This is a genomic window from Burkholderia latens, assembly GCF_001718795.1.
GTDB lineage: Bacteria > Pseudomonadota > Gammaproteobacteria > Burkholderiales > Burkholderiaceae > Burkholderia > Burkholderia latens_A.
Genome location: NZ_CP013436.1, coordinates 1 through 45,481, shown reverse-complemented (window position 1 = coordinate 45,481; position 45,481 = coordinate 1). Strand labels below are relative to the sequence as shown.

The window sequence follows — 45,481 nt, the reverse complement described above, 5'->3', positions numbered from 1 at the left end:
CGCGCTATCCGTGCACCAACGCCCATATTTCTGGCGTTGGTGCATGGAGGCGACGCCGGGCGCAATGCGCCCCTTACCCCGTGGGCTATGCGGCGTGCACCTTACAGCGGACGGAGTTCGGGCGTGCAGCGGCCAGCATGCGGTTGAGAACCGCCACGCCGATCGCCACTTCGCTCTGTTGAGCCTCGGGGTCGCGTGCCCGCAGACGCGCGCCGATCAGCGCCTTGTAGCGGCCCATCGTGGTTTCGACCCGGGCCCGCCGACCATAACCAGTGGCCTTCTGCCAGGCGAGTCGTCCCTGTGTCGCGATCGCTTCGAGATGATGATCGCGCTGCGTGGGCGGGCCCGTCTCGCAACTGCGCACGGCCGTTGCGCGCGGCGTAATCACGATCCGCGCGCTCGCGCTGTGGCGCGTGACCGTCTGGTACGTCGGCGCGCCGTCATACGCGCCGTCGGCGATGAACCGCCCGAGCTCGCCCGGGATCTGCTCCAGCAGCGGCGCGACCTGGGACGGATCGTCGCCGTGCTGATCGGTGAGAGTGTGCGCCACGATCTGCCCGGTGTCGGCATCGACGGCCAGATGCAGCTTGCGCCAGCGACGGCGCGACTTCACGCCGTGTTTCTCCTGCAACCACTGCCCCGCGCCGTAGGCCTGCAACCCGGTACTGTCGATCAGCACATCCAGTGGCCCGTTGGGCAACGGCGCAACGCTGAGCGCGGGGCGCCGCTTGGCGCGCCGGCTCAGCGTGGTGTGATCGGGGACCGGCAGCGTCAGGCTCATCAGCCGCAGCACCGAACCGAGCAGGCCTTCGGCTTGCCGCAGCCGCATGCGCAACGCACTGCCCAACATCAGCGCCGTCTCGATCGCCCGGTCCGAATAACGCGGCTGGCCGCCCGGCGTGGTGCGCCGCGGCGCCTGCCACTGCGCGAGCGCCTCGGGCGTGATCCACAACGTCAGGCTGCCGCGACTGCGCAGACCCGCTTCGTACTCCGGCCAGTTCGTTACACGGTGCGTTATCTTCGGGATGTGATGCCGGCGAGCGGCGTTATGCTTGTGCGGCATGCGGCAGGTTCTCAAGGGGCGGGGCGTCACTCTATTACCCCAACCTTTCATCAGGCTATCCATCAACTGATTGCGGGTTTTCCGAAGTGGCCGAATTTGTCTGCGAGCCGCATCGGGACTGGCTTGCGGGGTTGGCGAGGGCGGACCGGTTAAAGTCAAGGGTTTGCGGATGCGAAAATGGCTGGAAACCATGGACGGCAGGCGATTCCGACGAAATTGAGTGAAGCGCAGTTCGAGCAATTTGTCTTGCCGCATCTGAGCCGGGGCCGGCGCGGGCCGCCGCCGACATTGCCGTTGCAGAAGATCTTCAACTACATCCTGCAGGCGCTCTATATGGGGTGCCAGTGGAAGATGCTGCCGATCGAAACGAATGCAAACGGGCTGCCTGAAATCCACCCCACACGCATCTACCGAATGATGCGACGCTGGCAGGCCGACGGCAGCATCGACCGGGTCTTTGCGGGCTCAGTTGATCAACTCCACCATGACCAGCTCCTCGACCTCTCGACCATCCACGGCGACGGCACGACGACGGCGGCAAAGAAAGGCGGCGACAACCTCGGTTACAGCGGGCACAAGCACCTCAAGGGCGACAAGGTGGTGGCCTTCTGCGATCGCAACTGCAACATCATCGCGCCGTTCGTGACGGCGCCAGGCAACCGCAACGAATCGCCCCTGTTGCGCGACGCGCTGCCCAGACTCACCGCCATGGCCCGTGCCATCGGCGCAGACCTGCAAGGCTCAACCGTCAGTCTGGATGGCGTCTACGACTGCCGCGAAAACCGCAAGGCGATCTTCAACCGCGGCATGACTCCGAACATCCCGGAGAATGCGCGCGGGCGCAAAACACCGAAGCGGGGTCGCAGGCGGCATTTCGATGCAGCCGTCTTCGCGGAGCGCTTTAGAACCATCGAACGCGTGTTTGCCTGGGAAGACACGTTCCGCCGTCTGCTGCTGCGCTTCGAACGCATCAGTGACGTGCACTATGCGCTCAAGACGCTGGCCTACACGATGATCAACCTGCGGCACTACTGCCGCCGCTGATCCGGGTTCGCGCGCCGCGGGCAGCCGTCTGGCCGGCGCAACGCGCCGTGACCTCGCTCGACCACACCAGCCCGATCACTTCGCCTGCCGCGCCATCCCTTCGCAGCACGAATCTTGCCATGTCCGGTACTTCATGAATCATCCGCTCCTTCAGCGGACAACCACTGAAATCCCCTCGAAACTAGCAACCAGTTGTGGGATAAAAACGGCTTCTGGCTCCTGCTGAAGCGGCTCGAGGCGGACCGGTTTATCTGGCCCCGCCGCGAGCAGCCGGTGATCGAGCTGAGTGTCGAGCAGCTGGAATGGCTGCTTGATGGGATCAATCTCGATGCGATGAAACGTCACCCGAAGCGAAGTTACCGCACGGCGGGATAGAACGCTGAACATGATGGCGGTCTAATGCCGCAATGTCCAACGTCACGCTCACCGCCGAACAGTATGACGCGCTCCTTGCCGGGCGCGATGCTGCCGTTCTCGAACGGGACGAAGTCGTCAGTCAGCGCAACACGCTGCTCGAGGAACGCGCGAACCTGCGCGCCGAACTGCGCGTGGTGACCACCGAGCGCGACCTCTATCACGAGCGTCTGAAGCTGTTCCAGCGGCGGCTGTTCGCCGCGAAGAGCGAGGCGCGTGATCCGCGCCAGCGCGACCTGTTCTTCGACGAGGCCGAGGCGCTTGCGGACGGCGCGGAACCCGAGCGGGAGAGCGATGGCAAGGTCGCGGTCGGTGCGCACCAGCGCACGCGGCGCGGCCGCCGTCCGCTCGATCCGGCGCTGCCGCGCGTGACGGTGCGCCATGACCTGAGCGAAGCTGAACGTACCTGCGAACACGACGGCTCGACGCTCGTGCAGATCGATGTGCGGGTGCGCGAGCAACTCGACATCGTGCCCGAGCAGATCCGCGTGATCCGCCACGAGTATCCGGTCTATGCGTGCCCCACCTGCGATCAGGGCATGCGCACCGCACCGGCATCGGCGCGCATCATCCCGCGCAGCCTCTTTACCGAAGCAGCGCTCGCGTGGTTCGTGGTGGCGAAGTTCGTCGACGGGCTGCCGCTGTATCGCGTGGCGGCGATTCTGCGGCGCATTGGTGGCGACATCTCGCGCGGCACGCTGGCGGCCACCGTGATCCGGCTAGGCGTCGCGGTGCAGCCGCTGATCAACCTGATGCGCGACATCCTGCTCGACAGTGAAATCCAGTACGGTGATGAAACCACCGTGCAGGTGCTCAAGGAACCCGGCCGGGCCGCGCAGGCGAAGAGCTTCGTGTGGGTGCAGATGAACGGCACCGGGCCGCCGGTTCGCCTGTTCGGCTATAGTCCGACGCGCAGCACCGCACAGGCGGCGGATCTGTATGCGGGCGTGCGCCCGGGCGCGGTGCTGATGACCGACGGCTACGCACCATACGACGAGGTCGCACGCGTGAACGGACTCGTGCATCTGGGCTGCTGGGCGCACGCACGGCGCTACTTTGTCGAGGCCGAGGCGGTGCTGCCCAAAGAGAAGCGCGCCGGTTCACTGCCTGGCCAGTTCGTCGCGCTGATCGGCGAGCTGTTCGCGATCGAGGCACGAGCGAAGGACGCAACCGATGCCGCGCGGTACGACCTGCGGCAGCGTGAGAGCCGCCCCGTGCTCGCACGCCTCGAAGCACTGCTGCTCGCGAACGTGCACGCAGTGCTGCCGCAGGGCAAACTCGGCCAGGCGCTGCATTACCTGCAAGGGCAATGTCCGAAACTGATCCGCTACGTGGAAAACGGCGCGTGGCCGATCTCGAACAACGCCTGCGAGAACGCGATAAGGCCGTTTGTCGTCGGCCGCAAGGCATGGCTGTTCGCCGACACCGTGCGCGGCGCGAAGGCCTCGATGAACCTGTATTCGCTCATCGAGACGTGCAGGGCCAGTGGCATCGAGCCGTATGCGTACCTGAAGGATCTGTTCATCAGGCTACCTCATGCGCAAACGGCCGATGACTACGAGGCGCTACTGCCGTGGAATTTTCCAGTGACACAGCCCAGTGAATCCTCGCAGAAAAACCTTCCATTAATGCGCAATCCCCAGTGACCTCCAATTAGGCTTACCTCGTTTAAATGGACATCAATCGCACGTCATCAACATCCGGCAGTTCGTATGCACCTGTTGCCGACCCAAATGCACTCTCCGGAAATACCTCTTCATCCCGTGCCCAGCCCACACGTCAGGCGCCAAAAGATACTGTATTGGCGCATCTGCAGCCCAGGCCGCCATCATCATCTGCTGCTGCTAGATCTCACAGATTGGGCAATCGCAGATCAGAGGGGGTTTCCAGTGCTCGAAGTCATGCCGATCCATTGTTGATGGAAATGTCTTCGGTATGGCATGGCATGCTGCCGAACGAGGCCGTGCAGGATATTAGTCACGACCTCATGCATAATGGCCTCGGTCACTTGGTCTGGGGATCCAAACCAGCATTCTATCTAGAGGAGAAAGCAGAAGAAGGTATCTGGAAAGATATGACAACCTGCGCGCGTCTTGGAGGAGTAAAGCCGGGATTTACTCTTGTTCCATCATCGAAGAATGTAGAATTGCCAGAGGATGAACAATATGGATACCTCGTCAACCTGAGAAATACCGCCAGCGTTATTACCGCCAACAAATCCTTCTTTGTTTCTCGCTTCAATCTGACTGGAGGAGAGAGTAGCGAGCAGATTCTGCACCAGCATGTCTTACCTCGCCTCAAAACAAAGAACTATTCCGAGGACGGTGAACTCACAGCGATCTTGCTCGGCTACGGACGGGAAAATGCCGTCGCGCATACGCTCTCCATCAACGGGGATCCCGTGCAGAAATCAGCCATCGCAGAGCAGAATAATCGACTAGATGGGTGGGTCAAGGCACGCATGCGGCAATTAGGCCACGCTAAGGATTTTGGATATTCGATGCCAGCCGTTCCAACGTTCATGAAATTTGACACGCCGGAAACGCGGATGCTACTGGAAAATTATATCCAGCAAAGTAACCGTATCCAAGATGGCCACGCGGCTCTCTTGCATCGCCACGAGGATGTGACCGACGGTAGCGGGCTTCAGGATTCACGGTTATTTGTCTCGGCCTTCCTTCAGGAGCTTTTTTACGATCCCGGGCAAAATCCGCGCGCATGAACTACTACCGCTGTCCCGAACTCACATGTCGCATAGCCGGCTTGATTGTTCGCGAGTAAAGGACGCCTTTGGGTTCGCGCTTACGCCTCAACCTGCGAGATCAATCTCGCTCCCTCGATTGCATCACTATCAACTGGTTGCTAGTTTCGAGGGGATTTCAGTGGTTGTCCGCTGAAGGAGCGGATGATTCATGAAGTACCGGACATGGGCGTTGGTGCACGGATAGCGCGATGAAAGGTTGGGGTAATAGAGTGACGCCCCGCCCCTTGAGAACCTGCCGCATGCCGCACAAGCATAACGCCGCTCGCCGGCATCACATCCCGAAGATGGCGCACCGCGTGACGAACTGGCCTGAGTACGAAGCGGGCCTGCGCAGCCGGGGCAGCCTGACGGTGTGGATCACGCCCGAGGCGCTCGCGCAGTGGCGGGCGCCGCGGCGCACCACGCCGGGCGGCCAGCCGCGTTATTCGGACCGGGCGATCGAGACCGCGCTGATGTTGGGCAGTGCGCTGCGCATGCGGCTGCGGCAAGCCGAAGGCCTGCTCGGTTCGGTGCTGCGGCTGATGAGCCTGACGCTGCCGGTGCCCGATCACACCACGCTGAGCCGGCGCGCGAAGCGGCGCCCCGCGCTCAGCGTTGCACCATTGCCCGACGGTCCACTGGACCTGCTGGTCGACAGCACCGGGCTGCAGGTCTACGGTGCGGGGCAGTGGCTGCAGGAGAAACACGGTGTGAAGTCGCGCCGCAGCTGGCGCAAGCTGCATCTGGCCGTCGATGCCGACACCGGGCAGATCGTGGCGCACACGCTCACCGATCAGGACGGCGACGATCCGTCCCAGGTCGCGCCGCTGCTGGATCAGATCCCGGGCGAGCTCGGGCGGTTCATCGCCGACGGCGCGCATGACGGTGCCCCGACGTACCAGACGGTCACGCGCCACAGCGCGAGCGCGCAGATCGTGATTCCACCGCGCTCGAGCGCCGTGCGCAGCTGCGAGACCGGGCCGCCCACGCAGCGTGACCGCCATCTCGAATCGATCGCGGCACAGGGGCGGCTGGCCTGGCAGAAGGCGAGCGGTTATGGCCGGCGGGCCCTGGTCGAAACCACGATGGGCCGCTACAAGGCGCTGATCGGCGCGCGTCTGCGGGCACGCGATCCCGAGGCTCAGCAGACCGAAGTGGCGATCGGCGTGGCGGTGCTCAACCGCATGCTGGCCGCGGCACGCCCGAAGTCCGTTCGCTGTAAGGTGCACGCCGCATAGCCCACGGGGTAAGGGGCGCATTGCGCCCGGCGGCGCCTCCATGCACCAACGCCGTTATTGACACCAATCGGAACCCGGTCCCGACAATACCGTCACGCATCGCGATCAACAAAGCCACGAATGAATTTTTTAAATTCTGCATTTGGCATATGATCAACACTTCCAAGTGCGAATTCGGCAAATTTTACGTGATGGGTAGTTTCCGGATTTTTCTTGAAGTCTTCAATGAGAGATAGCATAACTTGTCTATGCGTTTCCCCCTTCTCGAGTAAAGATATGGCTTTATGTTCTGCAGATTTTTTGGGATCGTCAATATCAACGTGCGCCAGTGCGGAATATATAATTCCCTCATATCTACTCTCCTCTATACCGACGCTGTTCATTGCTGAGGCAGCGATCAAGATCGCTGGATCCTCATCCATCGACAAAAGCGATAGCGATCGCCCTCTGGGAGTTTGCCTAATCCAAAACAATGTTGCGGGAGAACGACATATGAAATCTTCGTCATTCAATTTACTCGCTGACATCATATATTCGTGATTGCTCAATATTTCAAAACTCCCATCAGCGTCGATGTTCCGATCTCCGCTTATATGTCCGAGCAAAGCCATGGCGCGACTTTTATCGTACTGGCTAAATTCTTGCGTATAGCAACCGAAGCACTGGTTGAGCCCATATTCTCGTGCAAGACTGTTTGCAGCGCGCCAAGAGATTTCGAAATCTTTATTGGTTAAAGAAAAAAATCTATCGCGTAGAACCTCCCAGTTATCCGCCAGATAATCTTTGCCGCGGATCTGAACCGATGAAGGAACGGAGCCGAGTAAGTTATCTAGCATTTTTGTTATCTCGACTCCTTCCGGACTGGTCTCCAGATCGTACGTGCGGTTTATTTCCGACGCATCCCGTAAGACTCGTGGCAGAGCGAGCGCGGCAACGTTTGCCGAAATTGCCGCAAATTTCATTGGGTATGCAATCCGCTCAGGATTAAGCATAACCACGCCGGCAGTCACCGGAATAGCCAGCTTTCCGATCCGAGTTATGTCTGCATTTGTCTTCAAATTCGGAATTAGTGCACGGGGAACAATGCTTGGACGCCTGGCTGGGAGGCCAAGAAGCTCAGATGGCTGTCTTGCTGGCTTGGCGACTTCGGATACGGATTCTTCTCTCGAAGAAGACGAGTCACTGTCACTCGACGGCGTACTATATATATTGTTGATTAATTTCACTCGAATACTTAGTTGGGGAATGAATTCACCACGGGTTTGTGGGTTCGAATGGATATCAGTGGCTTAATTGGTTGCTAGTTTCGATGCTGACCATGCAAAGGGAAGTCGATCAAACGGGAATCGTGAATCTATATCAGGCGGGGCGCACTGACGAGCCCGAAAATATGTTTCGTCATGGCGTTGGTGCACGAAGACTACGCTGTGCGCAATGCGCCCCTTGCCCCGGACTATGTCGCGCCCAGAATCGGGGCCTGCTTTAGTCGCGACATTCACCACGTTCGTTGAGAAAGTAGTTTCCGTTGAGGAGATCGTATAGGCCGACGAACGCGGAACAAGCGGATCAATCATGCGCGGCGAGTAACGATATAGATACGGTATAATCTATCTCCCATTGATGCTGCGGAATTTGCAATGAGCGAAAAGGCGTAACAGTATACGAAATGCAGATATCGCCTTCTTATCCCCACCCGAACCAGCGTGGGCGATGGGAATACGTCTGACTCATAGAATTGCAATGCAACTGGTTCCCAGTTCCGGTTGATGAATATATTGGCAGTGTGCACAATCAACGGATGCGAAATATGTCAGACATGCCAAATTGCGTAATGCGAAGTGGTGAGCTGACGGGCGAAGTAATCGAGTTGGTGCGGTCGAGCGAGCTCACGACCCATTGCGCCGACCCGACTGCTCATTCCATTACACACAAGTCTGCAGCTCAAGCTCGCGCGCGTATCTGATGCCGGCAGCAAAATCCACCACTCGCTGCATGCCTAGCCAGATGGTTTTGACGCCAGGCTCGCCGTCGCCTTTGCGGGCGAGGAAGCCGCCGAGCCTGGCGACGAGCCGTACCACTTCGTTTAGCCGCGGCGGTTTGTCGGGTGGGGGGCGTTGGTGCATGGATAGCCTGATGAAAGGTTGGGGTAATAGAGTGACGCCCCGCCCCTTCAAAACCTGCCGCATGCCGCACAAGCATAACGCCGCTCGCCGGCATCACATCCCGAAGATGGCGCACCGTGTAACGAACTGGCCGGAGTACGAAGCGGGTCTGCGCAGTCGCGGCAGCCTGACGTTGTGGATCACGCCCGAGGCGCTCGCGCAGTGGCAGGCGCCGCGGCGCACCACGCCGGGCGGCCAGCCGCGTTATTCGGACCGGGCGATCGAGACGGCGCTGATGTTGGGCAGTGCGCTGCGCATGCGGCTGCGGCAAGCCGAAGGCCTGCTCGGTTCGGTGCTGCGGTTGATGAGCCTGACGCTGCCGGTGCCCGATCACACCACGCTGAGCCGGCGCGCCAAGCGGCGCCCCGCGCTCAGCGTTGCGCCGTTGCCCAACGGGCCACTGGATGTGCTGATCGACAGTACCGGGTTGCAGGCCTACGGCGCGGGGCAGTGGTTGCAGGAGAAACACGGCGTGAAGTCGCGCCGTCGCTGGCGCAAGCTGCATCTGGCCGTCGATGCCGACACCGGGCAGATCGTGGCGCACACTCTCACCGATCAGCACGGCGACGATCCGTCCCAGGTCGCGCCGCTGCTGGAGCAGATCCCGGGCGAGCTCGGGCGGTTCATCGCCGACGGCGCGTATGACGGCGCGCCGACGTACCAGACGGTCACGCGCCACAGCGCGAGCGCGCGGATCGTGATTACGCCGCGCGCAACGGCCGTGCGCAGTTGCGAGACGGGCCCGCCCACGCAGCGCGATCATCATCTCGAAGCGATCGCGACACAGGGACGACTCGCCTGGCAGAAGGCCACTGGTTATGGTCGGCGGGCCCGGGTCGAAACCACGATGGGCCGCTACAAGGCGCTGATCGGCGCGCGTCTGCGGGCACGCGACCCCGAGGCTCAACAGACCGAAGTGGCGATCGGCGTGGCGGTTCTCAACCGCATGCTGGCCGCTGCACGCCCGAACTCCGTCCGCTGTAAGGTGCACGCCGCATAGCCCACGGGGTAAGGGGCGCATTGCGCCCGGCGTCGCCTCCATGCACCAACGCCTCGGACAGCTGGATTAAACTCAAATGCAGCAAACGCCAGGAGTTCGTCATTGGCGGATTTTCGCGCCGTAAGGGCGCCACCGTGGGCGTGCGAGCGGTTCTGCTCGGCGTGTACGAGGAGGGCGGACAGCTGCGTTACGTCGGGCACGTCGCGCCGCGCTTCGCGCCTCGCCAGGCACGGGAATTCGAAGACCGCCTTGCAGCCTTGGGCCGCAAGCGCTCGCCGTTCGTCCGCGCGCCGGAACCCGAAGCCGATCGCGAGTTCCACTGGCTGAAGCCGGTGCTTGTTGCCGAAGTAGCGTTTCTCGAGTGGACGCCGACCGGACAGTTGTGTCACCCGTCGTTTCGCGGGCTGCGCGCCGACAAGCCTGCACGGAGCGTAAGCCGCGAAGACCCACTTGAACCGAAACGGGCCCGCAACAGCAAGTGATTTACTCCGAGCAGAAAGACCGATCGATCGATGCGCCGACATGGACATGAGTGCATTGCGAATTCGCGTCGGCTTGTATATGCTGTGGCATATGCCATCCCGATTGAATTGGAGGTACCCCATGCCAACCCATGACACCCGCCACGCGCGCCTGTTTCGCAACGGGCGAAGCCAAGCCGTGCGGATTCCGCGCGAATTCGAATTGCCGGTCTCGGAGGTCACCATCCACCGGGAAGGCCGGCGCCTGATCATCGAGCCCGTAGAGGCCGCGCCCTTGCGCGAGCTGTTCGCCCAATGGACCCCGCTGGACGAGACCTTTCCGGACATCGAGGACCTTCCGCCTGAACCGGTCGACATCGAATGACGCTGTACCTCCTCGATACCAACATTTTGTCGAACGTGATCCGCGACCCGCGCGGCGCATGCGCCACCCGGATCGGAGAAACCCCGCCGGAGCAAGTGTGCACCTCGATCGTCGTCGCGGCGGAACTGCGGTTCGGCGTCTGGAAGCGCGGCTCGTCAACGCTCGCACAGCGCGTCGAGCAGCTGCTCGCGAGCCTGACCGTGTTGCCGCTGCAGCCCGACGCGGACCGGTGCTACGGGCGGTTGCGGGCCGAGCTCGAGAAGCAAGGGCAGCTGATCGGCGCCAACGACATGCTGATCGCCGCGCATGCGCTGGCCGTCGACGCGGTCCTGGTCACAGACAACACGGCTGAGTTCACCCGCGTTGCCGGGCTGCCGGTCGAAAACTGGCTGCGATCGGCGACGTAACGCGGCGTGGCGGCCGCCGGCGGCACGATGGCAGCACCGACGCACGACAGTGCGCCTGAGAACAGAATAGGAGCGGGGATGAACGGATTCGCCGGTGCTGCGATTTTTGCCTTCGCGTTGACTGTTGGGTGCCTCGCACTCGGCTGGAGCCAACCTGCGGTGGCCACGTTCGCCGCGTGCATCGTGTGCACGGTCAACGCGTCCCGGGGCGAGTAATAAGCGCCGGCCGACCGCCCGGCACATCAGGTATGCCGATGGCCGTCCTGCGAGACGTGTGCGTGGCGAAGGAGATGGCGAAGTGACAACTCCGATGACGGCTGTCCAGCAGATGTTCCTCGAGTGGTGCATCGGCTACATGAAATTCCGGATCGCCGACGCGATGTCGGTCGGTCTGATGTCCCTCGAGGCCGAGCGCTACGATGCGCTGTGGACCATGCTGCAAAAGGGACGGTACGGCTTCCTCGATGACGACATGATCGAGATTGGCCGGCGCCTGTTTCCAGACGCCCCCAATGCACCGGAGGGTTCCGGGCTCGACGCCGCGTACGAGCATGTGTGTACGGCGCTCGACGACTGGTTGCCGAGCTTCGTCATCCCGCCCGGACAGGTGTCGTTCCTGCCGGACCCCGAACTGCCGGACGATGAGCCCGGTGCGTGAGCGGCCGCCACGATAGCATCCACCGCGTGAACCGAGAGGATCTCGACAATGAATCTGACAGCAGGGCAGTTCAAGGAAAGCGGGTGGGGCAGGGGCGTCGCGGCCGGCGTGGCGCTGATCGCGCTGGCGTGCGTTGACCGCGGGCTCTCCGCCGCGTGGCCGGCGAGTTACGGGCTGGTTCACCCGCTGGCGGCGATCGCCGCGGCGAACCTGCCGTTCGTGGCCGCGTACCTGATCATGCGGTCTTGAGCGACGGGCGAACCCGGCTGCGGCCGGGTTTTTGTGGCGCGCCGTCAATGCCGATAACTCTGCTTGGCAGACGGCACGTTGTCCGCGACGAAGGGCGCGGGACTGCCTTGTGGCGCCGGCGAACCCGCGCGGTCGACGAGATCGACCATCGTCGCACGCCGACCGGGAGCGGGTGACCGTGCTGCGCCGTCAAGTCCGCTAATTTGTATTAGCAGACTTGCAGTTAATGGATCAAAACCCGTACCCTACGGTTTATGGCTCAGCTTTTTAGGGGCAAACCCTTAGTCTGGACGCCGGGCACCGCCCGCACCGGCGCAGCCGCGGCCGACCCGGCGTGGCTCGCGGTAAACACCGAGCACGTCACGCTTGTCGCGCCGGTGCGCCGTGCTACAGTAGAAAAAACCCAACAAGATAGGTTTACCATGCTGCTGTGGACCACCGGCAACATCGAAATGCGCATCTGGCCACACGATCATTGTCCGCCGCACGTGACGGCGGTTTGCCGCCCGGAGGGCTGGACGGCGCGCTTCGTGTTTTCGATGCTCACGGATGACGTCTCGTTATGGGACATCAAGCCCAAACGGAACGCACCGGCCTTTGGCGTCGTCCAGCAGCTGGCCCAGGAGGTGCTCACGCAGCGCGTCCAGTGCCGGCTAGGATGGTGGAAATACCAGCAGCATCAGTACGGCGTGTGCCTGGACAACGCGCCGGTGTGCGGCGCGCCAGGCGGGACCATCGTGCTGTGGGAGCCGCACGCGGGCCAGGCGACGCCCGACGGCGTCATCGTCGCCGGCACCGGCGTGTATGTAGCGGGAATGGGCGTATCGGCTCAGATCGATTGGGGCCATCGCGTGACCGCTGAGCTGCTTAAGGAGGTGTGATCATGCCAGTGAAGATTAGCCTACACGACTACGACCGCGCGCTCGAGCGCGGGCGGCAGGCACTCGCGCGTCCTCATGTCATCGGCGCCCGGTATCTCCCCTCGGATCGGGTGATGGAGCTGCAATACAGCAGCGGGTGGGTGCTGCGCTTCAATCCCCGCGAGACCGAGTGGCTGCGTGACGTGCCGGAGAAGGCGTTGGCGTTTCCGTATGTCACGCCCGGTGGGGACGGCCTGATTTTTGATGATGCCGAGGTGTCGGTCAGCATTCCGGGACTGGTTGCCCAACTGGTGCCGCTCGACATCGCGCGTTCGGTAGTCGCGTCGGCGCGCGGCCGCGTCACGTCGGCCGCGAAAGCCGAGGCGGCCCGACTCAACGGGCTGAAGGGCGGCAGGCCGCCCAAAGCCACGCTCTAAGTCCCGCTACCGATGGTTCGATCGATTGCCCGCGGCCGCCGGCCGCTGTCCAAGGCACAGCTTCTGCCGCTGCCGACCGCCGACGTGCAGCGTCTGTCGATGAAGCACCATCTGGCGCTCGCCGCGCTGCGCACCGGCCATGCCGACGTCGAACCGATCGCGACGCTGATGAACGTCGTGTACCTGGCGTTTTTCCTGCGGGATCGCGGCGATCGGGACCTCGCGAGGTACCGGGACGCCGAGACGGTGCTCGCCAACCTGATCGCGCGCGTCGATGCGGGTGACGGGGCGCCTGGCGCCGGCGCGCTGACCGACGCCGAGCGCGCCGCGCTCGCGCGCCTCGTCGTGCAGCTCGACGCGCAACTGGCGGCGGCCTCGATGCAGCGATTGGCCAACGCATGGACGCGGGTCGAGCGGGTCGCGTGCAGCGGCGGCCGCTCGCCGATTCCGGCCGCCGAGTAGCCGATGGCGAACCGCCCTCAGCAGCTCGAACTGCCGCCGCCGCGCACGTACTCGCGCACCGAATTCACCGCGCTGCGCGCGCGCGTGAAAGGCCTGCCGATCGCGACGATCGCGCGGCTCTACTTCGATATGGACGAGCGCGAGCCGCTCGAGGTCGAGCGCCTGCTGCGCACCATGCGCGACGACCTGGTGTCGATCGCGCTGCGCGAGGGTTCGACCGTGCTCGTGGAGCACTTGCAGGCGTCAATCCGCAAATACGGTGAGCCGCGGCGTTGGTGCATGGAGGCGACGCCGGGCGCAATGCGCCCCTTACCCCGTGGGCTATGCGACGTACACCTTACAGCGGACGGAGTTCGGGCGTGCAGCGGCCAGCATGCGGTTGAGGACCGCCACGCCGATCGCCACTTCGCTCTGTTGAGCCTCGGGGTCGCGTGCCCGCAGACGCGCGCCGATCAGCGCCTTGTAGCGGCCCATCGTGGTTTCGACCAGGGCCCGCCGACCATAACCAGTGGCCTTCTGCCAGGCGAGCCGTCCCTGTGTCGCGATCGCTTCGAGATGATGATCGCGCTGCGTGGGCGGGCCCGTCTCGCAACTGCGCACGGCCGTGGCGCGCGGCGGAATCACGATCCGCGCGCTCGCGCTGTGGCGCGTGACCGTCTGGTACGTCGGCGCGCCGTCATACGCGCCGTCGGCGATGAACCGCCCGAGCTCGCCCGGGATCTGCTCCAGCAGCGGCGCGACCTGGGACGGATCGTCGCCGTGCTGATCGGTGAGAGTGTGCGCCACGATCTGCCCGGTGTCGGCATCGACGGCCAGATGCAGCTCGCGCCAGCGACGGCGCGACTTCACGCCGTGTTTCTCCTGCAACCACTGCCCCGCGCCGTAGACCTGCAACCCGGTGCTGTCGACCAGCACGTCCAGTGGCCCGTCGGGCAACGGCGCAACGCTGAGCGCGGGGCGCCGCTTGGCGCGCCGGCTCAGCGTGGTGTGATCGGGCACCGGCAGCGTCAGCTTCATCAACCGCAGCACCGAACCGAGCAGGCCTTCGGCTTGCCGCAGCCGCATGAGCAGCGCACTGCCCAACATCAGGGCCGTCTCGATCGCCCGGTCCGAATAACGCGGCTGGCCGCCCGGCGTGGTGCGCCGCGGCGCCCGCCACTGCGCGAGCGCCTCGGGCGTGATCCACAACGTCAGGCTCCCGCGGCTGCGCAGGCCCGCTTCGTCCTCCGGCCAGTTCGTTACACGGTGCGCCATCTTCGGGATGTGATGCCGGCGAGCGGCGTTATGCTTGTGCGGCATGCGGCAGGTTTTGAAGGGGCGGGACGTCACTCTATTACCCCAACCTTTCATCAGGCTATCCATGCACCAACGCCCGACTTCTTCATACAACCTGACAGTACCGAACCGCGGCCTTACCTGTACAACCTAGTCCGGCGTAACGAGGGGAAGCGAAGAAACCTCGCTCTAAACGCTCGAGATTTGACAATTACCGTACAGAAGTCCGTGAATAAGGCCTGGGTCGGCGGGATTTACGTAACCACACACGGTTGTTTCCGGTTTGCCATTTTCACCATCAGCTCTATAAAAGGCGACTACACGCTCCCTGTTTTGATCCGGGGGTGTCACGAGGTATTTTTCTTGCGACGACCATTTCAACAGTTTTCCCCTTAGGAGAGCAGGGTACTCTCGGACGTGACAACAAATCCCGGCCCAGACATCAACAATACGTCCATTGAAAGACTCGTCAATTTGTTCCCATTGTGAGGCGTTAGTGGTCCTCGGGAGGTCGCCGACGATAACTAAGCCATGGTTGAAATCCTCGTCCCCTAGCACAGCAAGCCCAAGCTTTACCGCGGGAAATCGCGACCTTATTATTTTGGCGGCCACCGCCGCCATCTCTCCACAATTTCCGGATCGAATATCATTAGTTAAAAGATGGTTGCCATAGTTGATGGTGCCGTATATGCTATAGTTTTTTCTAGCCTCTTCTTTTAGATAATATGCCGCGCCATTCCCCAGCAAGGCGGAGCCATCTCTGGAGTATTCAGGAGGCACCCCAACTACCTTTTGCGCCGAGTTAATATAAATCTTATTCGACGCTTTCAGTTGCCCTTTGTAGTATTTGCGCGCCTCAACAAAACATGCAAAGACATCATCGCTGGACGGCTGCGAGGCTTCGATCCCTTGCGATGCCTTAATGGTGGAAGCTGCCGAAGTGTCGCTTCGGGTCCCGCGAGACGCTCGCGTCGGCATATTGTCGAATAACGCATTTCGCCCCGCAGGTTGTGAACGACAGGGAGTTGGTGCCTGCGGTGCAGTGCCGGACGCTGCGTGCTCGGAATAGATGGTGGCCTGATTTCCGCAAACGGGAGAGATGCCGACTCGCATAAAGTGCCCGATTCTAAAGAGAGATTTTGATTTATACCCCGATTGACGGTTGCCGCCCCACTGAAAAGCGAACCTGGCGTAAGGCAAACGAAGGGCGTTGGTGCATGGATAGCCTGATGAAAGGTTGGGGTAATAGAGTGACGTCCCGCCCCTTCAAAACCTGCCGCATGCCGCACAAGCATAACGCCGCTCGCCGGCATCACATCCCGAAGATGGCGCACCGTGTAACGAACTGGCCGGAGTACGAAGCGGGCCTGCGCAGCCGCGGGAGCCTGACGTTGTGGATCACGCCCGAGGCGCTCGCGCAGTGGCGGGCGCCGCGGCGCACCACGCCGGGCGGCCAGCCGCGTTATTCGGACCGGGCGATCGAGACGGCCCTGATGTTGGGCAGTGCGCTGCGCATGCGGCTGCGGCAAGCCGAAGGCCTGCTCGGTTCGGTGCTGCGGTTGATGAAGCTGACGCTGCCGGTGCCCGATCACACCACGCTGAGCCGGCGCGCCAAGCGGCGCCCCGCGCTCAGCGTTGCGCCGTTGCCCAACGGGCCACTGGATGTGCTGGTCGACAGTACCGGGTTGCAGGTCTACGGCGCGGGGCAGTGGTTGCAGGAGAAACACGGCGTGAAGTCGCGCCGTCGCTGGCGCAAGCTGCACCTGGCCGTCGATGCCGACACCGGGCAGATCGTGGCGCACACGCTCACCGATCAGCACGGCGACGATCCGTCCCAGGTCGCGCCGCTGCTGGAGCAGATCCCGGGCGAGCTCGGGCGGTTCATCGCCTGTTGATTTCCACCGAATCTTGACCCACCGTTTTCATCTAAATCTGACCCACCCCGAGACAGCGTAGTACATCTATTCCGGTGTGGATAACTCCTCACTGCCTGCTGCTTTTGCTGCTCTCTTTCTGGTTGTCTTCGCCTTGGCAGAACTGGACTTGAAGCGCCAGGATTCATTGCCCGTTTCGACGATGTGGCAGTGATGGGTGACGCGGTCCAGCAGCGCCGTCGTCATCTTTGCGTCCCCGAACACGGTCGCCCACTCGCCGAAGCTGAGGTTGGTGGTGATCACGACACTCGTGTGTTCATACAGCTTCGAGAGCAAGTGGAACAGCAATGCGCCACCGGTCTGGCTGAACGGCAGGTAGCCCAGTTCGTCGAGGATCACCAGGTCGACGTACATCAGCTTATGGGCGATCTGGCCTTGTTTTCCGATGGACTTCTCCTGCTCCAGTGCGTTGGTCAGCTCGACGGTCGAGAAGTAACGCACGCGCTTGCCGTGGCGCTGCACGGCCTCAATTCCGATCGCTGAGGCGAGGTGCGTTTTGCCGGTGCCGGGGCCACCGATGAACACGACGTTGTGTGCGCCTGCGAGGAACGACAGGTCACTGAGTTCTCGAACCAGCGCTTCGTCGACGTGTGCCTGCGCGAAGTCGAAGCCCTTCAGGTCGCGGTGAGCCGGGAAGCGAGCGGCGGTCATCTGGTAGGCGATCGAGCGCACCTGTCGCTCCGCCGTCTCAGCCATCAGCAGTTGCTTCATGAAGCGCTCCGGGGCGAACTCCGTGTGACGCGACTGCGCCAGCAGCTCTGGCCAGGTGCTCGCCATACCATGCAGTTTGAGCCCCTTGAGTTGGGCGGCGATGTCGTTAGACATGACGGTCCTCCGGTGGGTTGGCGCGCAGGGTTTCGTAGCGGCTCACGTCGGCGGCCGGCTCTTCGGTAAGCTGGAGTTTCGTCGTCGCGAGGTTGGTGCTCGTGGTGGGTGCCTTCAACCGGCTCAGCACGTTCAGAACGTGCTCCCCACTGGGGCGTCCCGAGTCCAGCGCTGCCTGCACGGCAAGCAGCACGGCATCGAGTCCGTGTTCGCGCACCGCGGCGAGCACCTGCGTCATGATGCGATCGCCTCCCGGGTGCTTCAGTAGGTGCCGCTGCAACTGCTGCAGCGGCTGTGGCATCGTGACGAACGGAGCGCCGTTGCGCAACGCGCCGGGTTTGCGCTCAACCAGCGTGATGTAATGGCGCCAGTCGTAGAAGGTCATGTGCCGCTCGAAGCTGCGTTCGTGGCGTGCGATCTCCTGGGCGTCGGCGACGACGCTGAGATATGCCGGATAGCAGCGCACGCTCACCAGCTGGTTCGTGTACTCGGTGGGCACGCTGTAGCGGTTGCGCTGGAAGTGGATGAGGCTGGTCGACGACACCCGCAGCGTCTGCTCGACATAGCCGTCGAACGGGCGTGGATTGGGCATCAGCCTGGTGCGCTCGTCCTGCAGCACGTCCTCGACCGTCAGCTCGGGCCACTGCGGGTGCCGCATCTGCCAGGCCTGACGACACTGGCCCGCGACCCATTCGTTCAGAAGCTCCAGCGTTTCCCAGCGTCGTAGCGCAGCCTCGTGCCAGATCTGGCGGCGCCGGTCCTGCACGTTCTTCTCAACGATGCCCTTCTCCCAGCCGGCGGCACGGTTGCAGAATTCCGGCTCGAACAGGTAATGGCCGCACATTGCCTCGAAGCGGGCGTTGACCGCGCGCTCCTTGCCGCGGCCGACCTTGTCCACGGCGGTCTTCATGTTGTCGTAGATGCCGCGGCGCGGCACGCCGCCGAACGCGGCGAATGCGCGGGCGTGCGCATCGAACAGCATCTCGTGACTCTGGGTCGGATAGGCGACCAGCCAGAACGCCCGGCTGGCATTGAGCTTGACGTGGGCGACCTCCAGGCGTCGCCGCAACCCGCCGATGAAGGCGTATTCGCAGCTCCAGTCAAACTGGAAGGCTTCGCCGGGTTCGAAGGCCAGCGGTACATAGGCCTTCCTGCGCGGTGCTGCAGCCTGCTCCTCGTGCCAGCGTCTCACGAAGGCGCTGACGCGGCCGTAGCTGCCGGCATAGCCCTCGCCGCGGATGGCCTCGAACATGAACCGGGCCGTGCGCCGGTCACGCTTCGGGCGATGACTGTCTGCCCGCAGCCAGCCCGTCAGTTGCGCGGCCCACTCGTCGACGACGCTCGGGCTGACGCGCTTCGGGTACTTCGGCTCAACGGCATCCGTCTGCCGAAGCCAGCTGCGCACCGTGTTCCGGGACAGGCCCGTGCGCCTCGCAATCTCGCGCAGCGGGACCTTCTCGCGGAAATACATCCGCCTGATCTTGGCCAATATGCCCACCGTGATCACCTCTGTATCCCCTGCTCAAAGATTGAGCAGGGCATTCAATCACGTGGGTCAAAATTCGATGAAAACTACAGCCTCAGGTGGGTCAGTTCTGCGTGGACATCAACACCGCAAGGCAAGCATAGTGGCGGGGCCGGCACGGACGATCGAAGCCGAACCTTCGACGTTTGTTCCGGTGGTGGCGATCGCGAGCGCGTCGCCACCGGCGGCATCACCTACGGAGTCGTTGCCGGTGCGTCGGGAGTCACCCTCAATGTCGGCGCCGCCGCAAGCGCGCCTGTCGGTACGCTTGCCCAATGGCGTCGCGATTGATCTGGAATGCTCGGTGCAGGACGCGCCCCTGGTCAAGGCGATGATCGTCGCGTTGGGAGCGGGTTGATGTTCCGCTTCGACCACGACCTGCGGATCTACCTGCATCGTGAGCCGATCGACTTCCGGGCCGGACTGAATACGCTGGTGACGATGGTTGAACAGTCGATGCAGCTCGATCCGCTCGCACGAGCCGTCTTCGGATTCCACAACAGGAAACGGGATCGTGTAAAGCTGCTGCTCTACGATCGGGCCGGCTTCTGGCTGATGTTGAAACGGCTCGAGGTGGATCGTTTCGCCTGGCCCCGTCGTCAACAGGCCGTGATCGAACTCACGGTCGACCAGCTCCATCTGCTGCTCGATGGCATCGATCTCGACGCGCTGCGTCCGCATCCCGCCCGACAGTACTGCTTCGCGAGTTGAGGCGCGGTATCGCGAACGTTGTTGATCAACAACGGCCGCCCCGACTGTTACACATCTGCGTAAACCTGTGCGGCGCCGCGCTTCGCTATCGTGAAGCGCATGAAAGCCAATCTCTCCCGATTGCCGCGGGCCGCCAAGGCCTACATCCACGAACTCGAAACCGGTCTCGCCGAACGCGACGCCAGGATCGACGAACTGACCAGGCGCCTGGATGCGCTGGAAGAGCAATATCGTCTCGCGCTGGCCCGGCAGTACGCGCCGAAGAGCGAGAAGCGCAAGAATCGCGTGTTCAACGAGGCCGAGCAGGCGGCCGATACCGAGCCGGTCGACGGGGACGACAGTGACGTGCCTTCGCTGCCGGACACCGGGTTGCCGGAACTCGACAAGCCCGCACCCGGCAAGCGAGGCCGCAAGCCGCTGCCTGCGGATCTGCCGCGCGAGCGCATCGAGTACGATCTGCCCGAAGACCGGAAGAGCTGCCCGTGCTGCGGCAAGGCCCTGCATCGCATGGGCGAGGACGTCAGCGAGCAACTGCACATGGAGGTCAAGGTGTCGGTGCTGCAGCACGCGCGTGCCAAATATGCGTGCAGGCACTGCGAACGTCACGGTGTGCGTACGCCAATCGTGGTCGCGCCGATGCCGGCGCAACCCCTGCCGGGCAGTCATGCCAGTGCGTCGATGGTCGCAGCCGTCACGGCAGGCAAGTACGTCGACGGCACGCCCCTGTACCGGATGGAGGATGTGCTCGCGCGCTCGAACATTGCGGTCAGCCGCGGCACGCTGGCGAACTGGATCATCCGCCCCGCCGAACTGCATTACAAGCGGATCTATGATGCCCTCAAGCAGATTCTGCGCAGCCAGTGGTTGATCCACGGCGACGAGACCACGGTCCAGGTGCTCAAGGAAAAGGATCGAAAGGCGCAGGACACGTCGTACATGTGGGTCTACAGGAGCGCCGCAGATAGCGAACAACCGGTCGTGCTGTTCGAGTGTATGCGGTCCACGAACGACGCCCTTCCAATGAAGGGCAGAAGGTCAGAAGCTAAGTGTCCGCGTGGACACATGCACTCAGACCGTGATGACCGAGAAACAAGACCTTCGAAGCAGACTGGTAATTGGCCGCAGACGGGATGGCCGACGTGAATTTGATGAGGCGGCCGTACAAGAGCTGGTCGAGCTTTGCCTGAAGCCTGGCGTATCGATTGCCCGAGCGGCCATGGATCACGACGTCAATCCGAACCAGTTGCGTCGCTGGATCTCGCGCTATCAGCAGCAGATGCTGCAGGCGTCAAGAGATCCGGACCTGATGGTAATCGATGGCGTCTCGATCGACGCCCCCGGGCCGAGAGTCAGAAGTCCAGTGGATATGAGTCCCCCACCGGCGTTCTTGCCGGTCGTTTCCTCTGCCGCACCCGTGCCCCTGTCACCGCCGGCATCGACTTCGCCACGGTTGTCGATGACGCTCGCGCTCCAGGTGCGTTTGTCGAACGGTGTCGAACTCGAGCTGGGCAAGGCCATCGCGACCATCGACGAACTGACGACCCTGGTTCAGATCCTGGGGAGGATGCCGTGTTCCGGTTCGACGACAAACTGAAGGTGTATCTGCATCGCGATCCTGTCGACTTCCGCTACGGCATGAACAGCCTGTCGATTCTCGTCGAACAGTCGATGCGCCTGAATCCGATGGACTCGTCGCTTTACATCTTCGGAAACCGGCGTCGTGACCGGATCAAGATCCTTGGCTGGGATGGTAGTGGTTTCTGGCTTCTGATGAAACGATTGGAGACGAGCCGCTTCATCTGGCCCGACAACAAGGCCGAGGTCGTGACGATGACGACCGACGTATTACACGCGTTGCTCGACGGCGATGACATCACTGCGATTCGACGGCATCCGAAGCAGGAATATCTGCGCGTGAGCTGAACACGCCATCGGCATGCTAGTCTAACCGGCATGCCGATCCAGGTCACCCTCTCCGCCGACGAACTGAAGGAACTGCTCGCAATACGCGAGCAGCACGCAGCACTTCGGCAAGAGCGAGATGAACTACGCGGCGTGCTGCGTCTCGTGACGGCGGAACGCGATCTCGCCGAGGAACGACTCCGAGCCTACCGTCGCGAGCTGTTCGGCGCAAAGAGCGAAGCGCGAGACTCGGAACAGTTCGGCCTGTTCAACGAAGCCGAGGCGCTCGGTACGAACGCGACGCCCGCGCAGGAAGAGACTCCGGAAACGACGGTTGCCGCTCACGCGCGCAAGAAGCGCGGCCATCGCAAGCCGCTCGATCCGAATCTGCCGCGCGACGTTGTGCGACACGAACTGCCCGAAGCCGAACGCTTCTGCGCGCACGACGGGCACGCACTCGTCGAGTTTGGCGTGGAGATCAGCGAGCAGCTCGACGTGATTCCGGAACAGCTTCGTGTGATCCAGCACCAGCGCGTCAAATATGCGTGTCCGTGCTGCGATCTCGGCATCAAGGTCACGCCAGCGCCGCCGCGCATCATCCCGCGCGGACTGTTGAGCGAATCGGCGCTCGCGTGGATTGCCACCGGCAAGTATCAGTTCGGTATGCCGCTGTATCGCCAGGCAGGTCTGCTGCGGCGCTTCGGCGGCGACATCTCCTCGAACACGATCGCCGCCAGCATGGTGCGCGTCGGCCTCGCAACGCAGCCCGTGATCAACCTGATGCGCGATGCGTTGCTCGATGCCGCGCTGATCTACTGCGACGAGACGACGCTCCAGGTGCTGAAGGAGGAAGGCCGACGACCTCAAACGAAGAGTTACCTCTGGGCGCAAATGACCGGTTCGGGCGTCCCCATCCGCTGCTTCACCTATACGCCGGGGCGCGGTACCAAGCTGGCCGACAAGCTGTTCACCGGGATCCGCGAAGGCGCGGTCATGATGACCGACGGCTACGAGCCCTACAACGACATCGCACAACGTCACCAACTCGTGCACCTTGGATGCTGGGTTCACGTGAGACGGTACTTCGTCAAGGCGGAAGAGAACGTGCCGAAGGCTGCACGCTCGCCCGAGCTGCTCGCGACGCGCTTCATCAAATTGATCGGCAAGCTGTTCGCGGCGGAATCCCGGAGTGAGGCGTGGACGGCGGAACGACGGCAGCGGTTGCGACGACGATACAGCGCACGCGTACTCGACATCATCCACGCGCTGATGCTCGAACAGTCTCCCGGCGTCGTACCGAAAAGCTTGCTTGGCAAGGGGTTGACCTATCTGCGCGAGCAGTGGCCGAAGCTGATCCGCTACGTCGAGAACGGCAGCCTGCCGATCAGCAACAATCCCTGCGAAAACGCGATTCGCCCGTTCTGCGTCGGGCGCCGCGGCTGGTTGTTCTCCGACACCGTCGACGGTGCGAACGCGAGCGCCAATCTCTATACGCTCGTCGAGACCTGCAAGGCCAATGGCATCGATCCGTACCGATACCTCACCTGGCTGTTCCAGCGTCTGCCCCTGGCGAAGACCGCCGATGATTACGACGCGCTGCTTCCCTGGAAGATGCCCACCCACCTCCGCTGATCGGCAGCGCTACCACACATCACGCGCTTCGCCACCTCACTCTGTGGGGCGTCGTTCGTGGACCGCATACGTTCGAGTATCAACCTGGACGCGGTGGGGAACATCCGCGTGCGTTCCTCGGAGACTACGCCGGCACGCTGATGACGGACGGCTGGCCTGCCTGGCGCACGATCAAGACGGCGACGCACCTCGGATGCCTCGCGCACGCGAGGAGGCTGTTTACGGACGCGCTCAAGGGCCAGAAGAACAAGCCGAGTCCCCGCATCACGAAGGCGCTCGAGTTCTTCCAGGCGCTGTATCAGGTCGAGGCGCTCGCGAAGCAAACGCTGCCTGAAGGCGAAACGCTGACCGATTACCGGTATCGCCTGCGGCAGCAGCACAGCATGCCGCTGTTGAGCGCCTTCAAGACCTGGCTTGACGAGCTGGCACCGAAAGTTCTGCCGCAGAGCTTGCTCGGCGAAGCGATCGGTTACTGCCGTCGGCAATGGCAGTATCTGATCCGCTACGTTGATGACGGCCGTCTGCCGCTTGATAACAACGTCATCGAGCGCGACATCAGGCCGTTTGCAACTGCGAGAAAATCGTGGCTGTTCAGCGACACGGAGGCTGGCGCGAAGGCGAGCGCGATGGTCTACAGCATGATGCTCACGTGCCGCGCCTGCGGCGTCGAACCGCACGCTTGGCTGCTGCATGTGCTGACCGAATTGCCGCAACGTGCCCCTGACGCGGACATCAGCGATCTGCTGCCGTTTAACTACGCGAAGCGGCAAACCGATACCGAGGCGAGCGTGAGCTGACACAGCGAGCGCGGCCCGGCCATCGCGCCGGCGTACTCTACCGAACCTCAGTTGCGGACATCGCCGGTCAACCTCGGCCGTCGCGATGCGGCTATGCTCGCCCATCAGTTGAAAATGATTCTCCATTCGGTGTGCTGAATTTAGCGCTTACGACTCGGCAGCGAGTTGGTTTCATCAATGTAGGACGTATGGCACGCCTCCATGCGCTCCTTTAGGTCCTTGGCCATGCCTGGCGTGCCCCGGCCCGCATCGAACTTGACCGCGGGCTCGGGCTTATCGGCGTATCGCGCTCGCCCTTCCCATAGCGCGTAGAACCGCGTGATGAGCCGATGATTCAAGCTCAGCCACCGCGTGTCGCCCGCTATCAGCCGCTCTGCGAGGGATTGAAAATCGCGCTCAATGTTTGCGCCGAATCCCCCTTCGGCCCGCTGATCCCAAACATGGTTGGCGCAAAAGAGCTTGTCGCTTGCGTCGACGTTGGCGATGCGACGATTCAAAGCGACATGGATCGCGGTGATCCCTGCGTTCCGGTTGCGGAACCGCTCAATGCTCGCCCGCGGGAAAATGTGCTGCTTTCGCGTCAGCTGGTGCGGGTTTCCTTGTTGAACGGGCTCGGGCTTGTGCTTGGTGTGTTCCATGACTCAACGACGAGGTGGTTCGCGGTCAGGTCTGACGCGTCAGTCGGGCATGATACTTGGCTGCACCCGGGACAGTCGGCGTCATCTCAATCATCACGCCTCGATTGGGTTTCCGATGACTCAGCTTCCCACCATCCCGAGTCGGTGGCGCAGTTTTTGATTCGACGTGACCAGCGCGGCGATTTGTGCATCCGTGACACCGACCATCGACAGCAGCTGCAGTTGAAACAGTGCCTCGAGCTTCGTCGTCAGATAATAGATCTCCACGCCCTGCGCCGCGCGCTCGGCCAGCCGGGGATCGTAATGGGTGAGGTAGTTTCGCGTATCGACCGCCCTGTCGATGAACTTCTTTCGGGCCTCCGCGTTGCCGAAATGTCCCGCGAAAGGTTTCAGCATGGCTTTCAACCGGTTGCGCAGCGTCGGTTTGTTGGCGTAGGCGAGTTCCTCGGCGAGCCATTCCTGATACTCTTGCGGGCAACCGGCCATGATCCGCTCGACCCGCTTCGCAAATTCCTCCGGCGACTCGAGCGTCGCGTCGGTTGTTCGATCGTGCAGCGTCTCCAGCGCCTGCGCGATCGACAGGAATGCGCTCTCCAGATACGAATGCCGCCCTGAGCGAACCCCGAAATACAGATTGAACGCCGGCGCCAGCACCTCATGACGTTCGAGCCAGACCGCCATCATCTGCGCCAACTGGCCGGCCACGTCCGGATAAGCAAACAGCATGGTGTGGCGATGGAGATCGACTGTCGTCGTCTCTGTACTGGTCTCGAAAAACACCTTGAGCGGGAGAGGCTTGGTCCCCGAGTCCAAATCGATGGTGGCGTTCGGCGAAAGGGCCTCGATTGCCTCGATCGACAGCACTTCGTCTGCCGCGAATGACAGAAAGTTGACAAGGCGCCCGGCTTGCTCGAGCAGCGCCTCAAACGGCAACGGTACGTCGGGCGCGATCGTCATGCGCGCTTGTTGCGTGATGGCCGCGCCACTCGACTGACCGCCAAAGGGCGCGGTGCATCGGAATTCGAATCCGATGCGCAGGCCAGGCACGACCACGTGAATCACCGGTGGTGGAATATAGCTGACGCTCACCGACTTCAACGTATTGCTGGCAGCGTCGAATTCGAGCCGCGATGTGATCCCGCGAATTTGAAGCCAGTCGCCCAAACCCGAAATCGCCAGATCGAGTTCACTGAAACGGACGTCGGCTTTCGCCGGGAGGTGTGCCCCACGAAATACCGGGCCCACCCGTAACTTCGAACGCGATACCGTGCCAATACCCAAGCTTCGCTTGATATAGAAGCAATCGTAAAGCGTCACCTCCCCGCCTTCGATCAACCCATGAATCATGGCGACGTTGGCGGACTCCGGGGTGAACGCGCCCAACGACCCGTCAAAAGCGCCCAGCAATTCCAGCTCCCCCTTCCCCACCTCGGAAATACGCAGGCGGCCGCTCAGCGTTTCGGTATCACCCGGCCGCCAGAAATACCCTTCCAGCACCTCCAGAGCATCCAGTTTCATTGGTTTCTCCTCGTTATTTTGAATTCACGCGGCGCGAACCCACTGCGGTCGCGTACTGGCTCAGCAGCCTGCGCCAAGAGCATACGGGAACGGGCAGACGTTACCCTGAGTTACCCCGCTCGCTTGGCCGCGCCAGCCGCCAGCCGCGCGTGATACTTCGCCGCCTCCCGGCGCATCCGCGCCTCTTCCGGCGACACGTAGATCGACGTCGTGCCGAGCGACGCGTGACCGAGCGTGCGCTGTACGACCTCGAGCGCGACGCCCGCAGCCAACATCTGGGTGCCGACCGTGTGGCGAAATGCGTGAGGCGATGTGCTGGCCAGCTTACGGCGCTCCGGTTCGGAAAGATCCTCCATCACCTCGAGCAGTTGCGCGATCGCCCATTGCGTGAGTCCGCGCGCGCCGCGTACAGAGTAGCCCGCTCCGGTTGCGGTGCCAGCCCCCTCTTCGGTTGTGTCGACGGGCTCACCGAATTTCTCAAGGGCCCGCGGCGTCGGCGGGATCACCAGCGGCGCCACCAGCGGCAAGCCGGGCGGCTTGGTCGCGGTGGCCTCGTCGAGATCCTGGCCGCGATCGCGCCAGTGCGCGCGCAGCGCGTCGACACACTCGTCGCTGATCGGCACGTAACGCTGCTTGTTGCCCTTGCCGATCACCTCGAGCAACCAACTGGCCGGCGTGTCGTCCTCCGCCGGCATCCAGACCAGCGCCGCACGCGTCACCGCGGCCGCCTCGGCGATCCGCAGGCCGCCGTCTCCCATCAGCAGCAACAGCGCACGCGCGGCGCGCCAGCGCGGTCCGCTCGGGCCCTGCAGCTCGCCGCGTTCGGCCAGCGTCGCGCGGACGCGCGTCCAAAGGCTGAGCGGGAGCGCCCGCTCGACCTGCAGCTTACGCACGCGCTTGACGACGCTAGGATCGGAGACGGCCGCCCACGGGTTGCCGGCCAGATACCGCACGGCGACCAGCCACGTGAACGCCGCACGAATCGCACGCACCGCGTAGCGCTGGCTTTCCGGTGCGAGGCCGCCCGGCGCGAATGGCCGCCACTGGCGACTCGTGCGCGCGACTGGCGGCCCCGTAAAGCGCTCGCCCGGCGCCGCGAGAAACGCCTTGTACGCCTCGCAATCCTCGACGCGCATTGACGACAACGCGACGCTGCGCTCCGCCACGCACCACAACACGAGCCGCTCGAGCTCCTTCTTGTAGACTCGCTGCGTCGCGGGTCGGTCGTCGTATCGATGCAAGTACGCGCGCACCGCATCCAGATCGTGCGCGGCACCCAGATACGCGAATACGGGCGCCCGGTTCGCACCGTGCGCCCCGGACAGCGCGTCGGGCAGCGCGAGGCGCTCGAGCGGCGCCAGCTGTCCAGCGCCGGCGGTGACGCCTGCGGACGTCGGCGCAAGCGCGTCGCCGGCGTCGACGTCGACCTCGACAGCGGCGCCGATCGGCGCCGCGTGACGCCGCAGCCAGGCAACCAGCACACGCGCCCGGCCGACACCGATGCGTGGTACCGATCGCCACCACTGCCCGCCGCGGCGGTTCACGAACGCGACGAGCTCGCCGAGCGTGTGGATGCCCTCGCCCTCCAGGCGCGCGGCGACGATCGAGCGGAACCAACGGCCGACGGGATGCTCGGCCTGCGGCAGCGCGATCGCCCACTGCGCGGCGACCTGCTCGATCAGCTGCAGCGACACGGGCGTCAGGCGCGGCTCGCCGTATTTCTCGATCGCCGCCTGCAGGTGAGATTTCAATACCGGCGAACCGTCGCGCAGCGCAGCCGCCACCAGGTCATCGCGCATGGTGCGCAGCAACTGCGCGACGTCAACCGGTTCGGCAGCATCGCGATCGAAGTACAGCCGCTCGATCGTCTCGATCGGCAAGCCTTTCACGCGCGCTCGCAGCGCCGTGAATTCGGTTCGGCTGTAGCTGCGCAACGGCACCTGGGCCAGCTGCTGGGGACGATTGGCCATGGTTCAGCCTGCAGGGATGGGTGACGCGATCGCCTCGGCCGTGGTCGCGCGCTGCAGCTGCTCGAATGCCGCGACGTAGCGGTGCATCGGCACCGCGGCCAGTTGCGCGTCCAGGCGCGCAAGCGCGTGCTCGACCGCAGCGCGCTCGAGGTCGCTCAGCACACTCGGACCGCCGCGCTCGGCGCGGTCGATGCAGTCGTGGATCGCCGCCTCGGCGCGCCGGAATGGTTCCGGATCCACCGGATCGAGGAAGTACGCGAGGTAGATCGCATTCAGCAGCGTCGCCAGCTGGGCGACGTCGGCGTGCGCATCGCGCAGCGCGGCGAGCGCCAGGTGATGTTTCAGCTGGATCCGGCGCAGTTCCGCAGCCGGGATCGGCAGCAGCTTTGCCTTGGTCAACGGCCGGCGGTTTCGGAAGGTCGCTTTTCTCATCGGCTCGGAAAATTCGACGAGCGCACCTTGTCACACCGTTCGCACTGGTACGCGTGTAGCCCGCTGTCATTCAGAATATAGTGGTAATGGGTATGCTGGACCCAGCGATGCACTCCCATCAGGCACGATAACCTCGCCATCCAATTGCGAAACATCATGTCCTCCAGATCGGTTGCATATTCCTCGATCGGCGCTGCGGCGCAGTTCGGGTAGCGCATCATCGGACTCGCTGGCCTTCCTGCAGGATCGCGACGATTGCGGGGGTGCGCAGCGCGGCGCCGAGCGCGACATAGTCCGGATGGTCGCCCCGAGTCTCCGAAAACACGCACTCACTGCCGAACCCCATCGCGAACGCCATCGCCTGTGCCGGCGTGCTCTGGTCGAGCACCGTGCTGGCCACAACGTCAGCGATCACCGCCTGCTCGTGCGGCGCCGGCGCACGGCCGAGCATCGGCTTGACGGCGTCGCCTACACCGACTGCGACCAGGCTGATCAGATCGATGCGCGGCAAATAGGCCGCCAGCTGCTCGGCCATGCCGTCCTCGAGCGCCAGCGTGAAGCCCTCGCGGAACCCCGGTGCACGCTCGTACGCGATGCGCAGGCAGCGCATTTCATGCGGGTCGACCGCGATGTCGACCAACCGGAACTCATGCCGAACGTCGTACGCCTCCAGACGCACATTGCGATCATCCCCGGTCAGCGCGGGGCGCGCCAGCACACTGACACTCACGGTTGGCGAACCGAGCGAGTCGGCCGAGCTGACCGGGGTCAGCTGGATCATGTAATGCGGGCCTGCGAGTAGGACGCCGGCCTGCAGGCGCTGGACTTCGATCATGGATGGTTTCCTCGTTATGTATGTAAATCAAGCGATTGCCGTAGTGGTCTGGATCGATCCTACGCGGCAGCGGCGAAATCACGCGGGTCCGGTCGGTGCCGAGGCGGCTCGTTCGTCGTCTGCCGCACCAAGTCCAATCGGCGCGCGACCCGGCACACGTCGCGCGTTTCGTGCCGCGATCCAATCCGGGTCGTCGTTGGTCGCGACGAACAGGCTGCGTGCCGTCTGGCCTCGTTGGCGATACGTGCCGAGCTCGACTCCGCCAAAGAACCTCATCTGCCATAAGGTGATGCGCGGATTGGTGCGCAGATACACGCCGCGGTACTCGAATACGCCGTTACCGATCGTGTGCTCGACTCGGCCGCCGGCCTCGCATCGCGCCAACAGGTCTTCGAAAGTCGCCTGCCCCGTTCCCGTAAACATGTTCGCGGACGCTACCGCGAGCGGCGCAATCTGGAGATGCCAGTGGTGCCAGGCGAGCCCGAGCGCGATGTAGCAGCACAAGATGGCCAACTTCTCGCCGTCGAATGGCACCGACATCCCGGTGGACCAGTTGCCGTCAGGTTGCCTGATAAAGCGATCGCGCTGCCCGATAAGCAGCGCGCGGCTCAACGCGTCATTTTTGGCAAGTCGCGGACCGAGCTGCGTGGCGAGCGCCTCGATCGCATCATCGTGTACGCTCCCCATGAGCAAAACGGACAGCACGTAGTGTTCGAGGCGCGACTTCACTGTGTTGCATTCTTGACAGGCCGGCACCTTCGGGAGGTTGTCGCGACCGGCCATGAGAAAAAACTCGCGCGCGATCACATGGTCGGCCGTATTCGCGCCTCCCTCCAACCCGCAATACACGCACGTCTTGTTCCGAAATCGCTTGCTGCCCAAGTCGTCTCTCCTTGTCCGTGCGGAGGCGCTCTCGCCCTTCGTGGCGCGCTGCGCACCTCGTACGCGTCGTCGACCGTGAATCAAAGTCGAAGACTATATGCCGACCACGTGTTCGACGAACCAGTCGTTGAATGCGTCGTAACCGGCGACCGTGCGGCCGAGCCGCTGCGCGTTGTCGAACGCACGCACCAGCATCCAGCAGGCGGCCGCCTCGAGATCGGCGACGAGTTCGATCGTCGGCGCGCGATCCCAATGGCGCAACGCATCGAACACACGGTTCTGTTCGATCCGAAGGTCCGCCTTCTTCTGGGGCGCGTAGGGTGCGAGCCAACGCGCGAGCGGCTCCATTTGTTCCCACTGCCGGTCCAGGTTGTGCGGCTGCTTTCCGGCGGCCAGCGCGTCGCCGAACACGCGCTCGGCGGCGCCGGCTAGCGTGATGGCGGCTGCGTAACTGCGTCGCTCGAGAAACAACGTGACCGCGAGTTCGAGCTGCTCCTGCGCAAGGTCCAGCCGGTTCCAGGTTTGCTCGCCGTTCATGCCGCTCCATTGGGTACGAAAGTGCCCGCCCCACGCGGGGCGGGCGGAACTTTAGTGGGGCAGATGGTCGATCAGGACGATCACCTGGTACGCCCACCATCCTGCTCTCATCACTGCGACGATGAAGTTCAGCCAACCAGTTACCGTTTCGCGGTTCATATGAGCACCTTGCTCGTAGGGAATGGACCCCCTACAGGTGTTCAAACGACGCACAAAAGTGGCTATCCAGGTCGACGCGGATCCAGATGTCGCTGCAATTCACTGTCGAGCTATGCGGACGACTCGCCCATGTCCGGCGGGATGCTGTCGCGATACTCGACGAGGCCCAGCAGGGCATCGTGAACCGCGCTCGGGTTGCAGTGGTCGCGCACGATCAGCCCGATCGCCCCGGACAGCACATGCGTTTGCCGTTGCGCCACGCTCATGTCACGAACTTCCGCGTAGCAGGCCAGCGCGGACCGCTCATAGGGGCGCGACAAGCCCTCAGGATCGGGCCACGGCACCAGCGCTACCTCGCCGGAATCCGGATTCCAGCACAGCATCGTATTGGTTGCGTCTTGCATCTTTTTCTCCGTTTGCATCGTGCGTCGTGCCCGCCGTGCGCCTTTCGCCTATCCCTTGTCGGTCGGCAGGCACTGATAGGACCAGCTTCGCGCCCGATACGACTGCACCGTGCTACCGGGCGAGACCTTGGTGTTGGCCTTTTCCACTTCCGCCTCGTGGCGATCCAGGCGCGCCACGGCTTCGGTGCCCGTGCGCTGACACAGCGCCTCGGACTTGTACCCGCCATCACCGATCGCCATCGATCCGCTCACCATCAAAACCAACAACCAGCTTGTTGCCATCCCGTTCTCCTATTTCGACACCTGGCACGCTCACTCGCCCCGCCGTCGACTGCATCGACGGGCACGCCCGCTTGTCAAGCCGTCACCTTGCAGGCGTACGCCAAACAGGATGAACACGGTGACGAGCGCGACACCTGCCACCACCAGTCTCCATACCGAGTCCGCGAACGCGCCCACGCCTTGGATGAATGCTGACCCTGCGACGACGATTAACAGCACCCACTGATTAGTCGTCATGCTGCTGCCCTCCGTCACGAGGTTGCGTGCGCGGCACGCGCTGCTCGAGGTGGATCACGTTGTCCCGCGCGAAGCTCACGCGCTCGCCCAGGGTAAAGCGTTCGAGAGGCGCACCGGCGGGATACGCGGCGCCCAGCCCCGTCACGATCGCGCCATACGCGTGCTCGTCGACCAGGCCGTCGTGGACGCGATCGGCACACACGGTCGCCACGACCAGCGGCCCGGCGATCGCCTGCAGGTGCACGACGTCGCCGCGCTCGATGGTGTCGCGTGCAGTGTCGCGCAGCGTGTCCCAGCCGCGCGTCATCGGGCCCGACGCCGGCGCGAAGTCCTCCCGGAAGCGCGTGCCCCACTCGCGGCACAGCAGCTGCCAGGACGCGACCGGCATCGTGCCGACGCCGGCCTCCCAGCGCTGCACCTGCCGGGTGGTCACGCCCAGCCGCTCGGCGACGCCGGCCTGGGTGCGTCCATGCCGCGTACGCATGCCGACCAGCTCGGCCGCGGTCGGCGGGTGGCCCGCCGGCACGCGGGGGGCGATCTCGAACGTCACGCCCCCGTCCCACTCGAGCGTGACCGGGCCGTAGCATTTCTCGCAGGTGGCCGCCGCGCCGTCGTAGCTGTCGTCCGGGTGATGGACCTCGCCGCGTTTGCCGCAGGCCGGGCAGCGGTACACGTACAGCACGCCGTCTTCGATCTTCTCCATGGTGGCCCTCCGGACCAAACCCGACAAAATGTCGTGTGCTTGCATCGTAGCACGACATTTTGTCGGGTCAAGCACTATTACAAATCGCCCTTCCGGGTTTTCTGCCATTAAACGCAATGCCGATAAGGAGAGTTATCGGCATTGACAACGCACCACAAAAACCCGGCCGCAGCCGGGTTCGCCCGTCGCTCAGGACCGCAGGATCAGGTACGCGGCCACGAACGGCAGGTTCGCCGCGGCGATCGCCGCCAGCGGGTGAACCAGCCCGTAGCTCGCTGGCCACACCACCGAGAGCCCGCGGTCGACGCACGCCAGCGCGATCAGCGCCGCTCCGGCCGCCACGCCCCTGCCCCACCCGCCTTTCTTGTACTGCCAGGCTGTCAGATTCATTGTCGAGATCCTCTGGATTCACACGGTGGATTCTATCCTGCGGCCGCTCACGCAGCGGGCTCGCCGTCCGGCAGTTCGGGGTCCGGCAGGAACGACACCTGGCCTGGCGGGATGACGAAGCTCGGCAACCAGTCGTCAAGCGCCGTACACACGTGCTCGTAGGCCGCGTCGAGCCCGGAACCCTCCGGGGCGTTCGGCGCGTCCGGAAACAGGCGCCGGCCAATCTCGATCATGTCGTCATCGAGGAAGCCGTACCGCCCCCTTTGCAGCATGGTCCACAGCGCATCGTAGCGCTCGGCCTCGAGGGACATCAGACCGACCGACATCGCGTCGGCAATTCGGAACTTCATGTAGCCGATGCACCACTCGAGGTACATCTGCTGGACAGCCGTCATCGGCGTTGTCACTTCGCCATCTCCTTCGCCACACCCACATATCGCGGCACGGCGATCGACATTCCTGATGCGTGCGGCGGTCGGCCGGCGCTTATTGCTCGCCCCGGGACGCGTTGACCGTGCACACGATGCACGCGGCGAACGTTACTCCCGCCGGTACGGCCCAGCCGAGCGCGAGGCACCCGACAGTCAATGAAAAGGCCAAAATCGCCGCACCGCCGAATCCGTTCATCCCCGCTCCTATTCTGTTCTCAGGCGCACTGGCGTGCGTCGGTGGCGCCCACCGTGCCGCCGGCGGCCGCCACGCCGCGTTATGTCGCCGATCGCAGCCAGTTTTCGACCGGCAGCCCGGCAACGCGGGTGAATTCAGCCGTGTTGTCCGTGACCAGCACGGCGTCGACGGCCAGCGCGTGCGCGGCGATCAGCATGTCGTTGGCGCCGATCAGCTGGCCTTGCTTCTCGAGCTCGGCCCGCAACCGCCCGTAGCAGCGGTCCGCGTCGGGCTGCAGCGGCAACACGGTCAGGCTCGCGAGCAGTTGCTCGACGCGCTGCGCGAGCGTCGACGAGCCGCGCTTCCAGACGCCGAACCGCAGTTCCGCGGCGACGACGATCGAGGTGCACACTTGCTCCGGCGGGGTCTCTCCGATCCGGGTGGCGCATGCGCCGCGCGGGTCGCGGATCACGTTCGACAAAATGTTGGTATCGAGCAGGTACAGCGTCATTCGATGTCGACCGGTTCAGGCGGAAGGTCCTCGATGTCCGGAAACGTCTCGTCCAGCGGGGTCCATTGGGCGAACAGCTCGCGCAAGGGCGCGGCCTCTACGGGCTCGATGATCAAGCGGCGGCCTTCCCGGTGGATGGTGACCTCCGAGACCGGTAATTCGAATTCGCGCGGGATCCGCACGGCCTGGCTGCGCCCGTTGCGAAACAGGCGCGCGTGGCGGGTGTCATGGGTTGGCATGGGGGACCTCCAATTCAAACGGGACGGCATATGCCACAGCATATACAAGCCGACACCTATTCGCAACTTTTGTCCTGCCGCCGTCGTCACTCTTGTAATGTCATGCCACTATAACGTCACGCCATTGCGGATCACATACGCTATAGCATCACGCCACTACACCACTACACCACTACACCACTACACCACTACACCACTACACCACTACACCACTACACCACTACAAGTCTATAACGTCATAACATCGCAGCACCATGGCGTTATAGTGGTCCATCTTCAGGCGCCCTCGATACCCGCACCCCTATACCTCTACAGCGTTACGCCATCACACCGCTACAGCACTACAGCACTACAGCACTACAGCACTACAGCACTACAGCACTACAGCACTACAGCACTACAGCATCATGCCACTGACTCTCAATTGAAGCGGCGTCTGCAGCACCATACCCCTATAGCACCACACCATCATGCCACCGCAACGGTACAGCATCATAACATCGTAACGCTACGACATCATGATGATATGAATTCATGGTTTTATAGCGGCACACCTCTGCAACATCAGGGCCGGCGATCTCGGCACCGACCGAGGACTATAGTGCTATGCCGCTATAGAGCCACGCCATCATGCCATCACGACCGCACAACCTCATAACGCTGTAATAGCATAACGCTATAACGTTACGATGGCGTGAGCCTACGACGTTATGCCGTCATAACGTTGCAGCGTCACGTCGAGGAGTGTCGGTGCGCGCCTATAGCGCTATACCTCTATAGAGCTATGCCATCATGCTATCGCGACGGTACAGATTTATAAGTTTGTGATGTTGTGACGCTATGCCGCTATGGCGTTATGACGGCACGAATCCGCGACGTTATGCCGTCATACCTCTGCAACATCGCGGCGAGAGGTCTCGATGGAGATGTTGCGCTCTAGCGCTATACCTCTATAGCACTACACCATCATGCCATTACGGCGGCACCGATTTCACGACGTCGTGACGGTGTGATGTCATACCGCCATGACGCCATAGCGTCGCGGATTTGCGACGTTACGCGGCGAAGTAGGTAACGATCGATCCGAAGCGCGGTTCGTGATGTTATGATGGCATGCCGCTACGGCGTTATGCCTTCATGACGCTTTAATGCTCTGACGGCGTAGCTCTACAACCGCATACAGCTATAGCGCTATAAGGGTAAAACCATGAAACCAGCAAAAGGCGTTGACGATCTGGCGTCTCGCTTGCGCACCGCAAGTGAAGCACCTCTTGTGCAACCCCCCGTCAACGAGCCGTCCGGCGGCCCGTCGCCTGCAGCGCCGGCTCAGAGCGTCCCGGCGTCGGTATCCACCGATCCTCGTGAACCAGTACCCGCTGCCAAGAAAGTAGCGAAGAGGGCAGGGGCAAAAGAAGTCATCGACACAATGGCGTTGACATTGCGTCCAACGCGAACGCTGCACGCGCGCTATGTCGCGGCCGCCGCGAAACGCAGTCAGGAACTCGGACGAATGGTGTCCGCGCAGGAAATCATGCTCGAAGTACTCGAAAAGGGGAAAGTATGAGCAATATCGTTTATGTCGGTGGTCAAAAGGGTGGTACGACCAAGACCACTACGTCGCATTTGATGTCTCTCGGTGCCATTCTCCGTAAGCAACCGGCGGCATATGTCCTGACGGATCCGCATCGACGCGTAAAAGAACACGGGCGACCGTACGGCGTACTCGATGGGCGGGACGCCGCTCATCTTGCCCAGATCCTGACAGCGAGCCAAATCACCAAAAATGGATGGCTCATTGTCGACGGCGGCGGCAACCGTCCTGCTTTTGACAAGGAGATGGCCGCGGCAGCTCACCTAACGCTGTTGCCGTTCCGCGCCTCGGAGGAAGATCTCGAGGCGGTCGCGCTTGATATGTCCGCTATGCCCGGTGCAATCGCGTTGCCGTCTGCATGGACAACCAATAAGCACGCACAAGCCTCGGCGCAGCGCTACATCGATGCCTTGGAAAAGGCATTTCCCGGACGGGTGCTTCACCAACCAGCCTGGTTCGTGAATTCTGCGGCGGAGCTCCTCGGCGCGACGCTTGAAAGCCCCTCAACAGCCGTTCGAAACGCTGCGCGACATTGCTTCGATATTCTGTCCGCTGCATTTGCGCAGCACGGGGTGCCCGCCGAAGTACCTGCTTGATCGGGAAGTTGCAGCGAAGCTGGGACGCCGCTCGGTGTCGTCGGGCGTTGCTCGGCGCAAAATTGCGCCCGGCGGGCCACGCCTCCGTATTACTTCGTCGGCAATCCTAGGCGTCATTCGCTAGACGTGCGCGAGTGGTCCGGACCGTTTCCGATGGCCGTCCCACACGCGCCGGGGTTGAGGCGCCGATGTTCGAGGCGATCTCTGGGGAGAGGGTGACGAAATTTCACAGAGGAACAACACCTGTGGTTGCCTTTAAAAGACAACCCCTTTAAAACCTTTAGCTTCCTGAGCTCCTTATCCGGCGAGCGTTTCACGGATGATCGGTCATCCTTTATGGGGCTAAAGGTCAGGGTCTGTGGGGCGGCTCGGTCGTAGTTTATGGGGTGGGGTCATGTTTTGTGGGGCAGCGTGATTTTAACTTAAGACCGCACCTCAACTAATTGAATACAAAGGGATATCTTCGAGACTTAGAGCGAATCGGATGGTCGCAGGTCGTAGTCTGGGGGGCAAAAAGTCATGATTTGTGGGGCGGCTCAGTTGGCCTATCGAAATGGCGCCCTTATCGCGTCTCAAAGGTCATGGTTTGTGGGGGGGATGCCGACTAGTGAGTAGGCGCACACTTCCTACTAAATCTTTGAAACTATTGAATAGTTTCTCACCCGATTGGAAAGGTCATGGTTTGTGGGACGCTCATGCGTCGGCCTTAGTCGCTTCAGGTCATGGTTTATGGGGCTTGCTCCTGCAGCAAATGTTGTCGCCCGAGAGGTCGCGGTTCATGGGGAGCGTGGGCGGCCCATTCTGTCCGGCCGCTGCTCACTATTCATGCAGAGTTCGGTGTACGGTGCATAGAAATCAGAGCCAAAGGTCATGGTTTGTGGGGGCTGTGGCCGGAGAGCTGGGCACTGCGGCCAGAAAGTCATGACAGGTCATGGTTTGTGGGGCAGGGGCCGACAAGTCATGGTTTATGGGGAAGGCGCGAAAGGTCATGGTTTGTGGGGCGAACAAGGGGCTTCGGATCGCTTCCGGCTCAAGCAAAGGTCATGACATATGGGGACGTCGTCTCTTTGCGCGATAGGTCATGGTTTATGGGGCTGGCGTCATGACCGAGCAAAAGTCATGGTTTGTGGGGCATTCGAATAGTCGTGCTTTGTGGGGAGTATTTAAAGGTAATCCGCAAGAGCTTGCGAACATGACTTTTGCGCCCTAGAATGCTCCTCAACCTATGAGGACAGCATGGCGGTGGGAAAACAAAAATCCGGTAGCTCGTTGATTGCCAGTGTGCCGTCGAGCGAACTTCGCAAGCACGTTGGTACGGTGCATGTCGGTGGCGATCTCGGGTTGCTTGGGCGGAAGTTGTCGAATGTCCTACTGCTGAACGCCTACGACAACCTGTTGAAGAAATCAGTTCATGAGATTCCCGTTGGGATCATGAGCGAGATGCTGGGGTTCGATAGTAAGAACACGAGTGCACTCAAGGAAGCGCTCAAGAAGATCTCGACCACTCCGATTGAGTTCGATATCTTGCATGCGGCTGGGGACGAGGAGTGGGGAGTCACAACCCTTCTGAGCTCGGCGAACATCCGGAACGGGATCGTCACATACGAGTACAGCAGCGCACTCGCGAACAAGCTCGCGAATCCAGAAATCTACTTGCTCATCAACATCAACGTTCAAAAGCAGTTCAGTGGGGCGTATGCGCTCGCTTTGTATGAAAACTGCTTGCGATTCAAACGCACGGGGTCGACTGGTTGGATATCGGTCGACATCTGGCGAAAGCTTCTCGGCGCCGAAGCGTCAACATATGACGAGTTCAAACACTTCAATTCGGAAGTGATCAAAAAGGCGGTGAAGGAAGTAAACACGGTATCGAATATATTGATCACTCCGGAGTACGAACGACAGAACCGTCGTGTCGCCAAGATCCGTTTCTTGGTGGAGGACAATCCGCAGCGGTCGATGTACGACGAGAGTGATAGTGAGGAGCAGGCCGCGATCCGCGATTCTGAAACCTATCGTCGGCTCGTGAAGCTTGGTATCTCGGGCCGACTTGCTGTCGATTGGATCCAGCATGATCCAGATCGGGCGACGAAGACGGCCCAGTATGTAGAGCAGCAGATTCGGAACAAGAAGATTAAAAAGAATGCTGGCGGATACGCGCGCACGGTATTCGAAGGCGGGGGAGACATCGAGACGGTTGAGGTGATTGAAGAGTCCGCGCGTCGGGCGCAGAAGGCAGTGATCGATGAAGCAGAGGCCGCGGCAGATGCGAGGTCGAAGCTGATCGCTACTGCGATTCGCGGTCTGTCGTCGGACGAGCGGAGCGAGTTCGTGCGCCAATATGCAGCGTCTGGGGGCGCCGTCGGGTCGTATGTCGAAGCAGAAGGGGTGTTCAAGAACGTTCTCGAGAAAACTGCCTTCACCGCATGGCTTGCGGGTAGGATTGGCGAAACGCTCGCGTAAATCTTCCGTTAGCTCGGCTTCAATGATGTAGTCCCTAACAAAACTCCCGCGCCGTCGTCGGCAGTGCGCCGAGCAACTCGGTCCGGTCGACGAGCTTGCTCGCGATCAGATGCCGCACCTTACCTTCGGCCTGCCATACGCCGTACACAGCCAGCAGCGCGGCGCCGAGCGCTTCCTTCCGGAACTTCTCCAACAGACCGGGCCAGAGGATCACGTTGACCTGGCCCGTCTCGTCCTCGAGCGTCATGAACAGCACGCCGTTCGCCGTGCCCGGCCGTTGGCGTACCGTGACCAGTCCGCACGCGCGCGCGAGCTGGCCGCTGCGCAACGTCGCCAGCTGCTCGGCCGACTGCAGGTGATCCAGCGCGAGGCGATCGCGCAGCAGCGCCAGCGGATGCCGGCCGAGCGTGAAGCCCATCGCGCGATAGTCGGTTACGATCTCGTGACCCTCCGATGCCCGAGGCAATGCCGGCACCGCGTCGTCGCGTTCGGTGCCGCGCAGCAGATCTCGATCGGGCACGGCGGCGGCAGCCAGCCACAGCGCGTCGCGTCGGTTATCGCCGGCGAGCGCTCGAAGTGCGTTCGCGCCTGCGAGCACCTGCAGGTCGTGCCGATCAAGCTGGGCGCGACGCGCGAGGTCCGCGACGTCGGCAAACGGCCGCGCCGCGCGTGCGAGCTCGATGCGGCCGGCGACGTCCTCGCGCATGCCGCGCAACAGCGAGAAGCCGAGGCGCACGGGCGCCGACGTCGTCGGTCCTTCGATCGCCGAATCCCATGTGCTCGCGTTGACGTCGACGGGCAGCACCTCAACCCCGCGGCGCTGCGCGTCCTGCAGCAGCTGCGACGGCGTGTAAAAGCCCATGGGCTGGCTGTTGAGCAGGGCGGTCAGGAACACGCCCGGTTCGTGTCGACGCAGCCAGGCGCTCGAGTAGACGAGTAGCGCAAAGCTGGCCGCATGGCTCTCCGGGAAGCCGTATTCGCGGCGTTGGTGCATGCAACTGGTTGCTAGTTTCGAGGGGATTTCAGTGGTTGTCCGCTGAAGGAGCGGATGATTCATGAAGTACCGGACATGGCAAGATTCGTGCTGCGAAGGGATGGCGCGGCAGGCGAAGTGATCGGGCTGGTGTGGTCGAGCGAGGTCACGGCGCGTTGCGCCGGCCAGACGGCTGCCCGCGGCGCGCGAACCCGGATCAGCGGCGGCAGTAGTGCCGCAGGTTGATCATCGTGTAGGCCAGCGTCTTGAGCGCATAGTGCACGTCACTGATGCGTTCGAAGCGCAGCAGCAGACGGCGGAACGTGTCTTCCCAGGCAAACACGCGTTCGATGGTTCTAAAGCGCTCCGCGAAGACGGCTGCATCGAAATGCCGCCTGCGACCCCGCTTCGGTGTTTTGCGCCCGCGCGCATTCTCCGGGATGTTCGGAGTCATGCCGCGGTTGAAGATCGCCTTGCGGTTTTCGCGGCAGTCGTAGACGCCATCCAGACTGACGGTTGAGCCTTGCAGGTCTGCGCCGATGGCACGGGCCATGGCGGTGAGTCTGGGCAGCGCGTCGCGCAACAGGGGCGATTCGTTGCGGTTGCCTGGCGCCGTCACGAACGGCGCGATGATGTTGCAGTTGCGATCGCAGAAGGCCACCACCTTGTCGCCCTTGAGGTGCTTGTGCCCGCTGTAACCGAGGTTGTCGCCGCCTTTCTTTGCCGCCGTCGTCGTGCCGTCGCCGTGGATGGTCGAGAGGTCGAGGAGCTGGTCATGGTGGAGTTGATCAACTGAGCCCGCAAAGACCCGGTCGATGCTGCCGTCGGCCTGCCAGCGTCGCATCATTCGGTAGATGCGTGTGGGGTGGATTTCAGGCAGCCCGTTTGCATTCGTTTCGATCGGCAGCATCTTCCACTGGCACCCCATATAGAGCGCCTGCAGGATGTAGTTGAAGATCTTCTGCAACGGCAATGTCGGCGGCGGCCCGCGCCGGCCCCGGCTCAGATGCGGCAAGACAAATTGCTCGAACTGCGCTTCACTCAATTTCGTCGGAATCGCCTGCCGTCCATGGTTTCCAGCCATTTTCGCATCCGCAAACCCTTGACTTTAACCGGTCCGCCCTCGCCAACCCCGCAAGCCAGTCCCGATGCGGCTCGCAGACAAATTCGGCCACTTCGGAAAACCCGCAATCAGTTGTGGGATAAAAACGGCTTCTGGCTCCTGCTGAAGCGGCTCGAGGCGGACCGGTTTATCTGGCCCCGCCGCGAGCAGCCGGTGATCGAGCTGAGTGTCGAGCAGCTGGAATGGCTGCTTGATGGGATCAATCTCGATGCGATGAAACGTCACCCGAAGCGAAGTTACCGCACGGCGGGATAGAACGCTGAACATGATGGCGGTCTAATGCCGCAATGTCCAACGTCACGCTCACCGCCGAACAGTATGACGCGCTCCTTGCCGGGCGCGATGCTGCCGTTCTCGAACGGGACGAAGTCGTCAGTCAGCGCAACACGCTGCTCGAGGAACGCGCGAACCTGCGCGCCGAACTGCGCGTGGTGACCACCGAGCGCGACCTCTATCACGAGCGTCTGAAGCTGTTCCAGCGGCGGCTGTTCGCCGCGAAGAGCGAGGCGCGTGATCCGCGCCAGCGCGACCTGTTCTTCGACGAGGCCGAGGCGCTTGCGGACGGCGCGGAACCCGAGCGGGAGAGCGATGGCAAGGTCGCGGTCGGTGCGCACCAGCGCACGCGGCGCGGCCGCCGTCCGCTCGATCCGGCGCTGCCGCGCGTGACGGTGCGCCATGACCTGAGCGAAGCTGAACGTACCTGCGAACACGACGGCTCGACGCTCGTGCAGATCGATGTGCGGGTGCGCGAGCAACTCGACATCGTGCCCGAGCAGATCCGCGTGATCCGCCACGAGTATCCGGTCTATGCGTGCCCCACCTGCGATCAGGGCATGCGCACCGCACCGGCACCGGCGCGCATCATCCCGCGCAGCCTCTTTACCGAAGCAGCGCTCGCGCGGTTCGTGGTGGCGAAGTTCGTCGACGGGCTGCCGCTGTATCGCGTGGCGGCGATTCTGCGGCGCATTGGTGGCGACATCTCGCGCGGCACGCTGGCGGCCACCGTGATCCGGCTAGGCGTCGCGGTGCAGCCGCTGATCAACTTAATGCGCGACATTCTGCTCGACAGCGACATCCAGTACGGAGATGAAACCACCGTGCAGGTGCTCAAGGAACCGGGCCGTGCCGCGCAGGCAAAGAGTTTCGTGTGGGTGCAGATGAACGGCACCGGGCCGCCGGTGCGCCTGTTCGGCTATAGTCCGACGCGCGGCACCGCGCAGGCGGCCGAGCTGTACGCGGGCGTGCGCCCGGGCGCGGTGCTGATGACCGACGGCTACGCGCCATACGACGAGATCGCGCGCGTGAACCAGCTCGTGCATCTGGGCTGCTGGGCGCATGCACGGCGCTACTTTGTCGAGGCCGAGGCGGTGCTGCCCAAAGAGAAGCGCGCAGGTTCACTGCCCGGCCAGTTCGTGGCGCTGATCGGCGAACTGTTCGCGATCGAGGCACGAGCGAAGGACGCAACCGATGCCGCGCGGTACGACCTGAGGCAGCGTGACAGCCGCCCCGTGCTCGTACGTATCGGAGTGCTGCTGCTTGACAACGTGCACGCGGTACTGCCGCAGGGCAAACTCGGGCAGGCGCTGCACTACCTGCAGGGGCAATGGCCGAAACTGATCCGCTACGTGGAAAGCGGCGCGTGGCCGATGTCGAATAACGCCTGTGAGAACGCGATCAGACCGTTTGTCGTCGGCCGCAAGGCATGGTTATTCGCCGACACCGTGCGCGGCGCAAAGGCCTCGATGAACCTGTATTCGCTGATCGAGACGTGCAGGGCCAATGGCGTCGAGCCGTATGCGTATCTCAAAACACTATTCACTGCGTTGCCTCACGCGCAGACCGCCGACGACTATGAGTCGCTGCTGCCGTGGCAACTTTCCACTTTGGATGTGTAACGCTTGCGACGCGTCCACCTTATAGAGACATAGAGATATGGGAATTTGCTTCAGCCGTAACAACCCTGCTGCCTACGAAGGGCAATCAGGGGCTTATGATCTCCAACACCAGACCAACAGGCCTGTACAGCCGAGTGCCTCGGCGCCTGCCGGTCAGGCACTATCTGTGGATTCTCGGCTTGCTGAATTATCTGGCATCGGAACTCGAAGGAGCGCCAGTCACACACGGGCAGGCCTTGAGGCCCGTATGTCCGGCCTCGCCGCCGAACCTGGGAATGCCGCGCGGCAACCTTCGCGAGCAACGCAGGCCAGCGGCGTCATCAAGCCTTCTGAATACCGTCCGCATGACGTTTCGGTCGCGGAACTCGCAGTCCCTCGGGAGGCGCTAACTTTCGGAAGTGATCTGCACGGGCAGTCAATTGTTTGCAGACCGCTGAAGGCCTATCAAGCCGACGTAGGATCGCCGTCGTCGCAAGCGAGGAAGACAGGGCGCTTCTACGAGGTTGATGCTCAAACGTTCGTCCGAGCCCGCGACCGAGCACTGCAAGCTCACGGAGATCGCGGGCGCGATGTGCTAGAACGGTCCGCGACTGACTTTGAACGGATGGGCGCAAAACTCTATCTCAATGGAAGCGGAAGCGGCGGGATTGCAACAACGAAGCCCACGCCGGATGGCCGCGTTGAAGCAATCAGCGGGTTCAATCTGCCGAAGACCGCCGGACGGCAAGAATCGCTTGACCTGACCCGGCGTGGCGTCATGAAAATCGATAACGTCAACGTAGCCGAATGCATGCAGGGGTTGGCTGCGGATCGTCTCAAGCTCTACGGTTACAAGACCGTCGCAACACTTCGAATTACCGAGAGATTGCCGGCTGGCTGGCCTCAAGACCGAATGGGCGAGCAGATTCACTCACTGGTCAAGATCCCGGATCACCTGGTGGGTTCCAGCGCACTGGACGCTCCCGCCGTCCAGTGCACAAGCAAAGAGGAATTCTACGAAGCTGGGCTGCAAGCGTACAAATCGATGTACGGGAAGTCTGGACAAGGCGAATAGCTTGCACGCGGGGATCAAGTGTCACGTCGTTGGGCAGCCGCGCATCGCCCTCTCCCTCCACGATTCGATGCTCGCGATCATGTCGGCGACGGCCGAAACGTGAGAGGACGCCTTTGGGTTTGCGCTTAGAGGCCAGTTCAAAAAGCCCGTGAGGGGCTGTTTACTTCCTCGGCGAGCGGCGTTGGTGCATGGAGGCGCCGCCGGGCGCAATGCGCCCCTTACCCCGTGGGCTATGCGGCGTGCACCTTACAGCGAACGGACTTCGGGCGTGCCGCGGCCAGCATGCGGTTGAGCACCGCCACGCCGATCGCCACTTCGGTCTGCTGAGCCTCGGGATCGCGTGCCCGCAGACGCGCGCCGATCAGCGCCTTGTAGCGGCCCATCGTGGTTTCGACCAGGGCCCGCCGGCCATAACCGCTCGCCTTCTGCCAGGCCAGCCGCCCCTGTGCCGCGATCGATTCGAGATGGCGGTCACGCTGCGTGGGCGGCCCGGTCTCGCAGCTGCGCACGGCGCTCGAGCGCGGTGGAATCACGATCTGCGCGCTCGCGCTGTGGCGCGTGACCGTCTGGTACGTCGGGGCACCGTCATGCGCGCCGTCGGCGATGAACCGCCCGAGCTCGCCCGGGATCTGATCCAGCAGCGGCGCGACCTGGGACGGATCGTCGCCGTCCTGATCGGTGAGCGTGTGCGCCACGATCTGCCCGGTGTCGGCATCGACGGCCAGATGCAGCTTGCGCCAGCTGCGGCGCGACTTCACACCGTGTTTCTCCTGCAGCCACTGCCCCGCACCGTAGACCTGCAGCCCGGTGCTGTCGACCAGCAGGTCCAGTGGACCGTCGGGCAATGGTGCAACGCTGAGCGCGGGGCGCCGCTTCGCGCGCCGGCTCAGCGTGGTGTGATCGGGCACCGGCAGCGTCAGGCTCATCAGCCGCAGCACCGAACCGAGCAGGCCTTCGGCTTGCCGCAGCCGCATGCGCAGCGCACTGCCCAACATCAGCGCGGTCTCGATCGCCCGGTCCGAATAACGCGGCTGGCCGCCCGGCGTGGTGCGCCGCGGCGCCCGCCACTGCGCGAGCGCCTCGGGCGTGATCCACACCGTCAGGCTGCCCCGGCTGCGCAGGCCCGCTTCGTACTCAGGCCAGTTCGTCACGCGGTGCGCCATCTTCGGGATGTGATGCCGGCGAGCGGCGTTATGCTTGTGCGGCATGCGGCAGGTTCTCAAGGGGCGGGGCGTCACTCTATTACCCCAACCTTTCAT

The 45,481-nt window shown here is 62.8% G+C and carries 49 protein-coding genes and 5 pseudogenes; 29 read left to right on the top strand and 25 right to left on the bottom strand.

Annotation, left to right across the window (positions count from 1 at the left end):
* Nucleotides 1–85: 85 nt before the first annotated feature.
* Complete coding sequence (locus WK25_RS15715) at nt 86–1,063, bottom strand: IS5 family transposase (protein WP_069242045.1); 978 nt, start codon at nt 1,061–1,063, stop codon at nt 86–88.
* A gap of 177 nt (nt 1,064–1,240) precedes the next feature.
* Between WK25_RS15715 and WK25_RS15710 the strand changes: the two genes are divergently transcribed.
* The 5 genes from WK25_RS15710 to WK25_RS15685 all read left to right on the top strand — a co-directional run bounded on the left by WK25_RS15710 (nt 1,241) and on the right by WK25_RS15685 (nt 6,502).
* Entirely contained in the window at nt 1,241–2,107 is an 867-nt protein-coding gene (locus tag WK25_RS15710; protein WP_083253021.1) for an IS5 family transposase, read from the top strand.
* Nucleotides 2,108–2,299: 192 nt separating this feature from the next.
* Complete coding sequence (tnpB, locus tag WK25_RS32425; protein WP_083253026.1) at nt 2,300–2,482, top strand: IS66 family insertion sequence element accessory protein TnpB; 183 nt, start codon at nt 2,300–2,302, stop codon at nt 2,480–2,482.
* Between the two features lie 32 nt (nt 2,483–2,514).
* Nucleotides 2,515–4,167 carry an IS66 family transposase gene (gene tnpC / locus WK25_RS15695; protein ID WP_069242044.1) on the top strand — a complete coding sequence of 551 codons (1,653 nt, stop codon included), beginning with the start codon at nt 2,515–2,517 and terminating at the stop codon, nt 4,165–4,167.
* A 26-nt stretch (nt 4,168–4,193) separates the two neighbouring features.
* The gene (locus tag WK25_RS31280) at nt 4,194–5,243 is read left to right on the top strand and encodes a hypothetical protein (RefSeq protein WP_156789045.1); all 1,050 of its coding nucleotides are present in this window, start codon (nt 4,194–4,196) and stop codon (nt 5,241–5,243) included.
* A gap of 281 nt (nt 5,244–5,524) precedes the next feature.
* The gene (locus tag WK25_RS15685; RefSeq protein WP_069242019.1) at nt 5,525–6,502 is read left to right on the top strand and encodes an IS5 family transposase; all 978 of its coding nucleotides are present in this window, start codon (nt 5,525–5,527) and stop codon (nt 6,500–6,502) included.
* Nucleotides 6,503–6,594: 92 nt separating this feature from the next.
* Here WK25_RS15685 and WK25_RS31275 read toward each other — a convergent pair whose 3' ends face one another.
* On the bottom strand, nt 6,595–7,512 hold the full coding sequence (locus tag WK25_RS31275; RefSeq protein ID WP_156789044.1) for a hypothetical protein: 918 nt from the start codon (nt 7,510–7,512) through the stop codon (nt 6,595–6,597).
* Between the two features lie 912 nt (nt 7,513–8,424).
* Nucleotides 8,425–8,610, bottom strand: a pseudogene (locus WK25_RS15680) (IS4 family transposase); the annotation flags it as partial.
* Nucleotides 8,611–8,686: 76 nt separating this feature from the next.
* On the opposite strand from WK25_RS15680, the gene WK25_RS15675 reads away from it, so the two are divergent.
* The 10 genes and pseudogenes from WK25_RS15675 to WK25_RS32080 form a co-directional block, all read left to right on the top strand.
* Nucleotides 8,687–9,664, top strand: coding sequence for an IS5 family transposase (locus WK25_RS15675; RefSeq protein WP_069242041.1), 978 nt, complete (start codon nt 8,687–8,689; stop codon nt 9,662–9,664).
* 20 nt (nt 9,665–9,684) lie between these two features.
* Complete coding sequence (locus WK25_RS15670) at nt 9,685–10,146, top strand: hypothetical protein (protein WP_226209537.1); 462 nt, start codon at nt 9,685–9,687, stop codon at nt 10,144–10,146.
* A 121-nt stretch (nt 10,147–10,267) separates the two neighbouring features.
* Nucleotides 10,268–10,510 (top strand): antitoxin, encoded by a 243-nt coding sequence (locus tag WK25_RS15665; protein WP_059569609.1) that lies wholly within the window; start codon nt 10,268–10,270, stop codon nt 10,508–10,510.
* Nucleotides 10,507–10,917: a type II toxin-antitoxin system VapC family toxin gene (locus tag WK25_RS15660; protein ID WP_011695140.1), complete on the top strand. Its 411-nt coding sequence runs from the start codon at nt 10,507–10,509 to the stop codon at nt 10,915–10,917. The genes WK25_RS15665 and WK25_RS15660 overlap by 4 nt, the downstream gene beginning before the upstream one ends.
* 298 nt (nt 10,918–11,215) lie before the next feature.
* On the top strand, nt 11,216–11,575 hold the full coding sequence (locus WK25_RS15655; RefSeq protein ID WP_236857827.1) for a hypothetical protein: 360 nt from the start codon (nt 11,216–11,218) through the stop codon (nt 11,573–11,575).
* A gap of 48 nt (nt 11,576–11,623) precedes the next feature.
* Nucleotides 11,624–11,824 (top strand): hypothetical protein, encoded by a 201-nt coding sequence (locus WK25_RS15650; RefSeq protein ID WP_069242039.1) that lies wholly within the window; start codon nt 11,624–11,626, stop codon nt 11,822–11,824.
* Between the two features lie 422 nt (nt 11,825–12,246).
* The gene (locus tag WK25_RS15645; RefSeq protein ID WP_156789043.1) at nt 12,247–12,705 is read left to right on the top strand and encodes a hypothetical protein; all 459 of its coding nucleotides are present in this window, start codon (nt 12,247–12,249) and stop codon (nt 12,703–12,705) included.
* Between the two features lie 2 nt (nt 12,706–12,707).
* Nucleotides 12,708–13,121, top strand: a complete 414-nt coding sequence (locus WK25_RS15640; RefSeq protein ID WP_069242037.1) for a DUF2442 domain-containing protein — start codon at nt 12,708–12,710, stop codon at nt 13,119–13,121.
* Between the two features lie 12 nt (nt 13,122–13,133).
* Nucleotides 13,134–13,583, top strand: coding sequence for a hypothetical protein (locus WK25_RS15635; RefSeq protein ID WP_069242036.1), 450 nt, complete (start codon nt 13,134–13,136; stop codon nt 13,581–13,583).
* A 3-nt stretch (nt 13,584–13,586) separates the two neighbouring features.
* Nucleotides 13,587–13,853 (top strand): annotated as a pseudogene (locus WK25_RS32080) (integrase); the annotation flags it as partial.
* A gap of 51 nt (nt 13,854–13,904) precedes the next feature.
* Here the strand turns inward: WK25_RS32080 and WK25_RS15630 are convergent.
* Together WK25_RS15630 and WK25_RS31270 are read right to left on the bottom strand one after the other, a co-directional pair.
* Nucleotides 13,905–14,882: an IS5 family transposase gene (locus tag WK25_RS15630; protein WP_069242035.1), complete on the bottom strand. Its 978-nt coding sequence runs from the start codon at nt 14,880–14,882 to the stop codon at nt 13,905–13,907.
* 165 nt (nt 14,883–15,047) lie between these two features.
* Nucleotides 15,048–15,971, bottom strand: a complete 924-nt coding sequence (locus WK25_RS31270) for a hypothetical protein (protein WP_156789042.1) — start codon at nt 15,969–15,971, stop codon at nt 15,048–15,050.
* Nucleotides 15,972–16,138: 167 nt separating this feature from the next.
* Here WK25_RS31270 and WK25_RS15625 point away from each other — a divergent pair.
* A pseudogene (locus WK25_RS15625) lies at nt 16,139–16,747 on the top strand (IS5 family transposase); the annotation flags it as partial.
* Nucleotides 16,748–16,819: 72 nt separating this feature from the next.
* Here WK25_RS15625 and istB read toward each other — a convergent pair.
* The gene (gene istB, locus WK25_RS15620) at nt 16,820–17,617 is read right to left on the bottom strand and encodes an IS21-like element helper ATPase IstB (RefSeq protein ID WP_069240801.1); all 798 of its coding nucleotides are present in this window, start codon (nt 17,615–17,617) and stop codon (nt 16,820–16,822) included.
* A complete protein-coding gene (gene istA / locus WK25_RS15615; RefSeq protein ID WP_249181359.1) occupies nt 17,610–19,088 on the bottom strand; it encodes an IS21 family transposase in 1,479 nt (492 codons plus the stop codon). Before istA ends, istB begins: the two co-directional genes overlap by 8 nt.
* A gap of 286 nt (nt 19,089–19,374) precedes the next feature.
* Between istA and WK25_RS32345 the strand changes: the two genes are divergently transcribed.
* The 7 genes and pseudogenes from WK25_RS32345 to tnpC (WK25_RS15580) all read left to right on the top strand — a co-directional run bounded on the left by WK25_RS32345 (nt 19,375) and on the right by tnpC (WK25_RS15580) (nt 24,184).
* Entirely contained in the window at nt 19,375–19,500 is a 126-nt protein-coding gene (locus WK25_RS32345) for a hypothetical protein (protein ID WP_335622157.1), read from the top strand.
* Entirely contained in the window at nt 19,500–19,853 is a 354-nt protein-coding gene (tnpB, locus tag WK25_RS15605) for an IS66 family insertion sequence element accessory protein TnpB (RefSeq protein WP_027821151.1), read from the top strand. Before WK25_RS32345 ends, tnpB (WK25_RS15605) begins: the two co-directional genes overlap by 1 nt.
* A gap of 99 nt (nt 19,854–19,952) precedes the next feature.
* Nucleotides 19,953–20,879: pseudogene (gene tnpC, locus WK25_RS15600) on the top strand (IS66 family transposase); the annotation flags it as partial.
* Between the two features lie 52 nt (nt 20,880–20,931).
* Nucleotides 20,932–21,447, top strand: a complete 516-nt coding sequence (locus WK25_RS30505) for a transposase (RefSeq protein ID WP_083252996.1) — start codon at nt 20,932–20,934, stop codon at nt 21,445–21,447.
* Nucleotides 21,423–21,776: an IS66 family insertion sequence element accessory protein TnpB gene (gene tnpB / locus WK25_RS15590; RefSeq protein WP_059760883.1), complete on the top strand. Its 354-nt coding sequence runs from the start codon at nt 21,423–21,425 to the stop codon at nt 21,774–21,776. The genes WK25_RS30505 and tnpB (WK25_RS15590) overlap by 25 nt, the downstream gene beginning before the upstream one ends.
* 30 nt (nt 21,777–21,806) lie before the next feature.
* Complete coding sequence (gene tnpC, locus WK25_RS15585) at nt 21,807–23,387, top strand: IS66 family transposase (protein WP_069240766.1); 1,581 nt, start codon at nt 21,807–21,809, stop codon at nt 23,385–23,387.
* Nucleotides 23,360–24,184: an IS66 family transposase gene (gene tnpC / locus WK25_RS15580; protein WP_413464114.1), complete on the top strand. Its 825-nt coding sequence runs from the start codon at nt 23,360–23,362 to the stop codon at nt 24,182–24,184. The genes tnpC (WK25_RS15585) and tnpC (WK25_RS15580) overlap by 28 nt, the downstream gene beginning before the upstream one ends.
* 140 nt (nt 24,185–24,324) lie before the next feature.
* Here tnpC (WK25_RS15580) and WK25_RS15575 read toward each other — a convergent pair whose 3' ends face one another.
* The 15 genes from WK25_RS15575 to WK25_RS15510 all read right to left on the bottom strand — a co-directional run bounded on the left by WK25_RS15575 (nt 24,325) and on the right by WK25_RS15510 (nt 34,527).
* Complete coding sequence (locus tag WK25_RS15575; protein WP_226209491.1) at nt 24,325–24,822, bottom strand: hypothetical protein; 498 nt, start codon at nt 24,820–24,822, stop codon at nt 24,325–24,327.
* A gap of 120 nt (nt 24,823–24,942) precedes the next feature.
* Nucleotides 24,943–26,340, bottom strand: a complete 1,398-nt coding sequence (locus WK25_RS15570; RefSeq protein ID WP_069242033.1) for a HEPN domain-containing protein — start codon at nt 26,338–26,340, stop codon at nt 24,943–24,945.
* A 110-nt stretch (nt 26,341–26,450) separates the two neighbouring features.
* Nucleotides 26,451–28,310, bottom strand: a complete 1,860-nt coding sequence (locus WK25_RS15565; protein ID WP_069242032.1) for a phage integrase family protein — start codon at nt 28,308–28,310, stop codon at nt 26,451–26,453.
* 3 nt (nt 28,311–28,313) lie between these two features.
* Nucleotides 28,314–28,709 (bottom strand): hypothetical protein, encoded by a 396-nt coding sequence (locus tag WK25_RS15560; RefSeq protein WP_226209488.1) that lies wholly within the window; start codon nt 28,707–28,709, stop codon nt 28,314–28,316.
* Nucleotides 28,710–28,959: 250 nt separating this feature from the next.
* Nucleotides 28,960–29,577, bottom strand: coding sequence for a hypothetical protein (locus WK25_RS15550; RefSeq protein WP_069242029.1), 618 nt, complete (start codon nt 29,575–29,577; stop codon nt 28,960–28,962).
* A gap of 78 nt (nt 29,578–29,655) precedes the next feature.
* Nucleotides 29,656–30,459: an HNH endonuclease gene (locus WK25_RS15545; protein WP_156789041.1), complete on the bottom strand. Its 804-nt coding sequence runs from the start codon at nt 30,457–30,459 to the stop codon at nt 29,656–29,658.
* A 93-nt stretch (nt 30,460–30,552) separates the two neighbouring features.
* A complete protein-coding gene (locus WK25_RS15540; RefSeq protein WP_069242027.1) occupies nt 30,553–30,996 on the bottom strand; it encodes a hypothetical protein in 444 nt (147 codons plus the stop codon).
* 269 nt (nt 30,997–31,265) lie between these two features.
* The gene (locus WK25_RS31265; RefSeq protein WP_156789040.1) at nt 31,266–31,559 is read right to left on the bottom strand and encodes a hypothetical protein; all 294 of its coding nucleotides are present in this window, start codon (nt 31,557–31,559) and stop codon (nt 31,266–31,268) included.
* 48 nt (nt 31,560–31,607) lie between these two features.
* A complete protein-coding gene (locus WK25_RS15535) occupies nt 31,608–31,841 on the bottom strand; it encodes a hypothetical protein (protein ID WP_156789039.1) in 234 nt (77 codons plus the stop codon).
* Between the two features lie 30 nt (nt 31,842–31,871).
* Nucleotides 31,872–32,078 (bottom strand): hypothetical protein, encoded by a 207-nt coding sequence (locus tag WK25_RS31260; RefSeq protein WP_156789038.1) that lies wholly within the window; start codon nt 32,076–32,078, stop codon nt 31,872–31,874.
* A complete protein-coding gene (locus WK25_RS15530) occupies nt 32,068–32,781 on the bottom strand; it encodes a helix-turn-helix domain-containing protein (RefSeq protein ID WP_083253023.1) in 714 nt (237 codons plus the stop codon). The genes WK25_RS31260 and WK25_RS15530 overlap by 11 nt, the downstream gene beginning before the upstream one ends.
* Nucleotides 32,782–32,970: 189 nt before the next feature.
* Nucleotides 32,971–33,171 (bottom strand): hypothetical protein, encoded by a 201-nt coding sequence (locus WK25_RS15525; protein ID WP_069242025.1) that lies wholly within the window; start codon nt 33,169–33,171, stop codon nt 32,971–32,973.
* Between the two features lie 47 nt (nt 33,172–33,218).
* Nucleotides 33,219–33,578 (bottom strand): hypothetical protein, encoded by a 360-nt coding sequence (locus WK25_RS15520; protein WP_236857830.1) that lies wholly within the window; start codon nt 33,576–33,578, stop codon nt 33,219–33,221.
* Between the two features lie 299 nt (nt 33,579–33,877).
* On the bottom strand, nt 33,878–34,288 hold the full coding sequence (locus tag WK25_RS15515; protein WP_011695140.1) for a type II toxin-antitoxin system VapC family toxin: 411 nt from the start codon (nt 34,286–34,288) through the stop codon (nt 33,878–33,880).
* A complete protein-coding gene (locus tag WK25_RS15510; protein ID WP_059569609.1) occupies nt 34,285–34,527 on the bottom strand; it encodes an antitoxin in 243 nt (80 codons plus the stop codon). Before WK25_RS15510 ends, WK25_RS15515 begins: the two co-directional genes overlap by 4 nt.
* 1,207 nt (nt 34,528–35,734) lie before the next feature.
* Here WK25_RS15510 and WK25_RS30495 point away from each other — a divergent pair.
* The 3 genes from WK25_RS30495 (at nt 35,735) to WK25_RS15500 (ending at nt 39,177) form a co-directional block, all read left to right on the top strand.
* A complete protein-coding gene (locus tag WK25_RS30495) occupies nt 35,735–36,091 on the top strand; it encodes a hypothetical protein (protein ID WP_083253022.1) in 357 nt (118 codons plus the stop codon).
* Nucleotides 36,088–36,714 (top strand): hypothetical protein, encoded by a 627-nt coding sequence (locus WK25_RS15505; protein WP_069242023.1) that lies wholly within the window; start codon nt 36,088–36,090, stop codon nt 36,712–36,714. Before WK25_RS30495 ends, WK25_RS15505 begins: the two co-directional genes overlap by 4 nt.
* A 1,236-nt stretch (nt 36,715–37,950) precedes the next feature.
* The gene (locus tag WK25_RS15500) at nt 37,951–39,177 is read left to right on the top strand and encodes a replication initiation protein (protein ID WP_069242022.1); all 1,227 of its coding nucleotides are present in this window, start codon (nt 37,951–37,953) and stop codon (nt 39,175–39,177) included.
* A gap of 34 nt (nt 39,178–39,211) precedes the next feature.
* On the opposite strand, the pseudogene WK25_RS15495 reads toward WK25_RS15500, so the two are convergent.
* Nucleotides 39,212–40,156 (bottom strand): annotated as a pseudogene (locus WK25_RS15495) (OB-fold nucleic acid binding domain-containing protein); the annotation flags it as partial.
* Between the two features lie 211 nt (nt 40,157–40,367).
* Nucleotides 40,368–41,234 (bottom strand): IS5 family transposase, encoded by an 867-nt coding sequence (locus tag WK25_RS15485; RefSeq protein ID WP_083253021.1) that lies wholly within the window; start codon nt 41,232–41,234, stop codon nt 40,368–40,370.
* Here WK25_RS15485 and tnpB (WK25_RS30490) point away from each other — a divergent pair.
* The 3 genes from tnpB (WK25_RS30490) to WK25_RS31255 all read left to right on the top strand — a co-directional run bounded on the left by tnpB (WK25_RS30490) (nt 41,220) and on the right by WK25_RS31255 (nt 44,222).
* Nucleotides 41,220–41,528, top strand: coding sequence for an IS66 family insertion sequence element accessory protein TnpB (gene tnpB, locus WK25_RS30490; RefSeq protein ID WP_167432652.1), 309 nt, complete (start codon nt 41,220–41,222; stop codon nt 41,526–41,528). The two genes, WK25_RS15485 and tnpB (WK25_RS30490), sit on opposite strands and share 15 nt — an antisense overlap.
* Nucleotides 41,529–41,560: 32 nt before the next feature.
* A complete protein-coding gene (gene tnpC, locus WK25_RS15475) occupies nt 41,561–43,168 on the top strand; it encodes an IS66 family transposase (protein WP_420480839.1) in 1,608 nt (535 codons plus the stop codon).
* Between the two features lie 247 nt (nt 43,169–43,415).
* Nucleotides 43,416–44,222, top strand: coding sequence for a hypothetical protein (locus WK25_RS31255; RefSeq protein ID WP_156789037.1), 807 nt, complete (start codon nt 43,416–43,418; stop codon nt 44,220–44,222).
* A 230-nt stretch (nt 44,223–44,452) separates the two neighbouring features.
* Here WK25_RS31255 and WK25_RS15465 read toward each other — a convergent pair whose 3' ends face one another.
* The gene (locus WK25_RS15465; RefSeq protein WP_069242019.1) at nt 44,453–45,430 is read right to left on the bottom strand and encodes an IS5 family transposase; all 978 of its coding nucleotides are present in this window, start codon (nt 45,428–45,430) and stop codon (nt 44,453–44,455) included.
* Nucleotides 45,431–45,481 lie beyond the last annotated feature (51 nt).

What these genes read in the sequence shown, in the direction of transcription:
- WK25_RS15715 (WP_069242045.1), bottom strand. Translation starts at nt 1,063, where the DNA reads ATGCCGCACAAGCATAACGCCGCTCGCCGGCATCACATCCCGAAGATA.
- WK25_RS15710 (WP_083253021.1), top strand. Translation starts at nt 1,241, where the DNA reads ATGGCTGGAAACCATGGACGGCAGGCGATTCCGACGAAATTGAGTGAA.
- tnpC (WP_069242044.1), top strand. Translation starts at nt 2,515, where the DNA reads ATGTCCAACGTCACGCTCACCGCCGAACAGTATGACGCGCTCCTTGCC.
- WK25_RS31280 (WP_156789045.1), top strand. Translation starts at nt 4,194, where the DNA reads ATGGACATCAATCGCACGTCATCAACATCCGGCAGTTCGTATGCACCT.
- WK25_RS15685 (WP_069242019.1), top strand. Translation starts at nt 5,525, where the DNA reads ATGCCGCACAAGCATAACGCCGCTCGCCGGCATCACATCCCGAAGATG.
- WK25_RS15675 (WP_069242041.1), top strand. Translation starts at nt 8,687, where the DNA reads ATGCCGCACAAGCATAACGCCGCTCGCCGGCATCACATCCCGAAGATG.
- WK25_RS15665 (WP_059569609.1), top strand. Translation starts at nt 10,268, where the DNA reads ATGCCAACCCATGACACCCGCCACGCGCGCCTGTTTCGCAACGGGCGA.
- WK25_RS15660 (WP_011695140.1), top strand. Translation starts at nt 10,507, where the DNA reads ATGACGCTGTACCTCCTCGATACCAACATTTTGTCGAACGTGATCCGC.
- WK25_RS15650 (WP_069242039.1), top strand. Translation starts at nt 11,624, where the DNA reads ATGAATCTGACAGCAGGGCAGTTCAAGGAAAGCGGGTGGGGCAGGGGC.
- WK25_RS15645 (WP_156789043.1), top strand. Translation starts at nt 12,247, where the DNA reads ATGCTGCTGTGGACCACCGGCAACATCGAAATGCGCATCTGGCCACAC.
- WK25_RS15640 (WP_069242037.1), top strand. Translation starts at nt 12,708, where the DNA reads ATGCCAGTGAAGATTAGCCTACACGACTACGACCGCGCGCTCGAGCGC.
- WK25_RS15635 (WP_069242036.1), top strand. Translation starts at nt 13,134, where the DNA reads ATGGTTCGATCGATTGCCCGCGGCCGCCGGCCGCTGTCCAAGGCACAG.
- WK25_RS15630 (WP_069242035.1), bottom strand. Translation starts at nt 14,882, where the DNA reads ATGCCGCACAAGCATAACGCCGCTCGCCGGCATCACATCCCGAAGATG.
- WK25_RS31270 (WP_156789042.1), bottom strand. Translation starts at nt 15,971, where the DNA reads ATGCGAGTCGGCATCTCTCCCGTTTGCGGAAATCAGGCCACCATCTAT.
- istB (WP_069240801.1), bottom strand. Translation starts at nt 17,617, where the DNA reads ATGTCTAACGACATCGCCGCCCAACTCAAGGGGCTCAAACTGCATGGT.
- istA (WP_249181359.1), bottom strand. Translation starts at nt 19,088, where the DNA reads ATGTATTTCCGCGAGAAGGTCCCGCTGCGCGAGATTGCGAGGCGCACG.
- WK25_RS32345 (WP_335622157.1), top strand. Translation starts at nt 19,375, where the DNA reads ATGTCGGCGCCGCCGCAAGCGCGCCTGTCGGTACGCTTGCCCAATGGC.
- tnpB (WP_027821151.1), top strand. Translation starts at nt 19,500, where the DNA reads ATGTTCCGCTTCGACCACGACCTGCGGATCTACCTGCATCGTGAGCCG.
- WK25_RS30505 (WP_083252996.1), top strand. Translation starts at nt 20,932, where the DNA reads ATGACCGAGAAACAAGACCTTCGAAGCAGACTGGTAATTGGCCGCAGA.
- tnpC (WP_069240766.1), top strand. Translation starts at nt 21,807, where the DNA reads ATGCCGATCCAGGTCACCCTCTCCGCCGACGAACTGAAGGAACTGCTC.
- WK25_RS15575 (WP_226209491.1), bottom strand. Translation starts at nt 24,822, where the DNA reads ATGGAACACACCAAGCACAAGCCCGAGCCCGTTCAACAAGGAAACCCG.
- WK25_RS15570 (WP_069242033.1), bottom strand. Translation starts at nt 26,340, where the DNA reads ATGAAACTGGATGCTCTGGAGGTGCTGGAAGGGTATTTCTGGCGGCCG.
- WK25_RS15565 (WP_069242032.1), bottom strand. Translation starts at nt 28,310, where the DNA reads ATGGCCAATCGTCCCCAGCAGCTGGCCCAGGTGCCGTTGCGCAGCTAC.
- WK25_RS15550 (WP_069242029.1), bottom strand. Translation starts at nt 29,577, where the DNA reads ATGATCGAAGTCCAGCGCCTGCAGGCCGGCGTCCTACTCGCAGGCCCG.
- WK25_RS15540 (WP_069242027.1), bottom strand. Translation starts at nt 30,996, where the DNA reads ATGAACGGCGAGCAAACCTGGAACCGGCTGGACCTTGCGCAGGAGCAG.
- WK25_RS31265 (WP_156789040.1), bottom strand. Translation starts at nt 31,559, where the DNA reads ATGCAAGACGCAACCAATACGATGCTGTGCTGGAATCCGGATTCCGGC.
- WK25_RS15535 (WP_156789039.1), bottom strand. Translation starts at nt 31,841, where the DNA reads ATGGCAACAAGCTGGTTGTTGGTTTTGATGGTGAGCGGATCGATGGCG.
- WK25_RS31260 (WP_156789038.1), bottom strand. Translation starts at nt 32,078, where the DNA reads ATGACGACTAATCAGTGGGTGCTGTTAATCGTCGTCGCAGGGTCAGCA.
- WK25_RS15530 (WP_083253023.1), bottom strand. Translation starts at nt 32,781, where the DNA reads ATGGAGAAGATCGAAGACGGCGTGCTGTACGTGTACCGCTGCCCGGCC.
- WK25_RS15525 (WP_069242025.1), bottom strand. Translation starts at nt 33,171, where the DNA reads ATGAATCTGACAGCCTGGCAGTACAAGAAAGGCGGGTGGGGCAGGGGC.
- WK25_RS15515 (WP_011695140.1), bottom strand. Translation starts at nt 34,288, where the DNA reads ATGACGCTGTACCTGCTCGATACCAACATTTTGTCGAACGTGATCCGC.
- WK25_RS15510 (WP_059569609.1), bottom strand. Translation starts at nt 34,527, where the DNA reads ATGCCAACCCATGACACCCGCCACGCGCGCCTGTTTCGCAACGGGCGC.
- WK25_RS30495 (WP_083253022.1), top strand. Translation starts at nt 35,735, where the DNA reads ATGAAACCAGCAAAAGGCGTTGACGATCTGGCGTCTCGCTTGCGCACC.
- WK25_RS15505 (WP_069242023.1), top strand. Translation starts at nt 36,088, where the DNA reads ATGAGCAATATCGTTTATGTCGGTGGTCAAAAGGGTGGTACGACCAAG.
- WK25_RS15500 (WP_069242022.1), top strand. Translation starts at nt 37,951, where the DNA reads ATGGCGGTGGGAAAACAAAAATCCGGTAGCTCGTTGATTGCCAGTGTG.
- tnpB (WP_167432652.1), top strand. Translation starts at nt 41,220, where the DNA reads ATGGTTTCCAGCCATTTTCGCATCCGCAAACCCTTGACTTTAACCGGT.
- WK25_RS15485 (WP_083253021.1), bottom strand. Translation starts at nt 41,234, where the DNA reads ATGGCTGGAAACCATGGACGGCAGGCGATTCCGACGAAATTGAGTGAA.
- tnpC (WP_420480839.1), top strand. Translation starts at nt 41,561, where the DNA reads ATGTCCAACGTCACGCTCACCGCCGAACAGTATGACGCGCTCCTTGCC.
- WK25_RS31255 (WP_156789037.1), top strand. Translation starts at nt 43,416, where the DNA reads ATGTCCGGCCTCGCCGCCGAACCTGGGAATGCCGCGCGGCAACCTTCG.
- WK25_RS15465 (WP_069242019.1), bottom strand. Translation starts at nt 45,430, where the DNA reads ATGCCGCACAAGCATAACGCCGCTCGCCGGCATCACATCCCGAAGATG.